General features: G+C 58.1%; 58 protein-coding genes, 2 tRNA genes and 1 pseudogene (2 of these 61 cut by a window edge). 24 read left to right on the plus strand and 37 right to left on the minus strand.

From position 1 onward, the window contains the following. Both H7H48_RS01945 and H7H48_RS01950 read left to right on the plus strand, forming a co-directional pair. Window positions 1-1,450 carry the 3' portion of a pilus assembly protein TadG-related protein gene (locus H7H48_RS01945; protein ID WP_229447132.1) on the plus strand. The gene continues 314 nt to the left of window position 1, outside the view, so the window shows 1,450 of its 1,764 coding nt (coding positions 315-1,764); its start codon lies beyond the left edge, outside the window; its stop codon occupies window positions 1,448-1,450. A 206-nt stretch (window positions 1,451-1,656) separates the two neighbouring features. Next, entirely contained in the window at window positions 1,657-1,896 is a 240-nt protein-coding gene (locus H7H48_RS01950; RefSeq protein WP_229447133.1) for a hypothetical protein, read from the plus strand. Between the two features lie 295 nt (window positions 1,897-2,191). Here H7H48_RS01950 and H7H48_RS01955 read toward each other — a convergent pair whose 3' ends face one another. Further along, entirely contained in the window at window positions 2,192-3,631 is a 1,440-nt protein-coding gene (locus tag H7H48_RS01955; RefSeq protein ID WP_229447134.1) for a GGDEF domain-containing protein, read from the minus strand. Window positions 3,632-4,111: 480 nt separating this feature from the next. Continuing rightward, window positions 4,112-4,188: transfer RNA gene (locus tag H7H48_RS01960), tRNA-Asp, on the minus strand. A 184-nt stretch (window positions 4,189-4,372) separates the two neighbouring features. On the opposite strand from H7H48_RS01960, the gene H7H48_RS01965 reads away from it, so the two are divergent. Together H7H48_RS01965 and H7H48_RS01970 are read left to right on the plus strand one after the other, a co-directional pair. Continuing rightward, window positions 4,373-4,448, plus strand: a tRNA-Val gene (locus tag H7H48_RS01965). Between the two features lie 88 nt (window positions 4,449-4,536). Then, window positions 4,537-5,007: an acetyltransferase gene (locus tag H7H48_RS01970; RefSeq protein ID WP_229447135.1), complete on the plus strand. Its 471-nt coding sequence runs from the start codon at window positions 4,537-4,539 to the stop codon at window positions 5,005-5,007. Between the two features lie 115 nt (window positions 5,008-5,122). On the opposite strand, the gene hupB is transcribed toward H7H48_RS01970, so the two are convergent. The 5 genes from hupB to H7H48_RS01995 all read right to left on the minus strand — a co-directional run bounded on the left by hupB (window position 5,123) and on the right by H7H48_RS01995 (window position 11,600). Beyond that, the gene (gene hupB / locus H7H48_RS01975) at window positions 5,123-5,398 is read right to left on the minus strand and encodes a DNA-binding protein HupB (protein WP_223020414.1); all 276 of its coding nucleotides are present in this window, start codon (window positions 5,396-5,398) and stop codon (window positions 5,123-5,125) included. 256 nt (window positions 5,399-5,654) lie between these two features. Beyond that, the gene (gene lon, locus H7H48_RS01980) at window positions 5,655-8,081 is read right to left on the minus strand and encodes an endopeptidase La (RefSeq protein WP_229447136.1); all 2,427 of its coding nucleotides are present in this window, start codon (window positions 8,079-8,081) and stop codon (window positions 5,655-5,657) included. 326 nt (window positions 8,082-8,407) lie between these two features. Beyond that, window positions 8,408-9,682: an ATP-dependent Clp protease ATP-binding subunit ClpX gene (clpX, locus tag H7H48_RS01985; RefSeq protein ID WP_229447137.1), complete on the minus strand. Its 1,275-nt coding sequence runs from the start codon at window positions 9,680-9,682 to the stop codon at window positions 8,408-8,410. A gap of 320 nt (window positions 9,683-10,002) precedes the next feature. Then, window positions 10,003-10,635 carry an ATP-dependent Clp protease proteolytic subunit gene (locus H7H48_RS01990; RefSeq protein ID WP_229447138.1) on the minus strand — a complete coding sequence of 211 codons (633 nt, stop codon included), beginning with the start codon at window positions 10,633-10,635 and terminating at the stop codon, window positions 10,003-10,005. A gap of 347 nt (window positions 10,636-10,982) precedes the next feature. Next, the gene (locus H7H48_RS01995) at window positions 10,983-11,600 is read right to left on the minus strand and encodes a LysE family translocator (RefSeq protein ID WP_229447139.1); all 618 of its coding nucleotides are present in this window, start codon (window positions 11,598-11,600) and stop codon (window positions 10,983-10,985) included. 124 nt (window positions 11,601-11,724) lie between these two features. Between H7H48_RS01995 and H7H48_RS02000 the strand changes: the two genes are divergently transcribed. After that, entirely contained in the window at window positions 11,725-12,198 is a 474-nt protein-coding gene (locus H7H48_RS02000) for an Lrp/AsnC family transcriptional regulator (RefSeq protein WP_229447140.1), read from the plus strand. Window positions 12,199-12,251: 53 nt separating this feature from the next. Here the strand turns inward: H7H48_RS02000 and H7H48_RS02005 are convergent, their stop codons facing one another. After that, a complete protein-coding gene (locus tag H7H48_RS02005) occupies window positions 12,252-13,535 on the minus strand; it encodes an O-acetylhomoserine aminocarboxypropyltransferase (protein ID WP_229447141.1) in 1,284 nt (427 codons plus the stop codon). A 102-nt stretch (window positions 13,536-13,637) separates the two neighbouring features. Next, on the minus strand, window positions 13,638-14,159 hold the full coding sequence (locus tag H7H48_RS02010; RefSeq protein WP_229447142.1) for a CoA-binding protein: 522 nt from the start codon (window positions 14,157-14,159) through the stop codon (window positions 13,638-13,640). Between the two features lie 157 nt (window positions 14,160-14,316). Between H7H48_RS02010 and H7H48_RS02015 the strand changes: the two genes are divergently transcribed. After that, entirely contained in the window at window positions 14,317-14,649 is a 333-nt protein-coding gene (locus H7H48_RS02015; protein ID WP_229447143.1) for a hypothetical protein, read from the plus strand. A gap of 580 nt (window positions 14,650-15,229) precedes the next feature. Here H7H48_RS02015 and H7H48_RS02020 read toward each other — a convergent pair. Further along, window positions 15,230-16,048 carry an enoyl-CoA hydratase gene (locus H7H48_RS02020; RefSeq protein ID WP_229447144.1) on the minus strand — a complete coding sequence of 273 codons (819 nt, stop codon included), beginning with the start codon at window positions 16,046-16,048 and terminating at the stop codon, window positions 15,230-15,232. Window positions 16,049-16,179: 131 nt separating this feature from the next. Here H7H48_RS02020 and H7H48_RS02025 point away from each other — a divergent pair, with 131 nt between their 5' ends. From H7H48_RS02025 to argC, 5 genes are all read left to right on the plus strand, one after another. Next, window positions 16,180-16,638 carry a PaaI family thioesterase gene (locus H7H48_RS02025; RefSeq protein WP_229447145.1) on the plus strand — a complete coding sequence of 153 codons (459 nt, stop codon included), beginning with the start codon at window positions 16,180-16,182 and terminating at the stop codon, window positions 16,636-16,638. A gap of 278 nt (window positions 16,639-16,916) precedes the next feature. Further along, the gene (rplM, locus tag H7H48_RS02030) at window positions 16,917-17,381 is read left to right on the plus strand and encodes a 50S ribosomal protein L13 (RefSeq protein ID WP_229447146.1); all 465 of its coding nucleotides are present in this window, start codon (window positions 16,917-16,919) and stop codon (window positions 17,379-17,381) included. Further along, on the plus strand, window positions 17,381-17,863 hold the full coding sequence (gene rpsI / locus H7H48_RS02035) for a 30S ribosomal protein S9 (RefSeq protein WP_229447147.1): 483 nt from the start codon (window positions 17,381-17,383) through the stop codon (window positions 17,861-17,863). Before rplM ends, rpsI begins: the two co-directional genes overlap by 1 nt. Window positions 17,864-17,969: 106 nt before the next feature. Beyond that, entirely contained in the window at window positions 17,970-18,917 is a 948-nt protein-coding gene (gene speB / locus H7H48_RS02040) for an agmatinase (RefSeq protein ID WP_229447148.1), read from the plus strand. A gap of 90 nt (window positions 18,918-19,007) precedes the next feature. Then, window positions 19,008-19,937: an N-acetyl-gamma-glutamyl-phosphate reductase gene (gene argC, locus H7H48_RS02045; protein WP_229447149.1), complete on the plus strand. Its 930-nt coding sequence runs from the start codon at window positions 19,008-19,010 to the stop codon at window positions 19,935-19,937. Window positions 19,938-20,008: 71 nt separating this feature from the next. Here argC and H7H48_RS02050 read toward each other — a convergent pair whose 3' ends face one another. Then, window positions 20,009-21,127, minus strand: a complete 1,119-nt coding sequence (locus H7H48_RS02050; protein ID WP_229447150.1) for a COX15/CtaA family protein — start codon at window positions 21,125-21,127, stop codon at window positions 20,009-20,011. A gap of 167 nt (window positions 21,128-21,294) precedes the next feature. Between H7H48_RS02050 and H7H48_RS02055 the strand changes: the two genes are divergently transcribed. Both H7H48_RS02055 and H7H48_RS02060 read left to right on the plus strand, forming a co-directional pair. After that, on the plus strand, window positions 21,295-21,510 hold the full coding sequence (locus H7H48_RS02055; protein ID WP_229447151.1) for a DUF2842 domain-containing protein: 216 nt from the start codon (window positions 21,295-21,297) through the stop codon (window positions 21,508-21,510). Between the two features lie 81 nt (window positions 21,511-21,591). Beyond that, window positions 21,592-22,776, plus strand: a complete 1,185-nt coding sequence (locus H7H48_RS02060; RefSeq protein WP_229447152.1) for a GNAT family N-acetyltransferase — start codon at window positions 21,592-21,594, stop codon at window positions 22,774-22,776. Window positions 22,777-22,791: 15 nt separating this feature from the next. On the opposite strand, the gene H7H48_RS02065 is transcribed toward H7H48_RS02060, so the two are convergent. Further along, the gene (locus H7H48_RS02065; RefSeq protein ID WP_229447153.1) at window positions 22,792-24,960 is read right to left on the minus strand and encodes an exopolysaccharide transport family protein; all 2,169 of its coding nucleotides are present in this window, start codon (window positions 24,958-24,960) and stop codon (window positions 22,792-22,794) included. Window positions 24,961-25,196: 236 nt separating this feature from the next. Between H7H48_RS02065 and H7H48_RS02070 the strand changes: the two genes are divergently transcribed. The 4 genes and pseudogenes from H7H48_RS02070 to H7H48_RS02085 all read left to right on the plus strand — a co-directional run bounded on the left by H7H48_RS02070 (window position 25,197) and on the right by H7H48_RS02085 (window position 29,805). Further along, complete coding sequence (locus H7H48_RS02070; RefSeq protein WP_229447154.1) at window positions 25,197-25,760, plus strand: polysaccharide biosynthesis/export family protein; 564 nt, start codon at window positions 25,197-25,199, stop codon at window positions 25,758-25,760. A gap of 28 nt (window positions 25,761-25,788) precedes the next feature. Next, window positions 25,789-26,931: a glycosyltransferase family 4 protein gene (locus H7H48_RS02075; RefSeq protein ID WP_229447155.1), complete on the plus strand. Its 1,143-nt coding sequence runs from the start codon at window positions 25,789-25,791 to the stop codon at window positions 26,929-26,931. Window positions 26,932-27,088: 157 nt separating this feature from the next. Then, window positions 27,089-28,567: pseudogene (locus tag H7H48_RS02080) on the plus strand (undecaprenyl-phosphate glucose phosphotransferase). Next, window positions 28,564-29,805 carry an O-antigen ligase gene (locus H7H48_RS02085; protein ID WP_229447156.1) on the plus strand — a complete coding sequence of 414 codons (1,242 nt, stop codon included), beginning with the start codon at window positions 28,564-28,566 and terminating at the stop codon, window positions 29,803-29,805. Before H7H48_RS02080 ends, H7H48_RS02085 begins: the two are co-directional and overlap by 4 nt. A gap of 56 nt (window positions 29,806-29,861) precedes the next feature. Here the strand turns inward: H7H48_RS02085 and H7H48_RS02090 are convergent, their stop codons facing one another. Next, a complete protein-coding gene (locus H7H48_RS02090; protein WP_229447157.1) occupies window positions 29,862-30,551 on the minus strand; it encodes a hypothetical protein in 690 nt (229 codons plus the stop codon). Between the two features lie 508 nt (window positions 30,552-31,059). After that, a complete protein-coding gene (locus tag H7H48_RS02095) occupies window positions 31,060-34,431 on the minus strand; it encodes an autotransporter domain-containing protein (protein ID WP_229447158.1) in 3,372 nt (1,123 codons plus the stop codon). A gap of 178 nt (window positions 34,432-34,609) precedes the next feature. Between H7H48_RS02095 and H7H48_RS02100 the strand changes: the two genes are divergently transcribed. Beyond that, on the plus strand, window positions 34,610-35,557 hold the full coding sequence (locus H7H48_RS02100; RefSeq protein WP_229447159.1) for an AraC family transcriptional regulator: 948 nt from the start codon (window positions 34,610-34,612) through the stop codon (window positions 35,555-35,557). Between the two features lie 159 nt (window positions 35,558-35,716). On the opposite strand, the gene H7H48_RS02105 is transcribed toward H7H48_RS02100, so the two are convergent. Further along, window positions 35,717-36,055 carry a hypothetical protein gene (locus H7H48_RS02105; RefSeq protein ID WP_229447160.1) on the minus strand — a complete coding sequence of 113 codons (339 nt, stop codon included), beginning with the start codon at window positions 36,053-36,055 and terminating at the stop codon, window positions 35,717-35,719. A 124-nt stretch (window positions 36,056-36,179) separates the two neighbouring features. Here H7H48_RS02105 and H7H48_RS02110 point away from each other — a divergent pair, with 124 nt between their 5' ends. From H7H48_RS02110 to H7H48_RS02130, 5 genes are all read left to right on the plus strand, one after another. After that, a complete protein-coding gene (locus tag H7H48_RS02110; RefSeq protein ID WP_229447161.1) occupies window positions 36,180-36,536 on the plus strand; it encodes a hypothetical protein in 357 nt (118 codons plus the stop codon). Continuing rightward, window positions 36,533-36,721, plus strand: a complete 189-nt coding sequence (locus H7H48_RS02115; protein WP_229447162.1) for a hypothetical protein — start codon at window positions 36,533-36,535, stop codon at window positions 36,719-36,721. Before H7H48_RS02110 ends, H7H48_RS02115 begins: the two co-directional genes overlap by 4 nt. Window positions 36,722-36,761: 40 nt before the next feature. Then, window positions 36,762-37,028 carry a hypothetical protein gene (locus tag H7H48_RS02120; RefSeq protein ID WP_229447163.1) on the plus strand — a complete coding sequence of 89 codons (267 nt, stop codon included), beginning with the start codon at window positions 36,762-36,764 and terminating at the stop codon, window positions 37,026-37,028. 9 nt (window positions 37,029-37,037) lie between these two features. Next, complete coding sequence (locus H7H48_RS02125) at window positions 37,038-37,694, plus strand: SOS response-associated peptidase (RefSeq protein WP_229447164.1); 657 nt, start codon at window positions 37,038-37,040, stop codon at window positions 37,692-37,694. Window positions 37,695-38,320: 626 nt separating this feature from the next. Beyond that, on the plus strand, window positions 38,321-39,886 hold the full coding sequence (locus H7H48_RS02130; RefSeq protein WP_229447165.1) for an anti-phage dCTP deaminase: 1,566 nt from the start codon (window positions 38,321-38,323) through the stop codon (window positions 39,884-39,886). A gap of 51 nt (window positions 39,887-39,937) precedes the next feature. Here the strand turns inward: H7H48_RS02130 and H7H48_RS02135 are convergent, their stop codons facing one another. From H7H48_RS02135 to H7H48_RS02195, 13 genes are all read right to left on the minus strand, one after another. Further along, complete coding sequence (locus H7H48_RS02135; RefSeq protein ID WP_229447166.1) at window positions 39,938-40,279, minus strand: DUF1515 family protein; 342 nt, start codon at window positions 40,277-40,279, stop codon at window positions 39,938-39,940. A gap of 160 nt (window positions 40,280-40,439) precedes the next feature. Then, the gene (locus H7H48_RS02140) at window positions 40,440-40,709 is read right to left on the minus strand and encodes a hypothetical protein (protein WP_229447167.1); all 270 of its coding nucleotides are present in this window, start codon (window positions 40,707-40,709) and stop codon (window positions 40,440-40,442) included. After that, window positions 40,706-41,500, minus strand: a complete 795-nt coding sequence (locus H7H48_RS02145; RefSeq protein ID WP_229447168.1) for a glycoside hydrolase family 108 protein — start codon at window positions 41,498-41,500, stop codon at window positions 40,706-40,708. Before H7H48_RS02145 ends, H7H48_RS02140 begins: the two co-directional genes overlap by 4 nt. Window positions 41,501-41,743: 243 nt before the next feature. Further along, the gene (locus H7H48_RS02150) at window positions 41,744-42,169 is read right to left on the minus strand and encodes a hypothetical protein (protein WP_229447169.1); all 426 of its coding nucleotides are present in this window, start codon (window positions 42,167-42,169) and stop codon (window positions 41,744-41,746) included. A gap of 2 nt (window positions 42,170-42,171) precedes the next feature. After that, the gene (locus H7H48_RS02155) at window positions 42,172-43,878 is read right to left on the minus strand and encodes a hypothetical protein (protein ID WP_229447170.1); all 1,707 of its coding nucleotides are present in this window, start codon (window positions 43,876-43,878) and stop codon (window positions 42,172-42,174) included. Continuing rightward, window positions 43,868-44,110, minus strand: a complete 243-nt coding sequence (locus H7H48_RS02160; protein WP_229447171.1) for a hypothetical protein — start codon at window positions 44,108-44,110, stop codon at window positions 43,868-43,870. Before H7H48_RS02160 ends, H7H48_RS02155 begins: the two co-directional genes overlap by 11 nt. 96 nt (window positions 44,111-44,206) lie before the next feature. Beyond that, entirely contained in the window at window positions 44,207-44,662 is a 456-nt protein-coding gene (locus H7H48_RS02165) for a hypothetical protein (protein ID WP_229447172.1), read from the minus strand. After that, window positions 44,655-45,047, minus strand: a complete 393-nt coding sequence (locus H7H48_RS02170) for a hypothetical protein (protein WP_229447173.1) — start codon at window positions 45,045-45,047, stop codon at window positions 44,655-44,657. Before H7H48_RS02170 ends, H7H48_RS02165 begins: the two co-directional genes overlap by 8 nt. Window positions 45,048-45,452: 405 nt before the next feature. Continuing rightward, window positions 45,453-47,984, minus strand: a complete 2,532-nt coding sequence (locus H7H48_RS02175) for a phage tail protein (protein WP_229447174.1) — start codon at window positions 47,982-47,984, stop codon at window positions 45,453-45,455. A gap of 66 nt (window positions 47,985-48,050) precedes the next feature. Beyond that, entirely contained in the window at window positions 48,051-48,461 is a 411-nt protein-coding gene (locus H7H48_RS02180) for a hypothetical protein (RefSeq protein WP_229447175.1), read from the minus strand. A gap of 3 nt (window positions 48,462-48,464) precedes the next feature. Beyond that, window positions 48,465-49,112 (minus strand): DUF2163 domain-containing protein, encoded by a 648-nt coding sequence (locus tag H7H48_RS02185; RefSeq protein WP_229447176.1) that lies wholly within the window; start codon window positions 49,110-49,112, stop codon window positions 48,465-48,467. Window positions 49,113-49,114: 2 nt separating this feature from the next. Then, window positions 49,115-49,735 (minus strand): hypothetical protein, encoded by a 621-nt coding sequence (locus H7H48_RS02190; protein ID WP_223019775.1) that lies wholly within the window; start codon window positions 49,733-49,735, stop codon window positions 49,115-49,117. Continuing rightward, window positions 49,732-51,621 (minus strand): phage tail length tape measure family protein, encoded by a 1,890-nt coding sequence (locus H7H48_RS02195; protein WP_229447177.1) that lies wholly within the window; start codon window positions 51,619-51,621, stop codon window positions 49,732-49,734. The genes H7H48_RS02190 and H7H48_RS02195 overlap by 4 nt, the downstream gene beginning before the upstream one ends. A 13-nt stretch (window positions 51,622-51,634) precedes the next feature. Between H7H48_RS02195 and H7H48_RS02200 the strand changes: the two genes are divergently transcribed. Next, on the plus strand, window positions 51,635-51,862 hold the full coding sequence (locus tag H7H48_RS02200; protein ID WP_229447178.1) for a hypothetical protein: 228 nt from the start codon (window positions 51,635-51,637) through the stop codon (window positions 51,860-51,862). 4 nt (window positions 51,863-51,866) lie between these two features. On the opposite strand, the gene H7H48_RS02205 is transcribed toward H7H48_RS02200, so the two are convergent. The 9 genes from H7H48_RS02205 to H7H48_RS02245 all read right to left on the minus strand — a co-directional run. Further along, on the minus strand, window positions 51,867-52,013 hold the full coding sequence (locus H7H48_RS02205; RefSeq protein ID WP_229447179.1) for a hypothetical protein: 147 nt from the start codon (window positions 52,011-52,013) through the stop codon (window positions 51,867-51,869). A 62-nt stretch (window positions 52,014-52,075) separates the two neighbouring features. Next, window positions 52,076-52,465: a GTA-gp10 family protein gene (locus H7H48_RS02210; protein ID WP_229447180.1), complete on the minus strand. Its 390-nt coding sequence runs from the start codon at window positions 52,463-52,465 to the stop codon at window positions 52,076-52,078. Between the two features lie 69 nt (window positions 52,466-52,534). Beyond that, window positions 52,535-53,278 carry a hypothetical protein gene (locus tag H7H48_RS02215; RefSeq protein ID WP_229447181.1) on the minus strand — a complete coding sequence of 248 codons (744 nt, stop codon included), beginning with the start codon at window positions 53,276-53,278 and terminating at the stop codon, window positions 52,535-52,537. A 76-nt stretch (window positions 53,279-53,354) separates the two neighbouring features. Then, on the minus strand, window positions 53,355-53,780 hold the full coding sequence (locus H7H48_RS02220) for a DUF3168 domain-containing protein (protein WP_229447182.1): 426 nt from the start codon (window positions 53,778-53,780) through the stop codon (window positions 53,355-53,357). Next, window positions 53,770-54,003, minus strand: coding sequence for a hypothetical protein (locus tag H7H48_RS02225; protein WP_229447183.1), 234 nt, complete (start codon window positions 54,001-54,003; stop codon window positions 53,770-53,772). The genes H7H48_RS02220 and H7H48_RS02225 overlap by 11 nt, the downstream gene beginning before the upstream one ends. A gap of 1 nt (window position 54,004) precedes the next feature. Beyond that, window positions 54,005-54,376, minus strand: coding sequence for a hypothetical protein (locus H7H48_RS02230; protein WP_229447184.1), 372 nt, complete (start codon window positions 54,374-54,376; stop codon window positions 54,005-54,007). Continuing rightward, a complete protein-coding gene (locus H7H48_RS02235) occupies window positions 54,373-54,831 on the minus strand; it encodes a DUF4054 domain-containing protein (RefSeq protein ID WP_229447185.1) in 459 nt (152 codons plus the stop codon). The genes H7H48_RS02230 and H7H48_RS02235 overlap by 4 nt, the downstream gene beginning before the upstream one ends. A 4-nt stretch (window positions 54,832-54,835) precedes the next feature. After that, on the minus strand, window positions 54,836-55,147 hold the full coding sequence (locus H7H48_RS02240; protein WP_229447186.1) for a hypothetical protein: 312 nt from the start codon (window positions 55,145-55,147) through the stop codon (window positions 54,836-54,838). A 71-nt stretch (window positions 55,148-55,218) separates the two neighbouring features. Then, window positions 55,219-55,662 carry the 3' portion of a major capsid family protein gene (locus H7H48_RS02245; RefSeq protein WP_229447187.1) on the minus strand. 546 nt of this gene lie beyond the right edge of the window, so the window shows 444 of its 990 coding nt (coding positions 547-990); its start codon lies beyond the right edge, outside the window — the gene reads right to left on this strand; its stop codon occupies window positions 55,219-55,221.

Genomic DNA, 55,662 nt, shown 5'->3' on the forward strand with positions numbered 1-55,662 from the left:
TGAGCAGGAAAAGCGGGGCATCGCACGCCTTGTCCGCGGCCGTTACTATCCAGATCCTTCCATCTCTACAAATCTGCGTTTCGTGGAGATGGAAACCTCGCCCGATGCCGCAAGGGTGACGATCAGAAAGCGCGGGGACCTCTATTTCGGCGCCATGTTCGCAGACCCGCCCGAATTGTCTGCGGTCGGCACCGCCTCGGCGGAGAAACTCGCAGGCTTCTCCGTAGGGTCGCGGCTTGCCAGCCTCAATCACGGCATACTCAACGGACTGCTCGGGGGGCTTCTCGGAACGACGATCTCGCTGAAAGCGATGGACTATGAGGGACTGCTTGACACCGACATCGATCTTCTGTCTTTCATGCAGACCCTGGCAACACGCCTCGACCTGACAGGCCTGACATACAGCCAGATACTCGAAACTGACCTTTCGCTACCTGAATTGTTGTCGACGATGCGCCTGACAAGTGGCGTTCAGCCAACGGTCCAGAGCGTTCTGAAAACGCTCGAAACGGCAACCTCGAAAAACAACAACTCGATCAGGCTGGAGCAGCTTCTGAATCTCGATTCCATCGGTCCGCTGAGCATTGCGACAAATGCTCCGTGGGAGATGAGAATTTCGGCGCTGGAAATGATTACGATGGCTGCCGCCCTTGCCAATGGCGACAATCAGGTTGCCGTCGACACCGGCTTGGCGCTGCCTCCCCTCAGCAACCTCTCGGTCAAGCTTGCAATAGGCGAACCGCCAGCCGGGACGCCCAGTCATGCGTTAGCGCCGATAGGGACGGCTGTACGCACCGCGCAAACGCGCCTGAAGGTCACTTTTGAGGTCGGCATTGACCTGGTGGTCCTGAAGACGAAGTTGCGTATCCCGCTCTATGTGGAAGTCGCACACGCGGAGGCACGCCTCGCCGACATCCAGTGCAGCCCCTCGCAACCAAACAGAGGCAGCGTCTCCGTTGACGCGATGCCAGGTCTGCTGGAGATCGCGCTGGGCGAGGTCGATGACCGTGCCCTGTCGACCTTTTCAGATCAAGCGCGCGTCACGCCCGCAAAGATGATCGACGTCGGAGGTGTGCTGAGTGTATCCGTCAACGGTCAGGCGCATGTTGAAACGCAGAACATGGAAACGAGCCGGTTGAAATTCTCAAGTTCGGATATCCAGCAGGGGCGCATCCGAACCGTTTCGACCCGGGATGTTCTCGGCTCGACAACCAGCTCGCTGCTGAACAATCTCCATCTCGACGTAGAGGTTCTGGGCGGATCGGTGCTCGGCGGAACGCTTTTGAACAATTCGCTTGTGAAAGGGACGGTTAAGACGCTCCTCTCCAGCCTTTCCGACCCGATAGACGAACTCCTTTACAATGTGCTGGCGCTGGCCGGCGTGAAGATCGGCGAAGCCGATGTAAGGGTCACCGGCGTCCGCTGCAAACGCCCGGTGCTCGTACAATAGCTCCCAAGCAGAATGTGCAGCCACCTGCCCCGCAATTGAAATTGCGGGGCTTTTTTTGTCTTTGTGCTCTGCATGGCTCATCGGCGGGAGCCGTTTCGTTCCGATTGGTGTCTGACGCGGAAGAGGTGTAAGATCGCCTGCATAGCCGCATGACCAGTCGTATAGAATGCCTGACATATGCAACATGCGGCCACGTGGAGGAAGATATGAAACCCTATGCACTTGTTGTAGCGCTGATCGGCCTGTGGCCGGCGGCGGCATTTGCGCATTCCTGCCCCAGCCTGATGAGCGAAATCGATCAGGCCATGCAGACAGCCTCGCTCTCCGAGAGTGACAGCGCTCGTGTGAAAGAACTGCGGGCAACGGGGGAGGAGCAACACAAGGCCGGCGATCACGACGCATCGATGTCGAGCCTGGAGGAAGCCAAGGCCCTGCTTGGCCTTTAGCCTCTGAGTGCATGTCTTTGACGTGCTCAAAAACAAAAAAGCGGGCCTCGGCCCGCTTCCTTCGTTCCCGAGAGCCATCTGGGTGCCGGTACCTTCATGGTCACCACAGGGTCGTTCGGATCGAATACAGCGAATGTCCGGGGAACCTCGCCACATATCCTGCAGGACGTCCCACGCCGGTTCAACCGCCGCTCGACAGGATATGGTGTTGTCCGGCACACAATGCAACAGCGCCTGTGAGGAAATTCGCCACCATCGTTGAACCTCTTCCTGCCACACCAAGGCGGAAAAGGACTTATGCGGGCCTCCAGCCCGGCGTCTGATCATGTATCTCGGAACGGTTGCGCCCGAGATGCTTTGCACGATAGAGCGCCTTGTCGGCTTCTTCCATAAGGGCTTCGACATCAGCCGAGCCATCATGTGAGGCAGCCAAGCCGACACTCACAGTGACACTAATCGGAGCTCTGTTGTCTGGCGTCACCTGAGCTTGCGCAAAAGCGCGCCGTATCCTTTCGGCGATCTCAAGGGCCTGCTCGCGTGTGCATTTTGGGAGAAGGATGGCGAATTCCTCGCCCCCTACCCGCCCGATAATATCGGCAGACCGCAGGCACGAAGAGATCTTTTCTGCTGCAATCGAGATCACCTGATCACCGGTTGCGTGGCCGAAGCGGTCGTTGATGGACTTGAAGTGATCGATATCGAGCATAAGCGCCGAATATGGATGACTCTGTTTGGCGCAGTACCGAGCAAGCTTCTGCGCCTCCTCACCAAATGCACGCCGATTGAGGAGGCAGGACAAGGGGTCGTGCCGTGCGAGATGCGAGAGTTGCGCAATCAGATCCTTTTGCTTCGCCATGGCGCTGGCGAGCATGAGAGGGGCCAGGGTAATCAAGCTCACTCCCAGACGCATCGATATCAATGCGTTTTCCGCGGATGCACCGGCCATATAGTTGAAGAGATCGGCCGACAAAGCGATCAGACTCCAGAAGCTGAACGCCGACGTCAAAAGGATCGTCACAAAGCGCGGGTAGACAATGGCTGCCCACAGAAGGGCCGGCACAGGAAATGCCAATGCTCCGGGCCCGCCGATCTCAAAACTGGCAAAGCAGCTGAAAAGCAGAGCAAGCAGCGGCAGTGCGAGATAAGCCAGCCGTTTCAGCGAAATGCCTTGCGGGAATGAGAACAGGCGTATGGTCAGAATGACAGGAAGGATGGCCACATAGTTCGCAAATTCCGTGACGAACCAGAAGGCCCAGCCCCCGACGGCACTGCCGCCGAATAGTACAGGATTGGCGACCGCTCCGACAAAACCTGCCAGGCACGCGCCAAAACCGATAGCGGAAACGAGTTGTGGAACCGACTCTGGTGTTTGAAGACGGATGGCCTCACGCGAATACAGACGCAAAACCGCGTAAGCTCCCCCGATCCCGGCGAGGTTGGCACCGGTCAGTATCAACGCTTTACCCCACGGCGAGCCGGTCATCAGATCAGCGAGGATGAATCCCGCGGTGGCTGCAATCCAGCCCAAAGGCGTTGCTGTTGTCGGGAACCGTAAAAGCAGGCCAAGCATCACAGCGTTGGCAGGCCAGACATTTGCAAGGAAATCGAGCGGGCGGGTGTATATGCCAAAAAGACAGGTGCCAAAAATCACAATGCCCAGCAAAAATGCAGACTGGATCATCTTCGAGACTGATCCTCTGCGCGCTCCTTCGCTGGCTTCGATCTTCGTCAGCACCACTTCAGGCCCCCACACTAGAGAAGCAGTCTAGTATCGAATGATATCACGCAGGTTAAGAGAAACAGGTGCCTCCTCTTTTTCGCAGCCCGATGAGCATTGGTTAACGCTTCCGTGCAGGGTCCATTAAAGTTCCTGCATTATCTTTCTCGGCATGAGCCTGACAAAGCTGTTCTCGTGTGTGTTGCGCGTAGCGCTTTTGCTTTCACCGGCAGCCGCCGCTGTGATCATGTTCGTCTATCTTCTGGGAGTGGCAGAACGAGGTGACGAGCCACAGAGCGTGGATCCTTTCCGCACTGCAACGATACGTTGACAACCCTACTACGCGTTGAAGCAGGAGCGCGAGAGCGCAAGACCGAGCACGCCGTCCGTTTTTCACGCGATCACGTGCGCTGCGGAAGGACATCAGAGAAATTCTTGAAGCGAAACAAAATGATCTGGGATTTCTCCCCAGCGCCACTTCCCGATATTTAGGAGAAGTGGCGCGAGTGACGGGGCTCGAACCCGCGACCTCCGGCGTGACAGGCCGGCACTCTAACCAACTGAGCTACACCCGCGCTTGAGGCGTTGTGCCGAAGCAGCAACGCGTCGATGAGCGCTGAATTAGGGGGTTCTTGATGTGGTGTCAAGCAGCCAATCTGCAGTTTGTGAAACTTTCTTGATGTTGGTTCAATATGCGTTGGAGAAGGCTTTTTTTGCTTGCGATCCGTGCGCGAACCCCCTAAACGATCCGCTTGGAATGGGCGATTAGCTCAGTTGGTAGAGCGCTTCGTTTACACCGAAGATGTCGGCAGTTCGAGCCTGTCATCGCCCACCATTCCCTCCCCATTATCGAAGTGTTGCTGCTTCTTCACTCCTGGGTGCTGCCTGGCTGCACACTTGCCTTCCTGCCGCGGAACAGATGCATGGCAAAGATTCGCAAATCCCGCAAAGATGACCTCGTTGATCTGATGGAGATCTGGCGGCGGTCAGTCCGTGCGACACATGATTTCCTTGCCGAATCAGATTTCCGGGCGATCGAGGCTGAGGTCGCCGGCAGCTATCTCCCGGGCGCGGAACTTTGGGTCGCGGTCGATGATCAGGATTCGCCCCTCGCCTTCATGGGGCTTTGCCAAAAACATATTGACAGTCTTTTCGTGGATCCGGATTTGCGCGGCTCAGGCCTTGGTGCGCGTCTCATCGCGCATGCGCGCGCAATTGCCGGCAGAAATATCACTCTGGATGTCAACGAGCAGAATGAGCAGGCGCTTGGCTTCTATAAGAAGATGGGTTTCGAGATCAAGGCGCGCTCGCCGAGAGATGGCGCCGGACGCCCCTATCCGCTTCTGCATATGAGCCTCGAGAGCCGAAAGACGCGCACCGGAACGGCGGGATAGACCGTCTCCCCGACCGGGGCTCGCTGGAGAATGACACCGGCGTCGCTCCCGACTTTGCCTCAAAAGAAAAGCCGGGTTGAAACCCGGCTTTTCTTGTATTCCGTTAAGAGCGCGATCAGCTGTTGACCGCGTCCTTGAGGCCCTTGCCGGCCGAGAACTTCGGCACGTTGCGAGCCGGGATCTGAACCGTGGCACCGGTCTGCGGGTTGCGGCCCGTGGAGGCTTCACGCCGCGAGACGGAGAAGTTGCCGAAGCCGACGAGGCGCACGTCCCCACCCTTTTTGAGTTCGCCTTCGATCACGGAGAAAACCGCATCGACCGCGGACTGGGCGTCGCCTTTGGAGAGGCCTGCCTCTTCTGCGACTGCGGATACGAGCTCGTTCTTGTTCATGTAATTACCCCTTCCTGATAAGGACCAAGTGATGCGACTCACTCGGCTCGAGGCAGTCTAGGGAGAACAGTTGCCGCCACCAAGCACGAAATGCTTTCAGGCGCTCTAAAACCCACGTTTTCTGCGGTTTTCGACAGAAAAGCCGGACAAAATGTCCGGCTTCTGAAGATTCTGCCGAAAATACGGCAAGGAAATGCCTCAATCCCTTGCGCCGCACCGGTTACACGCTCTTGCCGAACCGGCGCGGCGAACGGAATCAGTGAGCGATGGTCTGCCCTTCCGTCTCGCCTGCCGCGACCTTTCCGGCAGGCTCCACGGGCTCCACCCATTCGATCGGCTCCGGCATGCGGGTGAGTGCATGTTCCAGAACCTCGCCCACACGGCTCACAGGCACGATCTCGAGACCGTTTTTCACATTCTCGGGAATGTCGGCCAAATCCTTGGCGTTCTCTTCCGGAATGAGCACCTTCTTGATCCCACCACGCAGGGCGGCAAGAAGCTTTTCCTTCAGACCGCCGATGGGTAGCACGCGACCGCGCAGGGTGATCTCGCCGGTCATGGCGATGTCCTTGCGCACCGGGATACCCGTCATGATGGACACGATGGACGTTGCCATGGCGACGCCTGCCGACGGGCCATCCTTGGGGGTGGCGCCTTCCGGAACGTGCACGTGGATGTCCTTCTTGTCGAAGACAGGCGGCTCGATGCCGAAATCGACGGCGCGCGAGCGGACATAGGATGCCGCTGCCGAAATCGATTCCTTCATCACGTCACGCAGATTGCCGGTGACCGTCATCTTGCCCTTGCCAGGCATCATCACACCTTCGATGGTGAGCAACTCGCCACCAACTTCCGTCCAGGCGAGACCCGTCACGACGCCAACCTGGTCCTCACCCTCGGCCTGTCCGAAGCGATAACGCTGCACGCCCAGATAGTCCGACAGGTTGTCCTCGGTCACTTCGACCTTGTCCTTGCCGCCGTCCTTCTTTGCGTTGCGCAGGATTTCCGTCACCGCCTTGCGGGCGAGCTTCATCAGCTCACGCTCAAGGTTACGGACACCCGCCTCACGCGTGTAGGTACGGATGATCTGCTGGAGCGCGCCATCGGTCACGGAGAACTCGTGCGCCTCGAGCGCATGCTCGCGCACGGCCTTGGGCAGGAGGTGCCGCTTGGCGATCTCCACCTTCTCATCCTCGGTGTAGCCGGCGATGCGGATGATCTCCATGCGGTCCATCAGCGCTGGCGGAATGTTCAGCGTGTTGGCCGTGGTGACGAACATCACGCTCGACAGGTCGTACTCCACCTCGAGATAGTGATCCATGAAGGTCGAATTCTGCTCGGGATCGAGAACCTCAAGCAGGGCCGAAGACGGATCACCACGGAAATCCATGCCCATCTTGTCGATCTCGTCGAGCAGGAAAAGCGGGTTGGACTTCTTGGCCTTCTTCATCGACTGGACGACCTTGCCGGGCATCGAGCCGATATAGGTGCGGCGGTGACCGCGGATCTCTGCCTCGTCGCGCACGCCACCCAGCGCCATGCGGACATATTCGCGTCCGGTGGCCTTGGCGATGGACTTGGCGAGCGAGGTCTTGCCGACGCCGGGCGGTCCGACGAGGCACAGGATCGGGCCCTTCAGCTTCTTCTGACGGCTCTGGACGGCCAGATACTCGACAATACGCTCCTTGACCTTCTCAAGGCCGAAGTGATCCGTGTCGAGCACGTTCTCGGCGAACTCGAGGTCGTTCTTGATCTTGCTGGGCTTTTTCCACGGAATGGAGAGCAGCCAGTCGAGATAGTTGCGGACCACCGTGGCCTCGGCCGACATGGGCGACATGGTCTTGAGCTTCTTCAGCTCGGCTTCCGCCTTTTCGCGCGCTTCCTTGGAGAGCTTGGTCTTGTTGATCCGCTCTTCCAGCTCCGCGGCCTCATTGCGACCGTCCTCGCCCTCGCCGAGCTCCTTCTGAATGGCCTTCATCTGCTCATTCAGATAGTACTCGCGCTGGGTCTTCTCCATCTGGCGCTTGACGCGCGAACGGATACGCTTTTCCACCTGCAGAACGGAAATCTCGGCTTCCATGAAGCCCATGGCCTTTTCCAGCCGCTCACGCACGGAGAGCGTCGCCAGCATTTCCTGCTTTTCAGGAATCTTGATGGCCAGATGCGAGGCGACCGTATCGGCCAGCTTCGAGTAATCCTCGATCTGGGTCGCGGCGCCCACCACTTCAGGCGAAATCTTCTTGTTGAGCTTTACGTAATTCTCGAAATCGGAAACGACCGACCGTGCCAGGGCCTCGATCTCGACCTGATCCTCTTCGGGTTCGGGAAGCAGATCGGCGGTCGCCTCATGGAACTCCTCTCGGTCGGTGAACTGCGCGATGCGCGCACGCGACGTGCCCTCGACGAGCACCTTGACCGTGCCGTCGGGCAATTTGAGAAGCTGCAGGACATTGGCAAGCGTACCGACATCATAAATGCCACTTGGCTCCGGGTCGTCATCGGCGGCGTTCATCTGCGTTGCCAGCAGAATCTGTCGCTCGGCACCCATCACCTCTTCCAGCGCCTTGATCGACTTGTCGCGGCCGACAAAGAGCGGAACGATCATATGCGGGAACACCACGATATCGCGCAGCGGCAATACGGGGAAGGCAGTGCCAGCAGCGGTCTTGGGGGTATCAGTCATGTTTCAGCCTTTTCAAACCGCGACCGCTCGAGAGCCGGCCGCGGGTTTCAGTCTATCCGGCCAGAGCGTTATCCACCAGAAGCAACCGCATAATTGCGCGATGTCCGTATGGAAACCACCCCACCTTTACTCCTCCCTTAGTTGGAGACATGAACCGAGAAGATCAAGGGCCTGGGCAAGATGCGTGGACCGGACACACAGCCTGCCGCCTGTCACCGTCCCGATTCGGTGGTTTTGGGGTATATCGACGCTGCAAAAAACGCGAACGTCACCGAAGCCGGACTTCGGTGACGCAAACACGCACACTTCCAAACCCGGACGATTCGTCAGGCGCTGGCGTTGCCCTTTTCCTGCTCGCGCTCTGCATAAATATAGAGCGGGCGGGCATTGCCGGCGACGACTTCGTCAGAGATTACAACCTCCTGGACGCCTTCCAGCGCCGGCAGCTCGAACATGGTGTCGAGCAGGATCGCTTCCATGATTGAGCGCAAACCGCGCGCACCCGTCTTGCGCTCGATTGCCTTGCGGGCAATCGCGGCAAGCGCGTTTTCATGGAAGGTCAGTTCCACATTCTCCATGTCGAACAGGCGCTGATACTGCTTGACCAAAGCGTTCTTCGGCTCGCTCAAGATCTGAACAAGAGCAGCCTCGTCCAAATCTTCCAGCGTCGCCAGCACTGGCAGACGTCCAACGAATTCAGGGATGAGACCGAATTTCAGAAGGTCTTCCGGTTCCACCTGACGGAACAGCTCGCCCGTAGGCCGATCCTCCGGTGACGCGACCGTCGCGCCGAAGCCGATGGAGGTTTTTCGGCCACGGTCGGAAATGATCTTGTCGAGGCCTGCAAATGCACCGCCGCAGATGAACAGAATATTGGCTGTATCCACTTGCAGGAATTCCTGCTGCGGATGCTTGCGACCGCCCTGGGGAGGAACCGAAGCGACCGTGCCTTCCATGATCTTCAGCAATGCCTGCTGTACGCCTTCACCCGATACGTCACGCGTGATCGAAGGATTGTCGGACTTGCGCGAAATCTTGTCGATCTCGTCGATATAGACGATGCCGCGCTGCGCCCGCTCGACATTATAGTCGGCCGACTGCAGCAGCTTGAGAATGATGTTCTCGACATCCTCGCCAACATAGCCAGCTTCGGTAAGCGTCGTTGCATCGGCCATGGTAAACGGTACATCGATGATGCGCGCCAGCGTCTGGGCCAGAAGCGTCTTGCCGCAACCGGTCGGGCCGATCAGCAGGATGTTCGATTTGGCCAACTCCACATCTGCATTCTTCGATGCGTGGGCAAGGCGCTTGTAGTGATTGTGGACCGCCACGGAGAGCACGCGTTTGGCATAGCTCTGGCCGATCACATAATCGTCAAGCACTTCGATGATTTCCTGCGGTGTGGGCACGCCCTCGCGCGACTTCACCATCGAGGATTTGTTTTCCTCGCGGATGATGTCCATGCACAGTTCAACGCACTCATCGCAGATGAAGACAGTCGGTCCCGCAATCAGTTTGCGGACTTCGTGCTGGCTCTTGCCGCAGAAGGAGCAGTACAGCGTGTTCTTGGAGTCCCCGCTGCCGTTGCTGGCCTTGCTCATGTCTTACGTCCTTTCACTACCCACCGGCATGTCGCCCCGTACCTGCCGGGCGGTCATGGCGCTTGAAGACGGAACAGCCCCCAAGCGGTCCACGCTCTGTCTTCGAAACGAAACACAAATCCGAAAACGCGGCAACCATACCGAGCCCCTCACCAGACCTTGGCTCTGGAAACTCAATATAGGCTTAACGTAGGCGTTCACACACCGGCTGCAAACACAAAAATGTGACAGAATTGACGCAATCGACCGCAAATGCACGCCGAATTGCGCCGCACCCGGCGCCAGGCCGGGCCCGTGGTTGATGAAAGCCAGACCGGATATCAGGAATCAGAAGCTTTCTCGACCGCTTCGCGTGAACTGATCACCTTGTCGATCAGGCCGAACTCCTGTGCCTCGTCCGAGGTCATGAAGTGGTCACGGTCGAGCGTCTTTTCGATCGTCTCGTAATCCTGGCCGGTATGCTGGACATAGACTTCGTTCAGACGGCGCTTCAGCTTGATGATGTCCTGCGCATGACGTTCAATATCGGACGCCTGCCCCTGAAAGCCACCGGATGGCTGATGCACCATGATGCGCGCATTGGGCGTGGCAAAGCGCATATCCTTGTGGCCGGCGCACAACAGCAGCGAGCCCATGGACGCCGCCTGACCGATGCAGAGCGTCGAGACCGGAGGCTGGATGAACTGCATCGTATCGTAGATGGCCATCCCCGAGGTCACCACACCGCCCGGCGAATTGATATAAAGCGCAATTTCTTTCTTGGGGTTATCGGCCTCAAGAAACAGAAGCTGGGCGCATACGAGCGAGGCCATGCCATCCTCGATCGGGCCGGTGATGAAGATGATGCGCTCTTTGAGAAGGCGCGAGAAGATGTCGTAAGCCCGTTCACCCCGGTTCGTCTGCTCGACGACCATGGGCACCAGATTCATGGCGGTATCGACGGGATTCGGCATGAATATACCTTTCGGTTGGAAGTCGCGCGCCGCAAATCCGGCGCGCGCAAAAGCGGCAGAATCGTTTGGTTCAAGGGGATAAATAGGATGCCCCCTTCCCCTGACGCAAGAGCAAGCGCGTATCAAGATGCTCGGCGGGTGTCGTTTATCTCATTTCAAACGGCGATAGACGCAGGTGGCGCCGCCAGCCAAAATGCCTGCGTTCCCTCGGGAGGCGCAAACGAGGTTCATCTCTCTCCAATTCAATGCCGAGTGGGCGCACGCGCCTCCACAGAACCAGAATTGTGGTTGAGAGGCCCCTGTGGCGGATTACACAGCTACGGCTTTGCGCTCCATGAGACCGTGCACTACGTTGCCGCGAGCAATACACTGAATCCAATCAGCACTGCCCCCAGGCCACGGGTGACCCAGGAGAGAATTCCTTTCCCGTTTGCCGCACGCCCCAGACTGGCGCCGAAAAGGCAATAGCAGCCGGCAGCAATCCATTCGAGTGTCAGCGAAACGGCCACCATGGAGGCAAACAAAACGGCGAAGCCCGGCTGGCCCGGCGTGACGAATTGCGCGTAGAAGGCAGTGGCAAAGATCACGGCTTTCGGGTTCATGATCGCAATGATGAACTCCCGCCGCATCAGGCCGAGAATTTTTCCGCTTTCAACCGCATTCGTCGCCGACGAGATCTCGAGCGCCGAGCGGATCAGCCGGTACCCCATATAGGCGAGATAAAGAGCGCCACACCATTTGATGAGTGTGAACAAGAGAGGCGAGGCGTTCAACACGGCGCCAAGGCCCAGTCCTGCAGCAAGGAAGATAAGAAGATAGGCCGGATAGCGGCCAAGCGAGCCCAGATGGCCCGTCCAATAGCCCATTCGAATGGCCCGCGAGAGGGCGAGAATATTGTTGGGTCCGGGAGAAAAATGCACAGGCAATGAAGCCAGGATGAAGGTGAGCCAAAGCTGCGTGGACATGGGTAGCACTCCTGAAGTGCGCGCATATTGGCTCCGATGGGCCGCGCATGTCCTTGCGAAATAGTCTTCTTTAGCGCTCTAGATTGGCATAAACTGCCAACAGGAAAATCAAAATGGCTTATACATGCCAATATCACTGGATTCTATCGATCTGCGAATTCTGAGCGCGCTGCAGGCGGACGGGCGTTTGACAAATGTCGAACTTGCAGACCTTGTGGGCCTCTCGCCCTCGCCGTGTCTGAGGCGTGTAAAACGGCTGGAGCGCGAGGGCGTGATCCGTGGCTACCGCGCCATCATCAATCGCCGTTCCGTATCGCTCGGCCTGACCGTTTTCACCGAGATCAAGGTCAACCGCCACAACCGGGCGAACGCTGACGGGCTCCAGAAGGCCCTTGAAGCCATCCCCGAGGTGGTGGCCTGCCACATGGTATCCGGCGCACCGGATTTCATTGCTGAAATCGTGGTACCGGATCTGGCCGCCTACGAGGTTCTTCTGAGCAACGTCCTCCTGGAACTGCCGATGGTGGAGGACATTCGTTCAAACTTTTCCATGCGCACCGTGAAGACGGAGGGGCCCCTGCCCATCCCGCAAAAATAAAACGGCACGGACCGAAAGCCCGCGCCGTTCCGATTTCTCAGAAGCTAGCCCGATCAGATCTGGGCCAGCGCCTGCTCCAGATCGGCAATGATGTCTTCCACATCCTCGATACCGATCGACAGACGGATTACATCGACGCCTGCACCAGCTGCAGCCTTTTGCTCATCGGAAAGCTGGCGATGCGTGGTGGACGCCGGATGAATGATCAGGGATTTGGTGTCGCCGATATTGGCCAGATGCGAGAAGAGCTCCACGCTCTCCACCACCTTCACACCCGCATCGAAGCCGTCCTTAAGGCCAAAGGTGAAGACCGCACCCGCGCCCTTGGGGGAGTATTTCTTCATGAGGCCGTGATTGGGATCGTCGGGCAGGCCCGGATAGGAAACCCAGGACACCTTGTCGTGCCCCTTCAGCCATTCGGCCACCTTGAGCGCATTGTCGCTGTGGCGTTGCATGCGAAGCGCCAGCGTCTCGATGCCGGTGAGGATCTGGAAGGCGTTGAAGGGCGAGATTGCCGGGCCGAAATCGCGAAGGCCCAGAACGCGGGCGGCGATCGCAAAGGCAAAATTGCCGAAGGTCTCGTGCAACACCATGCCGCCATATTCCGGGCGCGGCTCGGACAGCATCGGATATTTGCCCGATTTCGACCAGTCGAACGTGCCGCCATCTACCAGAACGCCGCCGACGGAATTACCATGGCCGCCCATGAACTTGGTCAGCGAGTGCAGCACAATGTCTGCGCCGTGCTCGATGGGACGCAGCAGGTAAGGCGAGGCCATCGTGTTGTCGACGATGAAGGGAAGGCCATGCTTGCGGGCGATGTCGCCGATCTTTTCCAGATCGACGAAAGTGCCGCCGGGATTTGCGAGGCTTTCGACGAAGATCGCCTGCGTCTGATCGTCAATCTGGCTTTCAAAACTGTCGAGATTTTCCGGATCGGCCCAGCGCACATGCCAATCGAAATTCTTGAAGGCATGGCCGAACTGGTTGATCGACCCGCCGTAAAGTTTCTTGGCCGCAATGAAATTCGCGCCGGGCTTCATGATCGTGTGGAAGGTGAGAAGCTGTGCTGCATGGCCCGATGCCGTGGCAAGCGCCGCCGTACCACCTTCCAGAGCCGCGACGCGCTCTTCGAGAACAGCCTGCGTCGGGTTCATGATGCGGGTGTAGATATTGCCGAAGGCCTTGAGCCCGAAAAGCGATGCCGCGTGATCCGCATCGTCGAACACATAGGAGGTGGTCTGGTAGATCGGCGTGGCGCGCGCGCCTGTGGCCGGGTCGGGCTGAGCCCCTGCATGCACTGCCAGCGTGTCGAAACCGGGCGTACGCTCACTCATCACTATTCCTCCAAAAACGCATAATTATCGGCTGCATCAATACAGAGCGAGCCCCCACAGGAAAAGGCGTTTTGTCCCGATAGGCAGCTCCACACTGGAAAATCAGCGCTGGCGAATACCGAAACTCTGGAAACCTTTGCGCATGATCGGCTTTTTTGACGAAATGACCCGGCTGTTGACGCCATTCCAGCCGATTTCGCGTGAAAGCCGGGCATATTCGATCTTCGGGCAACGGTCCATCACCACCTGAATTCCCTCTTCTTCCAGTCTTTCGGCCGAGGCATCATCGCGCACGGTGAGCTGCATCCACACGACCTTTGGGAGCGGATTCATCGCCAAAATCTCATCAGTCACGCCGGGGATGGCGGCGGAAGGGCGGAAGATGTCGACCATGTCGACCGGTCCCGACAAATCTGCCAGACGGGCAACGACCGGACGCCCGGCAATCTCCTTGCCTGCCTGCCCCGGATTGACAGGGAACACGGTATAGCCCTTGTCGATCAAATATTTGGTGACGAAGAAGCTCGGTCGAACCTCATTGGCGGATGCGCCGACAATGGCGACAGTTTTTACCGCATTCAATATACCGGAAATATAAGCGTCATCATATTTGTCGTGGTTCATCGTCGCTCCCAGAGATTCGCCAGTGCCGTTTTTTTCCCTCGATTGCCCGCCTCCCATCAGGTCAATCCTGAAAATTCCACCGACCGCATTGTTGGCGCAAACAGGCTTCATGATAGGTATCTGCTCATCCCAGCCAGCAGAACACCAGGGGTAGAACATGTTGAGATACGCAACACTTGCCGTCGCAGCGACGCTCATCGTCAGCCCGGCCGAAGCCATATCCCGTTACACGTCAACTGCCATGAGCTGCGCTGAGGTGCAAGCGAGGATCGCGGCGGAAGGTGCCGCCATCATGCGTTACCAGTCGCGCAACAACCCGAACCTGCCGCGCTATGACCGTTATGTATCCCATGAAAGCCTTTGCCCCGTTGGGCATATCGGCGCGCGCGCCAGCATTCCCACGGCAGACCGGGAGGCCTGTCCGGTAATGCGCTGCAAACCGGAGATGAAGGAGCGGCTTTTCAGGCGTCCCTGGCTTCACTCCAACTGAGATTTCGCACTGTCTTAGACTGTTTGAGAAAGACAGGCTTGCGTCCCGATCCACGCGCTGGCGCAAGGCGGAAAGGTATGCATAAAAACAGAAAAAAATCCTTTATTTATTTATGTTTATATCAGCTTTTTCCCTCAATTGACCTCGGGCATTACTTCCCGCCGCGCATCGCCGGTACGCCGTTTTCACCGGGGATGGTGCGGCTTTGCAACGATGCTCAGAAAGGGAAACCATGCAAAAGCTGTTGGTCACAATCGTGGGTATGGTCTTGCTGTTTCCAAACAACAGCACATGGGCTGCAGGTCTGACCTGCCAGCAAATACAGGCAAGCATAAAGAAGCACGGTTCTGTTATCCTGCGCTATCCCTCGAGGAACGGGGGGCCCATTCAGCGGTATGACAGGTTCGTGGCAAATCTCGAGGAGTGCCCGACTGCGTTCAACACGCTGCGGGTCCGGCACATTCCAGCCTTCGATACGGATGCATGTCCGGTGCACATCTGCTGGACCGAAGATTGACAAGAAATCTTGGGGGGCGGCGTCCGCCACGGCCAGTTTGCCTGCCGACCCCAGCAGGCCTTTCTATTTGCCCTGCCATTCCGGCCTGCGTTTCTCGATGAAGGCACCAATACCTTCTTCCGCATCGCGTGCCATCATGTTCTCCACCATCACCCGCACCGTGTAGTCATAGGCCTGCGAAAGCTCCATTTCGTCCTGCGCATAGAAAGCCTCCTTGCCGATCCTGAGCGTCAAAGGTGATTTGGAAGCAATGGTTTGTGCAAAACTCATCGCAGTCTGATTCAATTCGTTCTCCGGCACCACGCGGTTGACGAGACCGAATGAGAGCGCCGTCTGCGCGTCGATCATCTCTCCCGTGAGCAGCATTTCCATTGCGTGTTTGCGCGAAACATTGCGCGACAGGGCGACCATGGGCGTCGAACAGAACAGGCCGATATTCACACCGGGCGTTGCAAACCGCGCTGCTTCACTGGCCACGGCCAGGTCGCAGGAGGCAACAAGCTGGCAGCCAGCAGCGGTGGCAACCCCGCTCACCTCGGCAATCACAGGCTTGGGGTGGCGCACAATGGTCTGCATCAGGCTGGCGCACAAAAGCATGGTCTTTTCGAAAAACCCCCTGCCCCGGTCCGTGTCGGCGCGGTGCGCCGTCAATTCCTTCAGATCATGACCGGCACAAAACACCTTGCCTTCGGAGCGCAGGACAATGACGCGCACCGCTTCATCGTCGCGGGCGCGTTCAAGAGCGCCTTTCAGCGCCTCCATCATGGCGATGGACAGCGCATTGGCCGGCGGGCTGGCGAGCGTCAGATACAGGATGCCATCGGCCTCGCTCACAGCGACAGGTGCCTGTATCCTCTCCTGAACTGCTGCCGCTTCGGCCATGGTCTTCCTCCCTGCGTGTGATCCGTTGCCACCTTAGTGCCGCTTGTGTTGCTTCGGCAATCCGGCAATTCTCTCACTGATTGGTCGCCTTCGCAAAGCACCAGTCAGGCAAAATGGGGAGGACAAGGTTGATGGATGCACGCAGCGGTGGACAAAGGTTCCAACCGGTGATGAACGCCGAAGACGTCAATTCCTATCTGCGCGAAGTATTTCCGCAAGCCTGCAGCGGAGAGGTTCCCGATTATCGCGCACTCAGCATCTCTCCGGGGCGCTGTACGGTACGGCTGGAAGCGCGCTACCAGCACCTGCGCCCCGGCGACACGGTTTCCGGCCCATCGCTTTTCGCCCTCGCCGACATAGGCGGCTATGTCTGCGCCCTCTCTCATATCGGTCGCAGAGCCCTCACCGTCACCACCAATCTCAACATAAACTTCATGCGCAAGGCCGGCGCCGGCACGGTGGATGGTCATTGCCGCATCCTCAAACTGGGGCGGCGCCTGATGGTTTTCGAGGCCGAACTGATCGCAGGTGAGCGCGAAGAAATCGTCGCCCATGCCACCGGCACCTATTCCATTCCGCCCGCGGATTGAGCGGCTTTGCCGCGGAATTTCTGGCATCAGCTCCATTTTCATGAGGTATTATGATACCATATTTTTAATTCATTGTTTTTATTTATGTTTTTCAAGCACCAGCCAAGAAAATCAACTTGACGCCATCCCAAACGCTCTATAGGAAACCATCGCTGCATCTCGAACTGGGGATGCATTGGTTTGTGCTGGCCGTTTCTTCGTGACACGAGACCTCGCAAACACAAGCAACAAGAAACGCCCTGCCTTTGGGCCGGGTTCATGAAAGTGGAAAAAGACCCATGAAAACCTTTTCGCAGAAGCCTGCGGAAGTGACGAAGAAGTGGATCCTGATCGACGCCGAAGGCGTTGTCGTGGGCCGTCTCGCTTCCATCGTTGCAAACCGTCTCCGCGGCAAGCACAAGCCCACCTTCACCCCGCATGTGGACGATGGCGACAATGTCATCATCATCAATGCCGACAAGGTGGTCTTCACCGGCAAGAAATACACCGACAAGAAATATTATTGGCACACGGGTCACCCCGGCGGCATCAAGGAGCGCACAGCGCGCCAGCTGCTCGAGGGCCGGTTCCCCGAGCGCGTGGTCGAAAAAGCTGTTGAGCGTATGATCCCGCGTGGTCCGCTTGGCCGCCGCCAGATGAAAAATCTGCGTGTGTACGCCGGCGCCGAGCACCCGCACGCCGCCCAGAACCCGGAGACGCTCGACGTCGCCGCCATGAGCAAGAAGAATGTGAGGGCCCAGTAATGGCCGAAATCAACTCCCTTGAAGAGCTGGGTGCGGCAACCGCTGCGCAGACCACCGAGCAGGAAGCTCCGGTGCATGTGCAGAAGCTGGACGCCCAGGGCCGCGCTTACGCCACCGGCAAGCGCAAGAACGCCATCGCCCGCGTGTGGGTCAAGCCGGGCTCCGGCAAGATCACCGTCAACGGCAAGGAATTCCAGGCGTATTTCGCTCGCCCGGTCCTGCAGATGATCCTGCAGCAGCCGATCGTCGCAGCCGACCGCAACGGCCAGTATGACATTGTCGCCACCGTCGTCGGCGGCGGCCTGTCCGGTCAGGCCGGTGCCGTTCGTCATGGCATCTCCAAGGCTCTGACCCATTACGAGCCGGAGCTGCGCGGCGTCCTTAAGAAGGGTGGCTTCCTGACCCGCGACAGCCGCGTGGTCGAGCGTAAGAAGTACGGCCGCGCCAAGGCTCGCCGTTCGTTCCAGTTCTCCAAGCGCTAAGCTTCCAGAACTGCCAGACACGAAAAAGCGGGCCCTCGGGTCCGCTTTTTTCTTGCGCAGAGTTGGGCTTCACCCTACCCATCTGGTTCATCTCAGGAGGAGCGCCATGCCGTCGAATTCGATCGACCACGCCTTCACCGCCCGCAGCCTGACCGGTGCGGCCAGCGACCCCACCTATGCGGGGGCGCTCTCCTTCATGCGCCGCAAGTTCACCAAATCACTGAAGGGCGCTGACGCCGTGGTCTGGGGCATCCCGTTCGACGCAGCCGTCTCCAACCGGCCGGGCGCGCGCTTCGGTCCACAGGCGATCCGCCGTGCCTCGGCGATCTTCGACAACGATCCTCAATATCCGTTCGGCGCGGATCTGTTCGAGACCATGTCGGTTATCGATTATGGCGACTGCCTGCTCGACTATGGCAATCACCAGAAGACACCGGTGACAATTGAGCGCGAGGCGACGAAAATTCTCAAATCCGGCGCGTTCCTACTCTCGCTTGGGGGCGATCATTTCGTTACCTGGCCGCTGTTGAAAGCCCATGCGGCAAAGCACGGCCCCCTCGCCCTCGTACAGTTCGATGCGCATCAGGACACCTGGTACGACGACGGCAAGCGGATCGACCATGGCTCCTTCGTTGGCCGCGCGGTGCGCGATGGCGTCATCGATCCGGCCGTGTCCATTCAGGTCGGCATCCGCACCCACGCGCCGGAGGATTGCGGCATCGCCATCCTGCACGGCTATGACGTGGAAGAAATGAAGGCCGGCGAGATTGCCGAAGCCGTTCTCGCCCGTGTCGGCCATCGTCCCACCTATGTCACCTTCGACATCGACTGCCTCGACCCGGCCTTCGCGCCGGGCACCGGAACGCCCGTGGCCGGTGGCCCATCCAGCGCGAAGATGCTCTCGGTGCTGCGCCAGCTCGGCGCGCTGGAGATTGTCGGCGCGGATATTGTCGAAATTGCCCCTGCCTATGACCATGCGGATGTGACGGCAATCGCCGGGGCGACCATCGCCATGCACTATCTCGGCCTTCTCGCGGCACGAAAGCGACGATAAGAGCTGAAGCATCAATTCAGGCGCTTTACGGGTTGATTCCGAACGCGTGCGTAACCAGTTGAAATACGACTCTTTTCCAGGACTGATATCATGACGGCGAAAATCTTCATCGACGGCGAACACGGCACCACCGGCCTGCAGATCAGGGCGCGACTGGCCGAGCGCCGCGACATTGAGGTGATTTCCATTCCCGCCGAGAAGCGCAAGGATCCGGCAGCACGTGCAGAATTCCTCAATGCAGCCGACATCGCCATCCTGTGCCTGCCGGATGATGCAGCGCGCGAAAGCGTCTCGTTGATCGGGAATGATACCACGCGCGTTATCGACGCCTCCACGGCCCATCGCGTCGCCGAGGGCTGGGTCTATGGCTTTGCCGAGATGGACAAGGCGCAGAGTGCAGCGATCCGCGATGCCAAACGTGTCGCCAATCCCGGTTGCTGGCCGCAGGGCTCCATCGCCTTCTTGCGTCCGCTTATCACTGCAGATCTTTTGCCCGCCAATCTCCCCGTCACCGTCAATGGCATCTCAGGCTATTCGGGTGGTGGGCGCACCATGATCGAGGACTATGAGGCCAAAGGCGCTGAAGCACCGGATTTCATGCCATACGGGCTCACCCTGAATCACAAGCATCTGCCGGAACTGCAAACCTATGCACGGCTTGCCGAAACACCGCTGATGCAGCCAGCGGTCGGCAATTTTGCACAAGGAATGCTGACCGCCCTACCCCTGCAACTCGGCCAGCTCGACCGTGTGCCCTCCGGTGCCGAGCTCCATGCAGCACTTGCCGACCATTACGGGGCGATCGACAATGGCGTGGTCAAGGTTGCCCCGCTCGCGTCAGTCGAGCGTACGGCGGATATCGATCCGCAAATTCACAACAACACCAACACGATGACGCTCCATGTCTTTGCCAATGACGCCCGCGCGCAGGCGCTCCTCATCGCTGTCTACGACAATCTGGGCAAGGGTGCCTCAGGAGCGGCCGTTCAGAACATGGACCTGATGCTGGAAGGACTCTGAGCTTCGGCTGATGGAAAAATGAAGGCGCGCCCTGAAGGACGCGCCTTTTTTCTTTGGCGATTTGCCTGAAATTATACGGCGGCGTAGACCTCGTCCTCGTCACGGCTGTGGCGTGATGGCTCAGGCAGAGGATAAGGCCCCTTGGTCGCGCGCCAGTGAGCGCAGGCGAAGAAGAGCACGCCAAGCGCCATTCCCTGATGGGTGAGCGCCACATCGATGGGCACGACCATGATGAGAGTCATGATGCCAACGGTCGCCTGAGCCATCACGAGAACCCCGAAAAGGATGGTGCGGCGCGCATGCGGCGTTCCCGGCTCCCGGCGCATCACGAACACGATCTGCCAAACGGCAAGGATCAGAAGCGCATAGGCACCGAGCCTGTGCACGAATTGCACCATTTTCGGGTTCTCGAAGAAATTGATCCAGGCCGGCGTCTGCGCAAACAGCCCTCCTGGGAACAGCGCACCGTCCATCAGCGGCCAGGTGTTGTAGGTCATACCGGCGCGCAGGCCGGCCACGAGGCCGCCGAGATAAATCTGAAACAGAACCGCAATCACCATCCAGCCGGCAAAGCGGCGAACACTTTCATCGGCTTTGCCGGTCGTGTGCGGTGCAAGGCCACGCGCAACGAGAGCGGTGGCAGCGAAGATCAGGCAGGCGATGGTGAGGTGCGTGGCAAGCCGGTACTGGCTCACATCGACCCGATCCACCAGTCCGGAAGCAACCATCCACCAGCCGACCGCCCCCTGCAGTCCGCCCAAGGCAAGTATTCCCAGAAGCTTCGGTTTCAGGCTGTTTTCCAGTCGCCCCGTCAGCCAGAAAAAGGCAAGCGGAAGGGCGAAAACGAATCCGACCCCGCGCGCAAGAAGCCTGTGCGCCCACTCCCACCAGAAGATCGTCTTGAACGCATCAAGGCTCATCCCCTTGTTGACCTGCTGATATTCGGGAATCTGGCGGTACTTCTCCAGTTCCTCCTGCCATTCGGCCTCGCTCAGCGGTGGGATGACACCGTGTATCGGCTTCCACTCCGTGATGGAAAGGCCTGATTCCGTCAGCCGCGTCGCCCCGCCGACGATCACCAGGGCGAACAAGGTCAAAAGCACGAAGTAAAGCCAGAAGCGAACGAATTTGCGGTTCCGCAGAAGGGTCTCCTGCGAGACATCTGCCCTTTCAGCACTGGAAGCGGTCATATTCACAGCGTCAGCCATCGTCATTTTGAACGTTGACCGTTGGTGAACCAAAGCCCTCCGACTTGCAAGCTGAACTGCCACCTGCGCGACAAGCCGTCGCGCAGGAGAAGGTGCGCGATTGCATCGCCTCGCCCCGCGCTCTATGAAGCACGCAAAAGGTGTTTTTCATGCCCGTACGTCTGCGAAAATTCATTGGCATGGTTGCGCTCGTTGCGCTTGTGGCCATTTACGCCATCCTCTCGACAGCGATCGCCGTCGCCCAGCTTGCCCAGTCAGGGCCACTGATCCACCTCGCCTATTTCTTCCTGACCGGCCTCCTGTGGATCATACCAGCCATGTTCATCATCCGGTGGATGATCGGCAAGCCTGAGCACGACGCCTGACCCGTCGATTGTTCTTTCACCTTTTATCGCTACAAAGAAACGGCGCTGCCGGAAGGGCGGCTTCGACGACAGCGATGGAAGATGACGTTTGCCGAGCAACCAAAACGCATTCCTTCTGCCAGCATGAACGGCGAAGGCAATCTCAGGGTCGAGGTTTGCGATGCCAGTGCTGTAGCCCTGGAGCGCTACCGCAAAGACTGCGCCGAGGCGGGCTTCATGCCGGCCCAAAGCCCCGATTGGGTTTCGGCCTGGACGAAACATACGCCTCATCCTGCCATCCTGGTGCGCCTTTGCGACGGACAGGGGCATCTCATGAGCCTGGCCCTCGAAATCGTCAAAAAGGGCGGCTTCCGCCTCGCCCGCTTCATAAGCAACAGGCACGCCAACGGTAATTTCCCGGCATTGCACCTGCGGGTTCGTGATGGTCTTCCCGAAACGCATCGGACTGCACTTCGCGATGGCATCCGACAAGCCCGGCCAGACATTGACGCTTTGGTTCTCGAACGGCAGCTGCGCCATTGCAACGGTCAGGAGAACCCCCTGCTGGGCTGGCCACATAATGACAGTCCCAATGTCTCGCTGGCGGTCAATCTTGACGGTGGCTTTGACGCCGTGCTCGCGCGTTCAAGCGGCAAACGGAAGCGAAAGCAGCATCGCTCTCAGGCCCGCAAGCTGGAGGCGGCCGGTAAGGTCGAACGACGTCTCGCCCGTTCACGCGCCGAAGCTGAAGTGATGCTGAACGCCTTCTTTGACATGAAGGCGCACCGCTTCGCCCAGATGGGGATTCAGAATGTTTTTGCACCTGACGCGGTGAAAGACGCGTTTCGGACACTGTTTGGTGATGCGGCCGAGACGCAAGATCCGCGCTTTGTGCTTCACGGGCTTGAAGTGGCCGGAAAGCTTCGTGCCGTAACAGGCTCAAGCCGCACGGGCGATCGACTGGTCTGCGAGTTCAGTTCAATCGCGGACGATGAATTGACCGATGCCAGCCCCGGCCGTTTCCTCTTCTATGAGAACATTCAGGAAGCCTGTTCGGAAGGGCTGAAGGTCTATGATTTCAGTGTTGGCGACGAGTATTACAAACGTCTGTGGTGCGACCTGGAAACCATCCAGTTCGACACTTTCGTGCCCCTCACCGAAAAAGGCCGCATTTTGACTTTTGGGTTGTCCGCGGCCGCGCGCGCCAAACATGTGATCAACAATGATCCGCGTCTATGGCGTGTCGCGAAGGCCTTGCGTCGCCGGCTCAGCTCAGCGAATGGCTGAGCCCAATTGCGGGAATCAGGCCGCGTCACGTCCAGGAGGCGCAGGCGGCATGCTGTAGCCAGCAGGCGAAACCAATATGGGTGCGTCGACACCGCTGTCCCGCAACTCGTCCAGCATCTCCAGAACGAGTTCCCCCTCTTCCGGATCAATCATGCTGACAAGCACTTCCGTATCGGAGGAGAGAAGACGACGGATTGCCTGCGCATCCGTCGGACCGCATTCGACAATCACCACATCATAGGCAGCCGACAAAGACTCCATGATGATCGGCAGCCGGTCCGCCGCACGCATGGCGCGCTGCGGGTCAGCCGTGCCGACTGGAATAATGTGACACTCCGAAAAGAGGTCGTTGTGGATCACATCGGCAAATTGCGCCTCGGAGGCGAGAAGGTTGGTGATGCCGGCATAGGCTGTGCTTTCGAGCATGGGCAAAGAAGCTGCACCCGATGCAGTCAGATCAAGAAGCAGAACGCGCAGGCCGGAATCGGCCACATCCCGCGCGACCAGAACCGATGCCGCAGCAGCCTCATCGCCTTCCGGCGAGATGAACAGGGCGCGGGTGGCGCCTCCGGTCACGAGCCGTTCAGATGCCTGTTCAATATTGATTTCGCCGTAGCGGGCCACGGGTTCCGGCTTACGCTGCTCCTCCGGTTCAGGAATGGAGGCCGAGACCATCTTCCCGGCAGGAACGGATTTGGAAACCCCGGACAAGGGGGCCCCGACATCAACCAAAGGTTCAGCACGCGGCATTCGCGCGGTCGCGGGCACCGGAGCGGCAACACCGCTGGTCGGACGCATGGCACGGCCGCTGAACAGCTCCTGCAGTAGCGTGATGATGGCCATGATCAACAGCGATGCGACAAAGGCAGCCACCGTGATTGGCATGATCTTGGGAAAATATGGCTCACTTGGCGTGATGGCGCGCGAGAAGATGCGAACATCCGCGGGCAGATAATTGCGATCACTGCGGGATGCCGCTTCGCGGTAGCGCGTCAGATAGGATTCCAGCAATTCGCGCTGGGCGGCTGCCTCCCGCTCCAACGCGCGAAGTTCCACCTGCTCTTCTTCTGCAACCGCGGATGCGGCTTTCAGTCTATTGAGTTCCGCAGTCAGCTCTTCTTCGCGTCTTTGGGCCGTCGCGGCTTCGGCCTCGAACCCGGCGAGAACCTTGTTGGCTTCGCTCCTGATTTGCGTGTCAAGATCAGCGAGCTGCGAACGCAGGGCCCGGATGCGTGGATGATTGCCAAGGAGCGTCGTCGAAAGGTCGGCTATCTGTGCGTTGAGTTCCACCTGGCGTTCACGCAAGCGCTGAATGAGGGGCGATGCCATGACTTCTGGCAGAGTTTCCACGGCGGCACCGCTTTGCAGCGCGCTACGCACAGACTCTGCCTGGGCCGTCGCTGCCGACCGATTGGCGCGGGTGCGAGACAGCTCGCTCGACAGTTCGGCAAGCTGCTGCGTCGCCAGGACTGTGTTGTTCTGACCAAGCAAAAGATCAGACTGCGCGCGATATTCGGCGACGCGGGCTTCGGCTTCCTTTACACGCTCGCGCAGATCCTCGATTTCCGGTTCAAGCCACTGAGTCGCGCTGGTGTTTGACTGGAGCTTCGCCTCGCTTTGCATGGCGACATAGGCGTCGGCCACCGCGTTTGGAATTTCAGCCGCAAGCTTTGGATCCTCGGAAGAAAACTCGATAACGATGACTCGCGAATTCTCCACGCGATAGACGGTAAGACGCTCACGGAAAGCGCGCAGAACCTTTTCTTCCTGTGTCCCTTCGACAGGAGCGCTCTTCAGCCCCGCCATCACCAGCAGGCCGGACAGGAAAGAGCCACCGCCACCGGCGAACTCTCCCCGGTTGGCGAGATTGTATTTCTCCGCCACACTCGTGAGGATCTCCGTGGATGTGATCAGTTCGACCTGGCTTGCCACGCCCTCGCCGTCAAGGATCGGCCGGTCCCCGTCATTCACGCCCTGCGGGCGGGTATAAACGGATTCGCGGGTCTCGATCAGCAGCCGCGTTTGGGCCCGATATTGTGGTGTGACGGTGTAGGTGACGGCAAAAACCAGTCCCGTGATGACAAGCGCGGCGAAGAGAATGCGTGGCCATTTACGCCGAACGCCGGCAAAAAGCCGACCCAGGTCGACATCCACGTCACCATGCGCGATCTGATCGCTGTTCATCCAGTTGGCTCCCAATCTGCTTGCCGCCAAGGTAAACGGGCATAGTAACCAGCCGGTTAAAGCCTCGCGTCAGCCGTTAAAGGGTAAATACATGCCCGTTATGGGGGCATAAGGCGTGGCTTTACCCGACATTAACCCTAACGGATGGATAAGACGAGCATGGTGCCTGCTCTGGCGGCAACGTCGCAAGCGGTTCAGAGGCGGGACTCGATGACGTCAGAGGTTTGCAGTCGGTCATGATGAAAACAGCCAAACTCCTCCCTGTGCTGGCAGCACTCATTCTTGCTGCGGGCTGTTCGGGGTATCGCCCGGCACCAGCGGCATTCCACGAAGCGCTCTATCAGCCTTATGTGCTCGACGCGGGAGACTCACTGCGGGTGACCGTTTTCGACCAGGACAATCTGACCAACACCTACAGTGTCGACCAGTCCGGATACATTGCCTTCCCGCTGATCGGCTCGGTTGCTGCCCGGGGCAAAACCTCCAAACAGGTGGAACAGGCAATCGCCAGCATGCTGAGGCAGGGTTATCTTCGCGACCCCGATGTGACGGTCGAAATTGATCGCTACCGTCCGGTGTTTGTCATGGGTGAAGTGGGGTCTCCCGGCCAATACTCCTATGTTCCGGGGATGACGGTTCAAAAGGCTGTCGCTGCTGCCGGCGGTTTCAGCGCCCGGGCCAATCAGAGCAATGTCGACATCACCCGTGACATCAATGGCAAGGTCCTGACAGGTCGCGTCGTCACCTCCGATCCGCTTCTCCCTGGTGACACGGTCTATGTCCGCGAACGCCTTTTCTGAAGCGTATTCACCAACAAGGGTCGAGGCCTTGTCCTCTCGGGAAAAACTGAGGATCGTTCACTGCTTTCGCTCTCCGGTTGGCGGAATCTTTCGCCATGTTCGCGACCTTTGCGATGCACAGCGTGCGGCAGGGCATGAGGTCGGCATCATCTGCGATTCCACCACGGGCGGCAGCTATGAAGCAAGCCTCATTGCCGAGCTCGAGCCACGCCTTTCCCTGGGAGTGAAACGCACTCCCATGCAGCGCCATATCGGACTGGGCGACATTTCGGCAGCACGGCGTGCCTATGGCGTCGTCCGTGACATGCGACCCGACGTCCTGCACGGACATGGCGCCAAGGGCGGCGTATATGCACGGGTTTTCGGCACCTTGATGCGCATGTCGGGGCAGAAGCCGGCACGCATCTATTCCCCCCATGGTGGCAGCCTGCATTATGCCGCGGAGACCGCTACCGGTCGCTTCTTCTTCTCGATCGAACGCATGATGGATCGCCTGACCGACCACATCCTTTTCGTGTCGGATTATGAGCGACGTACATTTGAGCAGAAGGTCGGGATTCCCCGCGCGCCCTCAACATTGGTCTATAACGGGCTGACGGCGGATGAATTCGCGCCCGTTGAAACTCTCTCCGGAGCTTCTGATTTCCTTTACATCGGCATGATGCGTGACTTGAAGGGCCCAGACCTTTTTATCGACGCGCTTGCCCTGACGGAGAGGAAAATCGGTCGCAAGCTCAATGCTGTGATGGTCGGCGACGGCGACGACCTCGACCGCTACAAGCATCAGGCACTTCAACTTGAATTCGGTGAACGCATCCGTTTTCTTCCGGCCATGCCGGCTCGCGATGCGTTTTCACTGGCCAGGATCATGGTTGTCCCCTCGCGCGCCGAAGCCATGCCCTATATCGTATTGGAGGCGCTGGCAGCCGGACGCACGCTGATCGCGAGCGCGGTCGGCGGTATTCCCGAAATTTTCGGACAGAGTTCCCCAGCGCTTACCCAGCCGGATGCTGACGCCATCGCCCAAAAAATGCAGCTGGCCCTGGCCGACGAAGCCGCTTTCCATGCTTTGATGCCGGAAAAAGGTGAGCTGCGCGCACGTTTCGGCGCGGACGTCATGGCGGCCTCCATCGAGACGGCATACAGAGCCAGCCTGGACACCAAACGTTAAGCACAAATACGAGCAGTTTCAGCTCCACTGCGCCTGAAACATATTTTTAGCCCCTGGCACCTAACGTAAGATCGCAAACGTCAGGGGGCATTGCCAGTTCATGAATCAGATTGACCCGAAACGGCTTCAGGTGTCGAAGGCGCCGAAACAGTCGGGCATGCTGAAGGCCGGTGATGAGCAGAGCAAGCTCAATCCCATTGCCTGGCAGGTCGCACAACAATACAAGCGCGAAACCATGTCGCCAGTCATGGTTCTCGGCGTCATGCGACTGGTCGAACTGACAATGTTGCTTGCGACCGGCTTTGTTCTCTATGCCATTTATGTGGGCACCTCGCCGGTGCTATTTTGGCACTACATGACCGTTATCGGCGGCGGTTCCCTTCTCATGGTGGTGCTGTGCGAATTCACCAGCTGCTACCAGATGCGTGCTCTGCGCAATCCCACCGGTGCCATGGGGCGCGTGTTCATCGCCTGGATGGCGACATTCGCAGCGTTGGCTCTGACGGGCTTCTTTCTGAAAATCTCCGACAGTTTCTCACGTTTCTGGCTTGGATCCTGGTTTGTCTGCGGGTTCATGGCGCTTCTCGTTCTGCGCATCACCATGTCGCAGCTCCTGCGCCGCTGGGCGCGCAATGGAACGATCGAACGGCGCGCGGTAATCGTGGGTGGAGGCGCCAATGCCGAGCAGCTTATTCGATCCATCGAGCAACAGCCCTACAATGACATACGCATCTGCGGGCTGTTCGATGATCGCGACGATCTGCGTTCCCCGCCCGTTGTGGCCGGCTACCCGAAGCTCGGCACGATCACCGAGCTCGTGGAGTTCACCCGCATTGCCCGTATCGACATGCTGATTGTGGCATTGCCGATTTCGGCGGAGAAGCGCGTGCTGTCGCTTTTGTCGAAACTCTGGGTGCTGCCGGTCGACATCCGCCTCTCGGCTCATGCAAACCATCTGCGGTTTCGTCCGCGCGCCTATTCCTACATCGGCTCGGTACCGATGCTGGATATTTTCGACCGCCCCATCAACGACTGGGACTCGGTCGCCAAGAGAGGCTTCGACATCGTCTTCAGCCTGCTCGGCATTCTCGTTTTCTCTCCGATCATGATCGCCACGGCCATCGCCATCAAGCTCGACAGCAAGGGGCCTGTGCTGTTCAGGCAAAAACGCCACGGATTCAACAATGAGTCCATCGAGGTGTTGAAATTCCGCTCCATGTATGTGGACCAGTGCGATCCAACAGCAAAGAACGCAGTGACAAAGAATGACCCTCGCGTCACCCGTGTCGGCCGCTTTATCCGCAAGACCTCCATCGATGAGCTGCCCCAGTTCTTCAACGCGCTATTCGGCAGCCTCTCCCTTGTGGGTCCACGGCCGCACGCAGTGGCTGCCCAGGCCCACAATCGGCTTTACGAAGAAGTCGTCGATGGTTACTTCGCCCGTCACAAGGTGAAGCCCGGGGTTACCGGCTGGGCGCAGATCAATGGCTGGCGCGGCGAAGTGGATTCAGATGAGAAAATCCGCAAGCGCACGGAATACGATCTCTACTAAATCGAAAACTGGTCGCTCTGGCTCGACCTGAAGATCTTGTTCCTGACGCCAATCAGCCTGTTCAATACGGAAAACGCCTATTGAGCCTGCTCACCTACGATAGAGAGCCGCCCGGGCTTGCCCGCGCCGCCATAGACGCCAAGCTGGTTTCTCTCATGAAACTGGCGGCAATCGGGCTTGGGGTTTTCCTGTCGGGCTTCGTTATTCGCGAACCCGCACCCTATGAGCTCTACATGGTGGGCCTGATCGCAATATGGGCGCTCGCGGGCTTGCGGATATCGCGACGCATCGCGCCGCTTCTGGCGCTGCTCGTCGCCTTCAATATCGGTGGTCTCATCTCACTGTCCCAACTTGCAGATCTGGGCACCATCCCGCTTTACATCGCGGTGTCGCTGTTTCTTGCGCTCACATCCGTATTCTTCGCAGCGATCATCGAGGCGGAATCCGACCTGCTTTCGGTTGTCTTCCGCGCCTGGGTGGCCGCTGCCGCAGCCACAGCGCTCTTCGGTATCTTGGGATATTTCAACGCCTTTCCCGGCGCAGCGATGTTCACTAAGTTCGGGCGCGCAGCCGGTGTCTTCGAAGATCCCAACGTCTTCGGCCCGTTTCTCACGCTGCCGGCGATCTATCTGCTTTACCTTATCCTCACCGCGCGGCCATCCATCGCGCTTGTCTCCGCACCGCTGCTTCTGATTGTCACCGGCGGCATCTTCTTTTCTTTTTCGCGCGGCGCTTGGGGACTTCTTCTCATGACGGCAAGCCTTCTCGTTCTTGCCGTCTTTCTCAATGCCGGCACAGCCAGTGCACGGCTGCGAATTGCCGTTACAGCGCTGCTTGCAATCGCCGCCATCGCACTTGCCCTCATCCTTGCGCTTCAGATTCCGGCGGTCTCGGAGCTCTTCACCCAACGCGCGCAACTCGTGCAGGATTATGACAGCGCCCGGCTTGGCCGCTTTGCCCGTTTCGGAATTGGCTTCGGATGGGCGACTGAAAATCCCCTCGGCATCGGGCCTCTGCAATTCGGCCAGATTCTCGGTGAGGACACCCACAATATCTGGCTCAAGGCATTGCTCGATTATTCCTGGCTGGGTTTTGCGGCTTATCTGACGTTGATCCTGTGGACGGTCACAGCGGGCTTCCGCATTCTGTTCCGCCGCCGTCCCTGGCAGCCATATTTGATCTGCGTCTACATCGTCTTCGTTGGTCATGTGGCCCTGGGAACCGTGATCGATACCGACCACTGGCGCCATTTCTACCTGCTCCTCGGCCTCCTCTGGGGCATGATAGCGTTGGAGCAGAAATGGATGGCGCGGCGCCTGTAAGTCGACACAGGACCGGTAAAGAGCCTCGGAACAAGAGGCCAAACCTCTGTCCCAACCTAGTTGGCGTCTTGCGAGCCCACCGGTTCTTCGCTTCGCGTGATGGTGAGATGAACGCCCTCATCACGCCGCAGTTCCAGAAGCGCGCCCACCCGACACCATTTGCCGCCGAAGCATGGCACCGCCCATTCACTGAGAAGACTGTACTGCTCCTGCGCGGTGAAGCCATCATCTGGCCGTGAGACACGCACAGCCTTGAGCGCGTAGGAAAACCAGGGATCGAACAGCACTGCCATGCTGTCCATGATGCGGTCCACATCCTGCGAATAGTCCCATTTCCTTCTCCAAGCCACACGGCACCCTCCGCTCGGTGCCGCGTCGGTGGCGAATGTCAGTTCGACATAAGGAGGTGCTCCCTCGGCATAGTCATTTGCTTCATCCCCAGTCCTGGAGAGCACCACCGCTTTCGGTTCAGAGCCGGTCTCAAAGCCGAGAGCATGCAGGCTCGATGAGACGATCTCGTAGCCTTCGGGCAACAATTGCTTAGGGAGATCCTTTGTCACGGGTTGAGCAAGGCACGCGGCTCTGGCAGTTTCAAACACGTTGAGGACGCCGCGAAGGTCCGACCAGTTTTTATGCGCGAAGATGATGCGCGCCGGCTCCGCTGAAACGGTGGATAAAGCGCCCAACGAACAGGCCACTGACAGGCACGCGATCTGTGCAAACTGCGGAAGGCATGCGATTCTCATAAAAATCAGCTCCAGCAGTGGTGTCTATCGGCCCAGCCTAGCACAAAACGCTCATTCCGGCTCGTGACACACGAGGAAAACCAGGGCGCACCCGAAGTCCATGCCTGTCTTTGGGTCTGACAAAACAGTGATTGTGATCTGCAGAAACGCGCCTCAGGACACGTTCCAAGCCGAACAGGCAAATGCACAGACCAGCAATCAGTCCACGGAAGGAGAAGTGGACTGCAAACTGTTGTGATGTAAAGGAAAATGGTCGGAGCGGCGGGATTCGAACCCACGACCCCTTGACCCCCAGACTAGGCGGCGGAGCGATTTCCACTGAAATGCCAATATGTTACAGCGGATCGGTTTACATCACCCACCATCTGGCACCCGTCGAAACCAAGGGGTTCCGCCGTCAAGTGTAAACTGAATCGCCCCATCCAGGAGCGCTTTGCAGGCATATAGGCTGCGCGTCCCGCTGCCCGACCTGCGGGCAACAGGCAGGTCGGAAACGCTGGGGCGGATTTTAGAAGCTGATGGAGAGTGTTGCATCGAGCGAGTGCCGCGCAGCGCCACGGGCAACTTGCCCTCCATAGGCTGCTCCGAGAGTAGCGGTATCGCTCAATGCTAACGAGAAGCCCGCCTCCAGAAGCAATGTGTCTGCCGCAATGGGTGCACCGGCAACGCTGAAGGCATCGCCTCCCGCCAGTGCATGGCGCGCCAGGGCCACTTCGTTGTCAAATGCATGCTGCCAGCCGATCGCCCCGTGCAATGCGCCGCTGAAGACGTCGAGACTGACATCGCGTTCCATGCGCACTCCCAGCGTTGTGTATGTGACATTGCTGGTCTGCGCGAGCGCCTCCAGAGCTGCAGCGCTGCCCTCTTCCGCATATCCGTCGGACGAATGGGAGATGTGAGCAATCCCGGCAAAAGGTGTGACCGTCGCGACAGGCGTTTCCACCCGATAGCCCAGCTCTCCAAAGCCCTGCGCCGTTCCGGCATCATACGCTGCAGAAAGGGTCTCGCTGAACCCCGCAAACGCGACCGAGCGGCGCACATCCACTTCATGCCGGGTATAGGCGAACCCGCCGCTGAACGTGAGCGCCTCCCACTGGCGTCCACCATAGATGCCGAGATGATAGTTATCGCTGTTGCCAGCCGAAGCTCGATCTGCCGAGCGAGAGGATGAACGGCTATACCCCGCCATGAGCCCCAGATTCCAGCCAGCGATCTCGGCATCAGCCCCCAGCAACAGCCCACGCGTATCATGCGTGTATTGCGCCGCGTTTCCATCGCTGGAAAAGGTCTGCCAGGAGCCGACACCCAAGCTCCAAAACTGTGGCGCAGAAGCAGGCGCCCCGATCCCGATTGCACGCCGGACGCGCTCCGAGGCCGCATCCCGCAAAAAGCCGCTGTCGGCGATGAAGCCACTTCTGATCGATCCGTAGATTTCGCCTGAGATCGCATCGAATGCACCTGGCACCTGGCCGTCACTCAGGCCAAGAATGGCGTCAAAAAGCTGATTGCCGCTCCCAAGGCTTTGCGCCCCAATGGCTGCAACACGCTGATTGTGCGTTTTTGCCAATTCGGGAAAGTCCGTCTCATTGCGTGAAAGAGTGAGCAACACGGCGTCGGGATCGTAGGCGAGTGCTGCATCGAGGAAAGCGAAATTCTCCGTCACTCCACTGAACGCACCGCTCACACCACCCGTTGCGGTGAGGATCGTGTAGATTGTTGCAGGATCATAGGTCGAGCCGTCATCCGTCCCGTTCTCGGCACGCACATTCACTGTTCCACCATTGAGAAAAGCACGGCCCGATACCGCCAGCCGATCGCTGCTTCCGGCATTGTCCACTTCGACTTCAAAGACCGAGCCGTTTTCAAAGGTCGCGTTTCCGGAAACGCTTTGTGTCCCGATGGAGTTTCCGGGTTTCAGAACACCACCCGAAGCCACGGTCAGCGCTCCCAGGTCGCCGGAGCCGCCAAGCACCCCTCCATTGAGGACTTCAACCGCGCCACCCAAAGCGCCGTTGCCGCCCACTCCGACGATCAGCGCACCATCGAGAACCCTGGTCGTTCCGCTAAAGCCAGAACCATCGCCCGTATAGACAAGCGTTCCCGCCCCCTGTTTCTCGAACCCGCCGGTTCCTGAAATGCTGCTGGCGAGAGCGGAGCTGTTGTCGCTTCCGCCGGTGATCAGCGTGTTGGCCTGCAGACTGATGTGCGCACCAGCAACACCGGCAAGTGACCCTATCGTTTCATCGTCATCAAGCCGAAGCACGCCGCCCTGAAGCTCGACCGCGCCCGTATCGGCAAGCGCGTCACCGCCCTTGAGAACAAGCGTTCCCGCCTCAACAATCGTGCCACCGGTGTGAGTGTTCGCACCGTAAAGCGTCAAAGACCCGTTGCCCTGCTTGATCAGACCGCCGGAGCCGCCAAGAGCGTAGGCGCTGTGAACCGAGAAGCCCTGCGTGTCGATGTAAGCGCCGCCCCCGGAGATTGTGACATCACCCGCCTCAAGTCCGGCAAAAAGGTTGTACTCATTAGCAGTGAGCCGCAGAACTCCGCCATCGAAAATGAGGCTTCCTTCCCCGGACGTTTCGCTGACTTGCTCAGTTTCCAGAACGCCTCTCGACCCCGCCGTGCCAGAGAGCCTCAGCGTACCTGACGCATTGCTGAACATGCCTAGTTCGACCCGGCCGGCAGAGACGATCGCACCGTCTGAAATATGAAGTTCCCCCTCACCTGCCCGGCCAACGACGAGTTCTCCGACAACTCCCCAATGCGTCCCGGTGCCTGAGACCAAAGCCGTCCCACGACCGGTTGCGTTTGTGCCGAGAAACGCAGAGCCGGACTGGACAACTCCCCCATCCTCTATGGTCAGCGCGCCTTTTCCAGTTCGACCGACCTCCAGCCCGTCATCCAGACGCCATTTCGAGCCAGCTCCGGAAACCAGCGCCTCACCAACAGCGTTCTGGGCATACCCGATGCGCGCATCGCGGCTTTCGACGAGCCCACCATCTTCAATCGTGAGACCACCCTTTCCGAAACGGCCAATGTCTAACGTTCCGGCGCTAAGCCATGATGATCCGGCGCCAGTCACGAGAGCCTTTCCGATCGACCCGCTACCCATCCCGATCTGGCTGTTGTAGCCGCTGACTGCGCCCCCATTCTTGATAATCAGGGACGCGTCGTCCCCGCCGGACGCAGCCACCACAACGTGCCCGGCTGTATGGGTTATGCTTCCGCCATCGACCGCAAGTACACCTTCGTAAACGGTCGTTCCTGATTGATAGCGATTGTGTCCGGTGAGCGTCAGCGTGCCCGAGCCACGCTTCAGCAGACCGCCAACGCCTTCGAGACCAACAGACGTCGCAACCGAATGTTCCTGCGTGTCGATATAGGCATTCGCATAGCCGATTGTGATGTCACCATCGTCAAAGCCCGCAAAAAGGTCCGCCTCATCGCGCGTCAGGCGAAGAATGCCGCCGTCAAAACTGATCGTTCCGCCGCCCGCACCAACACTGACCTGACCGGTTTCAAGCACACCGCGATCAGCTACCGATCCATGAAGCCAGAGCTGCCCCTCGCCCGAGGCCCTGGCCCCAAGCTGCACGTCGGTCGCAGACGCAAGGCCTCCGTTTTGCAGGATCAGCATTCCGGCATTCTGGTCACCAAGGATAAGGCTACCGGGAAGCAGCCACGGGCTCGGTTTGGTTCCCGTGCCATCGCCATCGACGGTTTCCATGGACCCGTCGATGATTTCCTGCGCCCGGACGTGTCCCACCTGCGCAACCACACTGAGGGCGGCCAGGGCCGTGCTTGCCCACAGCCGCCTCTTTCTGATCGCCTTCGCGCTGCTGGAAAAACGACCGCTCGATAGCGTTTTGAATTTCATGGGACGCCCTGACTTTCCGGTATTCGCAAATGACAAATTCGACCGGAAGCTACTGGCAGGCGTTTTATTTAGCTACATGAATTGATTATCACTTTCATGATGACTTATCATTTTCATTTCTAGTTTTAGATATTCAGCCAGCGCGCAGTTTTCCAGGGTTTCAGGGGCAAAAAAACCAATGCAGCAGAATGGAGATGCACCGGAATGGCACATGGTCGGTGGCAATGCGATTGCCATTCCCGGTGCACATGGAAGGGTGGAACGCCTGACATTCGGCAATGATGTCGCCATCTATCGGTCGGAGATCGAAGCCGAATCGAACTGCCGTTTTACCGTGACAAACCGGTTGCCCCAGCCATGGATCGGCTTTTCTGTCCAACTCGCCGGCGGCGCAGATTTCAGCACCCCCATCGGGACCACGGGTCCCATGGCCGAGAACACGCTGAGCCTCATGAGGGTTGGGCCCTCTGGCTTCATCCTGGATGTTCGCGCTGGAACGTTGATACGGCATACCGGCGTGGCCATCTCGCTGCGCCTTCTCAAACGCCAGCTAAACGGAAATCAGCCGATGAGGCTTGCCCCCTTCATGGCGCGTGGCAAATTACTGGAGCGCCTTGAGAGCATTCCGCTTCCAGCCGGCGTCAAGACGCTGGCCACAGGCCTATTCGGCCCTAGCATAGATGGCCCATTGCGGGCCATGACCATTGAAGGCCTGGGAAAGCAGCTTTTCAGCCAGGCCATGACCGCCTTCTGCGAATATGATCCTGACGGCGAAATGTTCACCGAATGGGAGCTTATGCGCTTCGATGAACTTGTCGCCCATGTGAAAGACAATCTGAACGACGGTGCGGCTGCGCGACACTTTGCGACACGCGCAGGCCTCAAGATCGCGCGGGTGGAGCAGATGTTCAAAATGTTGCGTGGCATGAGCCTGGCCGCCTTTCTACGCACCGAAAGACTGCGCACGGCCCGCAACCTGCTGCTTGATGAAAAGTGCCAGGTCGGCGAAGTGGCCTACCGGCTGGGATACCGACATGTCGCAAATTTCTCACGCGCCTACCGGGCACATTTTGGAGAAGCACCGGCAACGACGCTGCACAGACCGAGAAATACCCGTAAAAGGTAGACAAGTGGATATTGCAAAGAACTCAATCCCCATTCACACGCAGAGCTGCGCCACCCAAAGAGCCACAGGTGCAATAGAGCCTGGACATGGCGATCACCTTATCGCTTGCCTGAGCAGGTCGCTGAATCTTGAAAGAGGTAGCGCAGTTGGGCGTCTAGCTTATGTGTCGCACCAGTTTCTGGGTCCAGAATCCCAGAACCGCTTCCGATCGCCCTTCCCTCGGTCCCGCTTCGCATCGAACGGAATGCCGTCGAACTCGGCAGCGAACAGATCCGCGTCTTCCTTCTCCGCAAAACAGAAGATGATGAAGTAGCACCCTCTCGGCCCGGCCCATCCGGCGAATACGGATTGCGTCCTGAGATGCAGCGACAGGCCTTTGCAAAAGCCGCGAACGACTTCGTAATTTGCTCCCATCACCTTGTGATCAGGCAACCCAACCTGGTGCGGGTGGGTGCGGTCGATCTGAGCCCCGGACGGCTCACCTTTGCGGCGTGACATTGGTGTCTCCTTTTCGTTTTTCAGTCGTCACGTCGCCGCATGCGTAACGAGAACAAAAATGGAACAAACTCTGGACTCGTCAAGAGGGTTTGGATTACGATCCGGCCTTCTGATGGAGAACAGAATGACCACCTACACCGTCTTCAACATGGAAGATGACGACGGGTTCGAGGACGAATCGGGCCTGTCGATCGAGCAAGCCGTGGAGCGCCTTATCGAGCGCTCCGGCTGCACCTATCGCTTCGAACGCATTGATGGGGTGATGCACATCTGCGTCGAGCCGTGGCGCTGGTTTGGAAAACCGGATGGTCTCTCTTCGCTCCTGCCGGACGATGAGGACGCCAAGCGGGAAATCCTTGAGCGTTTTGCCACCGGCAAGGCGGACCTGCCGTCCACCTGGTGCATCGAGCCAGATGAAAAACATTCCGATGAGATGAGGAAGAATGAACTGACGGGAGATGGCGCGTGGACCATTCAATGAAACCGCAGCCCGAAGCCGATCCTTACGAGCCGGCGGCCGACGCCATCATCGAGGCTTGCGGAGGCGATCCGCGCGAGGCTGTGATCGCCCTTCTGGGAGAGCGGGATTATCTCTCCGGGCGCATCGAGGCGCTGGAGGCATCTGTCAGTTGGGGATTTGTTCGCGCTGGGGCGGCGCGTCGATGAAAAATGAAACCGTGCGGCAAATGTATGTCGGAGCCGCCATATGCGCCAGTTCAAGCCACTCCACCTGTCAGAGGTGGTTTTCTTCACCCGTGACGGCGTCATCCGCCTCAAGGATATTGATCATTACTATGTGCTCGGAGCGGTCTGTCGCCGTTGCAAATCGATAGGTGAGCTCGACAGGAAGGCGCTCGAGCGGCGCTATGGCCGGGATGCCATGCCTGCAGACATATCAAAGCGCCTGAAATGCAGGAGTTGCCAAAACACGCGCGGCAATATCATCATGGTCATAAATCAATGGCCGAGGTGATCCCGACCAATGTGCAATCTCTACAACATGACCTCGACGCGCCAGGCGATCCGCGATTTCATCAAGACAACGCGGGAATACGCCTTCAACGAGCCGTCGCTACAGGTCTATCCCAATCGCTATGCGCCGATCGTTCGCGTCGGCAAAGATGGCGAGCGGGAAATGGTGCGTGCCCGATGGGGCATGCCGACGCCGCCCATGTTCGTGAAGGGGCAGCACGACAGCGGCGTCACGAATATCCGCAACACTTCATCAGCTCATTGGCGAAAATGGCTCTCGCCGGAAAGCCGGTGCCTCGTGCCGGTTACGAGCTTTGCCGAGCCCGATCCAGCAAGCAAGAAGGACGGAGACAAGCGCACACCAAATGCATGGTTCGCGCTGAATGAAGACCGGCCGCTCTTCGTCTTCGCCGGCCTCTGGACGCCCTGGCACGGCAAGCGCATGGCGCGTGAGGATCCGGACGATCACGAGGTCTATGGGTTCCTGACCACGGAGCCCAACAGCGTCGTTGCGCCGGTGCACAAGAAGGCGATGCCGGTCATTCTCACCACCGAAGATGAAATGGCCGCATGGCTTTCAGAGCCATGGGAAGAGGCAAAGAAGCTTCAACGCCCCCTGCCCGACGACAAGCTGATGATCGTCGATCCGCCTGAGGTGCCGGAGTGATCGTCCCGCCGCGAGCAGTGAGGATTACCCAGATCACACCACAGATTGTCAGGCTATGCCTTTCCATCGCGGAAGTCCGCCAGCGTGAACGCAACAAGGAAACCGGAAAGAAGATCAACGCATCTATTCGAGCGACGGACGGCACATAAGAAAGCATACAATACTAGAAACAATTTCCTTCTAAAAAATACATTCGATTAAAAAAATCATAACCGCCGAAGAAATTAAGTTAACCCCAATCCCTCAACCCGCGACAGTCTATAAGCAATTAAAAGTGCGCGACGCAATAATGCGTCACGCACAAAAAAAACGGGACTATAGTAAAAACTCGTCCGAGATATTATTCTCGGTACTAAGATCACTATCAGAAATTACAAACGGCCCACGCCTAGAGTCTGGACGGTTACGAACTTTTTCTGTGGCTAGACGAACAATCTCATTTAATTCGTCTCTACGAGAAGTGTCGCCTTCAATCACCGGCAACGCTAACTTTGCCTCTGACATCTGCCATCCTCCACTCTTTTTCTGAGAATCAATATTACATCAGCAATCTCAATACGCCTATCAGTTTGGATTGAAACACGTTAATTTCGCGTGACTTTGTCGCGGGGGTAGGAGGAATCGAATTGAAGAGCACAGCTACCACTAGAAACCCTGAGCTTGTTAAGAATCCCGAACTCTTCATTGGCCTCGTGGGTCCAATCGGCGTCGACCTAGATGCGATAACAAACTATCTCGACGCTGCGTTACATCGTGTCGGCTACAAAACCAAACTGGTTCACATTACAGACCTAATGAAAGAGTTTTTTCCAAAATTACAAGTCAACGACCAATCGTATTCAGAAAAGTATAAATCTCTAATAAAGAATGCTGACAACGTTCGAAGAACAACAACGTACCAGTCTGCTTTGGCATCACTTGCGATCACTGAAATAAAACGTCTCCGAAATCACGAAACAAAACAAATTTCTCCCCCCTCTGAAACTGAGGAACCTGCATTAGGGACGGCTTACATAATTCGACAATTTAAGCGAGAAGAAGAAATAGACTTGATGCGAAGGATTTACGGTCGAAAATTCATTCAAGTATCCGTATATCTCGATAAAGAAGAAAGAAAACAACAGTTAATAAAGAAAATTAAGGGACACGGAACGGAAATTATTGACGATGACAGCGCTGAGAAGCAGGCCATTGATCTGATTTCCATCGACAACAATGAGGTGAGTGAACACTTCGGACAAAGAGTGTCCGATGTCTTTCACCACGGGGATGTCTTTGTAATTGGAAAGGCCAACCGAGAGGCCGAGTCGACCGTCGAACGATTCGTGCAGGCGCTATTTGGTCACAACGGATACTCTCCGAGCAAAACTGAATACGGCATGTATGCAGCTGCTGGGGCCGCTTTGAGATCATTGGATTTGTCAAGACAAGTCGGGGCTGCGGTATTCTCACGCAACGGAGAGGTTATAACTCTCGGATGCAACGAAGTTCCAAAAGCTTTTGGTGGCACATACTGGTCGGATGACCATGGCGATAAATTTAGAGACTTTGAAGAGGGGGTGGACGGGAACCATACAAGGAAGCTTCGCGTAGTTCACGATCTTGTTGAACGCCTGAACAAGCTCGGCCTACTTTCAGACACCCTGAAAAACATGGGTTCCACAGCTCAGCAAGTAAGAAAATTACTCGAGATAAGAGAGATCTCTGACTCTCGTGTCATGGACCTTATTGAGTTTGGGCGTATCATCCATGCTGAAATGTCTGCCATCACTGACGCCGCCAGGGTCGGAAAATCACTCTCTGGGTCCACGCTATTCTGCACGACATTCCCCTGCCACATGTGCGCCAAGCACATTGTCTCTTCCGGAATCAGGAGAGTTGTTTTCTTAGAACCTTATCCCAAGAGCCATGCGATGGACCTCCATGAAGATTCAATCACGTTTTCCAATCAGGAGGCAGACCGAAAGGTGCTGTTCGAACCCTTCATTGGCATTTCGCCTCGCAGATACCGCGACATCTTTGAGAAAAAGAAGCGAAAAGACGCTAATGGAAGTGCACGGGACTGGTACGAAGGTTCCCCCGCTCCGCGAATTGAAGACAGGAGCTCGTCTTACTTAGAAAATGAAGCACCTGCAATCTCTATGATATCAGCACACCTAGGCTCGGATGTAACTTGCAATGATAGCAATTGATTCAGCGCCCATGCTCACCTCTTTAGGGCTATACTAAACGTGTCTGCCCAATTACGGCGGCGGGCGCCCCGTCAGCCAAGTATAGGCACCAATGATCCAGCCGGCGAGCGTCACCACCCCAATGCCGATCCGGATAAGCCATCGGCCCACCGTTCCCGCCCCCTGCGCCTGCGTCCTCAGCTTGACGACATCATCGGTCACCGCCTGCATCTGATCGACCTTGGCTTTTGTGGTCTCGGCTTCACCTTCTAGTTGCGACAACCGGTTGCTGACTTCATCGAGCCGCCGATGCACAACAGCCCGACTGTCATCCGCGCGCTTCAAGCGGTCATCGATGCCCTTCAGCTCGCCAAGGATTTGCCCAAGGGTCCGCTCTACGCTCGCTTCTGACATTCGTCCCTGCCCATCAACTGGATATGGTCACGTCCCGCAGCGATACTTCTGATACCGGCCACGATGCTGTGCGATGGCGATCGCAGTCAGGCGATCATTCGCCACCAGGAAAGAGTTAGTAGCCGGTGCCGGGTTGATCGGCACCAGCACGTCGCAGGGCTCAGTGATCGCCGCTGTCTGGCAGCTCGCAGCCGCCAAGAAGGGCACACAGGCCAGTGTCGTCAGCGCCAAGCGCTTCCTCATCGATTTTCCTTCCATCTTTCAGGATTGTGATGCGGTTGGATTGGAGCCGCTGCAGGACAGAGGCAGCGCCCCGCTGGTGGCCGTAGGAGTAAATCAGGGCCACAATGACGGAAGCGCCAACAACGACGGCCAGCGCCTGCCCCAGGTTCGAGAACAGGACTTTGTAGACCAGACCGGCGCCGATCATGTGCCCTTCCCCTCGACCGCACCTTTGATGTCTCGAACTGCTGCCACGATCTGCGAGCGCAGGATCACCAGGACGAGAATAACCCCGACAAGCACACCGCCGCCCGCTGCAATGGCCTTCCAGTCCATCCCGGACAACCAGCCGAGCCCCAGCGCGCCGGATCCGAACAGACCGGTTGACCACTGCCAGAAGCCGGATTTTTCCTTCACCTTCTGCTCGACCTCTTCGGGAACGGTCGGGCGCGGAACCGGCACAGGAACACGCTCCACGTCCGCCGGGCGGCCAACCATGTTCAACGCATGCTTGCGCACACCGGCGACACGACGCGTCCAGCCCTTCCCGAAGGTTGGCCAATGTTTCAGCTTGCGCAGAAACGCCATGCGCGCATCGCAGAGACGATTGATGACCTCGGCAGGGTCCATGCGCTGAACCGCGGCGATGGTTTTCGGGCCCACCCGGCCATCCACTGTCGCACCGACGATTGATTGCAGATACTTTGCCGCCCGGCTCGGGCCGGAGTTCACGGCAAAATCGAAGACGGCATAGTCAACGCCAGAGGGCAATGCCTGGGCATTCACGGCAGCCCAATAGTGCCGATAATAAACTGTGGCGATCTGCTCATCCGTGATGGCTTTCAGGTCAGCCTTGGTCGCATCCACCTTCACGTAGCGACGGAAGGTGTGCAGCGTGACCCCTTTCATGGTGGCTCCACCGGGATCGTCTGGATGATCGGCCCAACCGCCCTCGTCATTAAGGACGAGCGGAAGCGCCCGCGCGAAATTGCGGTCCATTTCGTTTCCTTTCGTGCTGATAAAATCGTGCGGAAAGCAGCGCAGCCGAAGACACGCGCCTACCGGTGCAACAGATGTCAGTAGAGGTGGCGCACTACGTCATCGCACCAGTGAAGGTTCAGGTGCCGATCGCTACCTTTGGTTGCCGACGAGTGAGTTGTCCCCCTTGAGCGCCCCCAAGCCTCGAGGCGTACACCCCAACGCCTCGCTCGTTGGCGCTATTTCTGGATGAACTATCTCCGGCTAAAGCGCAGCCGCCTGTTCCCACATTGCGTCAACCTGCTCCGGTGTCAGGCCAAGGGAAGAAGAGAGTTGCACGACGAGTGGGTGCAGCCTGTTGAACTGTGCGGCGTATTCCCACTCGACTTGCCCCTTTTGCCGCTCCACCGGGTCAGGGATTGCCGCAATGGCAGTCTCCACGTCTGCCAGATCAATTCCACCATCGATCAAACCAAGACGGAACTGACGGGCCGAAAGCGCTGGCATTGCGGCGCGGACCTCTTCTTTTGTGGGGTCACGCGGCGTGTGGGGCGGAATCGTGTTCCCCTCCGCTTCCCACGCCGCAATCAACTGGCGATGACGGTTGTCGGGATCGTCCGGGATAATCACGTGGCTTCCGCTGATGATCGCCTCAATGGCACCATCCTGTGTGTAGCCATGTACATTCATGATCAAAGCTCCGCATCCAGGAAGAAGTCCGCAGCCCAGAATGCACTACCTGAGCCTGTAGATTGGCAATAAGCGGCAATCGTGTTTTGACCCAATTGAACCGATAGCGTTCCGCCATTCACGAGGTTGGTGGAGAAAATATTCCAAGTAACAGTTGGAGTTGCCCTCATCGCCGTCCTAAAGGCAGAAGTCTCCTTGATGCCCTGGCCGGAGGCGTTTGCGTATGCCTGGGGGCGCAATTGCAATATTTGGTAATATCGTTCGCAAAGCATCATCTCCTGCGCTGGATGACGCACGTCAAACACAGTTGGCGAACTCCCTTGCTCGAGCTGTGGCACTGAAAACGTGCCGGCTGAGAAGCGCACTGTGACATTTGTCCCACCGGTCAAGGGGAATGACTCGCCTTTTGCGCGCGCTACCCCATTCACAGTCGCAGTAGCGGTGCCTTCCCAATTCAGCGTGTATGTTCCGGACAGAACTGCTCCCCCTTCAATTACCTGCTCAACTCCGCCGGCTGAAGCGGTAAAGGTTCGAACACCCGCAGTTTCGGTCCATGAAAGTGACTGACCGGAAACGACAACGCGCCATCTATCCAAGGTGTATTCGTTGGCACTACTGGTCGGGTCGCCACTGTTATAGTTGCGCTGGTTGATGGTACCCAACGGATTGATTAACTTGTTCCGCATCCCTCCAATTGACGCCAACCCGATTGATGCCCTCGCCGCCGATGCACTTGCCGCTGTTAAGAGCGATTTGCCGGTGGCGCTCGCCCCTATCGCGTCTTGTGCATCTCCTGTGGTTCCCGCTGCCAAAACGGCCTTGCCGGTGGTGCCAGCAGGGAATCCATCCTTCAAAACTTTACCGGTTGCGCCATCGAAAAGTGCGACATTGCCGTCTGTCGCTCCATTTGGCCCGACGACGTCTCCGTCTAAACCTTTTGCAGCTACCAGATCCCAATACGTTTGCCATGAAGCACCGACACCCGGCTCTCTTGCAGCGTCGGACGTGTGCGCCGTGGTGCAGATGTAGGACGAACCATTGTGCTCGACCCCGGCCAGCTTGTCATAAGCCGTCGCGGTTACCCATGCACCCCGCCAATCATCCCATGGCGAGCCGGTTGCACCAGTCGGTCCGGTGATATAGGCAGGATCGCTCCAGTCTGCCGCCGCAACGCTGTTCTTTGTGTAGACCGCAGATCGGCCATCACCGACATCGGCCACGAGGACAGTGAAGCCTGCTGCGTCATTGTCATACGCAGCGCGGCCCGCAAGATCATCCACCTGTACGTCAAAGCGCACACCGTTGACGAGGTCTTGCTTGGCGATCAGATCCAGCGCACCGGGACCGGTGAAAATGGGCAGTTTGTTGGCGGCACCGTTCAGTCCTGCCAATGCTGAAACGTTGCCGCTCGAAAGCAACTGTCCGATTTCCTGCAACGCCTGCCGATAAGCCACATGGTAGGGCGTGAAGGAAATGCGATACGGCTCGGCTGTCTGTGTCGGCCCAGGCCATGGATATGCCAGCGTGATCTGTGTGTCGCTGTCCACGGAAGCGATCGGCACTGGCATACCGACATGCTTGCCGAAATCATCGGCAGGCCGCACGATCTGCAGCCACGCCGTGCCCTGCCCTGTGACAACGGTCTGGCCCTGCGTAACGGATGCCGTGCCCGTTTCGTAGTAGCCCTGCTCGTAAAGATTACCCGCCATTCTTGGCATCCTTCTTTTCGGCCTTGGCCGCATCCTTTGCAGCCGCGTCCTGAAGCTGGCCGTTGACCTTGGTCAGCCGGTCGATCTCCACCTGCATGGCGTCCATTTCCTGCTGCTTGCGCTCCAGCGCATCAGCCAGCATGAGGTTGCGGTTTCGGAAATACTCATTGAGCGCAGTCGCCTCGACGGCAGCAGCCATCGGGCTGACCTGCTTCTTGGGCTGGTCAGTCATGGAATATCCGGTGTTGTGGGTGTGCGTTGTGGTGTGGTCAGAGGTGCGCGATCAGCGCCTTGATTTCATCGCTGGACGATGCAGTGCTTTCGATGGTCACAGGTCGTAATCCCACACGATGTAGAAAATTTCCCAGGGGCCATTCAGGAAGGAATCGCTGTTATAATTCGTCTGAAAAACGAAGCGATTATTGAAAACATTTGCGCCATACCAGGGAATCCTGTTCGGACCATCGTAAATGAATTCAATATGGCTCCCAATGTGCTGATACCACTGCTTTGGGTTCGATATCACCGTGCGGCGAACAGCGAAGAACACAGGCGGCCGCGCTGAGAACGTCTTACCGAAATTGACGGTTACTTGCTGCGCGCCATTCCCCGGCACTGGATAGCCCTCGGGTGTAGCCGGTAAGTTGAGCACACCCCGCTTCAACACATTCAATGTGCCGTAGTCCGAGCTGAACTGGAGATCTTTCTGCTGTGCGGATAGAACATCCACACCGGGCTTGCTAACGAACAGCCCGTTCTGATCAAGAAGCACCCGATTAACCATCAAGGTTCACCCTGAACACGGCATAGAAGGTCTTGCCGGTATAATTGACACCGTCTGCCCAAACGTAAGCCGAGAAGTTCGTGTTGGAATTGTACGTGACGCGCGCCTCAATGTCGGCCTTGATATTTATCCCTGGACCCAGAAACAGCTCGAACTCGGGCACCAGCATGATTGCCGGTCTAAAACCCAAATCAACCGGGATCGAAAACGCGGCACTTCCGCCGTTCGGAACATTGAGCGTTCCCGTCCGCACTATCTGAAGCGAAGTCCAGTCAGACGAAAAGAGCAGATTGCTTTCGCCGGTCGTGACAACGTCGTGTCCGGGCTTCGATATGTACAGCCCGTGAGCTCCGCCCTTCGGTCCGAGAAGCACGCGATTAGCCATAATTGTTCCGCAAGACGATATAGAAGACGGTTCTCGTGCCGGGATATGAGTTCATGTGCCGATGTATCGTGAACTGATCATTGAATATCCTTAGACCGAGAGCGTGCCAGTTGTAGTTTGTGCGCGTCGCCATCCACCACTGTGAAAGGTCGTTCGGAGTTCCGGATACCCACGCAAGAACCGATGGAGGGCTACTGAAGGTTTGCCCATAGGTAATTGTTTTGGAGGTTTCGTCGTGGTTCCAGACAAATCTCCCTGATGACAGCCAATTGCCGATCTCGCTCCACCGGCTATCGAACGACAACTGGTTTGGCGTTAGGCCGGCGTTCAGAACATTGTTTCCTGGCTGCGAGGTTCGTAGAACATAGGTTCCGTCGAACGCCCCGATAACAACTCTGTTTGCCATCAATCAGCCACCAAAATTCGGTTGTTGTTCAGCTCGATGCGCATTTTGCTGTTGTTGCTTTGTATGAGCCCCGAATTCACCGTCCCGATGTTCGCTACGTTCATGCGCGCAACACCTCCAGAGATGAAAAACGGCACCAGGTCCGTTGAACCATCCGATACAATGAACTCGTCGGCTTTGAAGATGACGCGGCTCATGCCTGGCTGCGCATCCATGAAGAACGCCGCCTGAGACCAATCCCCGCCTGACTCAAGCCGAACCTGGACGCCATAACGCGCCCATCCACCGCCAGGTGAGGCCATGGCTTCGCCGCGCATCGTCACATTGGCTTCGACGTCATCGACCTGAGCGGTCAGCGAGGTGATTGCGTTCGCATTTGCCGTGACGCGGCCATCCACCTCGTTGATTTCTGTGGTCAGAAGATCAACGGCCTGCGCAATGTCCTCTTCAATCGTGACTTCAAGCGCTTCTATGCGCTGCGCAATGGCCGATCCCGGACCAACGGCAACAATGATTGCTTCCTGATAGGAAGCTGTGATGTTGCCCGCTGTAACAGCCGCCTCGCGACGCAGCCGCTGGATATTGCCATACTGCTGATCGAAATCAGCCATGTCCTTCGTGGCATTGTCCAACCCACGCTCGATCTCTTCGCGCGTGTTGTAGTTCAGCCAGTCCGTGGCTTCATTGATGACTTCTGGATCAATCGTCACGTCCGTGAACGGCTGGTCCGGTGTCGTAACCGCCATTGGCGCCGACCATGCAATCGGCCTTTGCGGGCTGGTAAGCAACCGCGTCCGAACCTGATATTCCGTGTCCGAAACCACAGCTTCCGTCAGAACCGCAATGGTCTGATCATCCGCAACGGTCATACTTGCACGGGAAGCCGGATCGTCGGTCGGCCACCATTCCAGTTCGACACCGACAACAGTCACGTCTTCGATTGCATCCCATGAGGCCTGAATGGCCGGCATGAGCTTGGTGCCGGAGCCTGCCGTTACCCCCGCGAGCTGCAGGTTCTGAACCTCTTGCAGATAGACCGGCTTTCCGGGCGGATACGGCACCACAGGCACCGGTACCGTCACCGCGTCATAGATCGAAGCATCGCGTTGCTGGAGCGCAATCCGCACATTGCGCGGCCCCTGGCTATCCAGAGAGTAAAGCGTGGATTCCGTCACCAGATAGGTGAGCGTGCCATAACGGTCCGACTGCCACGTAATCCAGTCACCGGCTTTCAGACCACGCCAGCGCGGCCGGAGCGTGATCTCTGCCGTAGCCTCCAGGCGGTTCTCGGCTGCATAGATTGATGCAAGCTGTTTAGCCTGCCGTGCACTCGTGACCGTGGGGAAGTCCATGACCAGATCGCGGGTGCGACGGTCCACCACGATAGCGCCGTCCAGCACCACCGGGTCATAACCAACCATCGACCACAACTGGCTTGGATCCGGATGCGTGCCGGAGATTGAATTGACCAGCTCGGCCATTGACCGCTTGGCCTGCCAGCGCACCGGTTCACCCACGACAATGTCATCATCGGTGATCGTGGCAACAACTGGCTGGGCAGCACCAATCATCGGCCAGGAACCGTCCGGGGCATCGATCACGACACCGCCACACGCCTTCATGATGGATTCGATGTTGTTCCCATGGGTGGCGGTGCAATCCAGAAGGATCGAGCACCGATAGCGCTTTTCCCCTTCCACGATCTCATCACAGACGTTTGCCGCCGCCGTGAACTTGTCTAGTGGCAGATCGCTTGCAGGCATCTCCATGCCGCAGAACAGATCGCCATTGACCGATAGCCCGCGCCGATAATTGTAGTCGATCACAATCGGATTGTCGGTCCACTCATGGGTGGAAGGATCGTTCCAGCGATGCGGGCCTGTGCCGCCCACCGTTGAATCCTTGCGCCAGTCATAGAGCTTGGCGCCTTTGAACTCGAAGAACACATCCGGCATTCCGACCGTCTTTTCTCGGTCGTACTTTGCCTTGACGATGACATAGGAGCACCCAACACCGACACAGCTTTCACCCCACCGATCGGTCGGGTTTGCATTGTCCACCAGGTCGGGATCCGCCGTGGTCTGGTTGCCGTCATGGAACTTGATCCACGCCAGGTTCGCATATTCGCCAGACGTGACCTTGCGGTATCCGTTGGCCTGCGGGGCATCGAGCGTCACCCACTCGCCATTGATCGCGACACGCTCAAGGCTGGTGCAGGGATAATCGGAGAGCTGATAAACGTCCTGCAGCCAGCCATTGTCGTTGCCGAACGTGTTGACGTGGATCTCATGACCGGCAATGCCCACCAAGCCACAGGCGACTTGGCGCGGTACGTCTGCGCCGTATTCGGTGTGAATCTTGACGCCGGTCGGTTCTGGGGCCTTTTGCTTCTGTTTCAGGAGCGCGGAAGCGGCAAGGTTCAGGCCGATGCCAATTACAAGCTTGCCAAGAAAGCCAAGGCCACCGATGAACGACGCAACCGCGCCAACAGCGCTGACAATTGCGCCAATCGCAGCACCAATAAAAGGCATGAGCTACCCTCCGCGCGGCGCTATGCGCCCGCGTTAAACAGTCTGATTGTCTGTGGTTGGTGGCGGTTAGCGGTCGCCTACCTGAAACGCCGTCTTCACCTCGGTGGCCGGCAAGAACTCGAGCGAGCGTTCGCCACGCGTCGCAAATCCGATGGAGGTAAAGACACCCCCGGAGATGACGCCGTCACGCTCCACAACGCCCAGATCGCCGCGCTGGGCCATCAATCGGCCTATCTCTGGCAGGCGAGCGCGGAAAGCGTCTTCCACGGTCTCAAACCCGCGCTTGCGAAGCTGCTTACCGGCTCCGGCTTCCGTCTTGTATCGAACGCCGGGATAAAGCTTCTCGCCTGTGATTGCCTCGAAAGCATCTGCAGGGATGAGGTAGCAGTCAGACACGCCATATTCGCTCGGCAGTGCCATGTGCTTTTCAATCACCTCGTTGAGGCGCTTTTCCCAATCAGGAACCCGTTCAATCATTGGCTAGATTCCGAGACGCTTGTTGATGTCATCAATGAAGCCTTGAATGGACCCGAAGCCCCGCGCCCTCTTCGGAGTGGAGCGCGCCCTGCCCCAGAAGATTTCCTCACGTCCGGTAGTGGCGGCATTCACATAGAAATTGTCGCCATCCACGCGGCGATACTGGTCCGCCATGTTGCGCTTGCGGCCATTGGTGCGGGTGTAATCGAGCGCCCGCGTTTCGCAGTCGGCTATGAGCTTGTAGCCCTCTTCCGGGTCTTCCTCGTGCGATAGCTGGTCGATATATCCGCGCCGCAATGCTTCGACGTGCAGGAGTGCGCCGGTATCCGGATGAAAGAACGCATCGTAAATGGTGACGGGCCGGTCGCGATAATCTTCCGCTTCGATGGTCTTGAGCACATCCGGCGTCAGCCCATCGTCAGGCGATTCCGCAAGCTCAATCGTGAACTGCCGCGCCGTGGTGCCCGTGCCTCCGGGGAGGTCCGACACCTTGATGATGCCACCCGGTTGATAGGTCAGACCATTCCACTCAATCGGCTGGTCCGATTTTGCAAAACCATAGGTGCCGGTGCCGAACTGGAACTTCATAAGCCCGCGAATGGCAATGCGGCCTTCATCCAGAAGGTCTTGAACGACTGTGGGGAGTGCCATCTCTAAACCCTGCTCTCGACAAATGAGAAGGACACCACCGGTCGCGCGCCCTCCGACACGGACCAACTGTCCACCGGAGACCGCATGTTGAGTTCCGGCTGTTCAAAGCGCACCACAGCGCCGGCCTGCGCCACATAGGAGCGCGGTGGAGGCTCAACCGTGATCGATCGGCTGGTTCCGGAACCCGAAACGGCGATTACGCGGTGGAGTCCTCGGAAGGTCAGGCGTTCCAAGCCAAGCAGATCGCCAGGCTGGAGCACCAGTGAAGGCGACACGCCGCTCACTGCCAGAACATTGCCACCCGAAACACCGTCCAGAACGCCCGCATCTTGCGCAGGAGCGGCCTGTGCGGGATTGCTGTGAGCAAATGGCCGGCAAGTGACATTCTGCGTTACCAGAGTGGATTTGAGGCCGCCCCGGAATTGGCTCCACCACGCGGCAATTTCCGCAAGCTCGCTCTCCCGCAAGGGGACGCTCGTGAACTGGATCGTCCAGGTCGGATCTGCAGTTTCGGTGAAGTTGATGCGCCCAGCTCCGGACGGAGAAGACGCAACAACCCGTTGTAGCCTGAACCGCGAATGCGTGAAGCGAATATGCGGGTGGGTAAAGGGGAAGGCTGTCAAAGTGCATTCCTCTTTCTGGCGTTCCCCATATTGGCGAGGAAGCGCTGATAGTTGCCCTTGTCGTACGTCTTAACGACCTGAGCGGCAGAACCCTGGCTGATCCTCTCAACAGCGGCCTGCCAGTTGCCGTCTTGGTCAACAAACACTCGGACGTCCATTTGGCCACCGCCGGCATCTGAAGCTCGCTCCGGCATCCTCATTTCAACGGGAACCTTGCCCCCTGCCGGAAGCGGGATGACCGCCTCTTGCCCGTGAACAATGCCCCTTGGCTGGCCTCGAGCCCCGCCCGTGTTTGCTGTGCCTGTCGCAAAACCAGGGAGCCCGCCTCCACCACCGAAAAGCCCGCCGAAGAGGCCTCCGAGCAATCCGCCGCCCCCCAATGACTTCATTGCCATCAACTGCTGGATGAGCTGGATGACGATGCCGATCATCTCGTTGGCTTCCAGCTTGCCGTCCTTGAAGGCATTGGCGATGCTGTTGATGGCATTCATGCCGATCTGTTCAAGCTCTTGATAAGCCTGCTGCTGGGCTTGCAGTGCGGCGTTCTCGTTGTATGTGGCCTCAACGAGTTGCGCGATCTTCTCACGCTGCTCTGCTGTTGCGGCAGAGCCGGCTCTACGAAGTGCGGTTGCCTTCTCTCGCTCAACTGCCGTCATTCCGATCAGGGAGCGCTCAAATTCAAGCTGATCAATCAGATCAACAACGGCTTGCTTTTCGCGCTCGATCTCTGAAATGGAGGTGGATCGGGACCCGCGGCTCCTGCCAGTTCTCGTTGCGCGTTCTGGCTCCTCGGGATCAGGGAAATACCGGTCTCTGTAGTAGGGATCATCAACGAAGCTTCGAGGATCACTCCCACGTCCGCCGCCGAACTCACTAAGTGGGATGTTCCCGCGGTCCTGAAGTCGGCTCGTCTCCTCGTTATACTTTGCTGCCCTATCGGTAGCCGCTTCGAGGGAGCTTATTACGCCCTCCAGGGCAGAACGCATACTGTTTGAGCCGCTGACCACATCGTTGGACATGATACCGGCCATCGCCTTCATGGCACGGTTCAGCGCCTCTGTCGGGTCAAGCTTGTTGCGGACCGCTTCTTCCGCATCTTTCACCGCAAGGTTGAAAGCCCTGAACGCGGCACGCAGGCGCTCAACTTCCTGGTCGCTCTCAGCCAACTCAAACATGCTCGGCAAAAGGGCTTCCATCTCTTGCCGGGCTTCTGCGATCGCGTTTGAGAAATCGCGAAAAGTCTGATTCACGGCCTCTTGCCGTGCCTCCTCCAAAGAAGCATTATCCGCCAGCCTGTTCAGCTCTTCCGAGAACTCCTTCAGTGCCGGCAGGGCTTCCCCCCACTTATCAGCAACGCGACCGATCAGATCAGCCTGCCGCTTAAGCGCCTCGTCTGCTTCGTCGCTCTGTGCGAGCAAATCCGAGAAGTAAGAAACCGCTGTGCTGGCGAGAAGGACAAACGCCGTGGTCGCAAGGCCAAGAGGAGAGAACAGGCTGGCGACGGTGCTGCGAAGCGCGCCCATAACACCGTTCAAAGAGCCGCCGTACATCGTGATCTGCGGCAACTGCTGCGCAAGCAGCATGAAAGGCGACTGACCGGCTGCGAGCATCGTTCCGATATCTTGGAACTGGAACGCGAGGTTGCGGAAATGCTGTTGCGCCATTCGAGCCTCAGACCCAGCAAGCGCTATGCCGGCTCCAGCTCGAGAGAACGTCCCTGATACCTGATCAAAAGCGACCGCCGTTGCGCGCCCCGCTTTCGCTACATCATCTCCCACCTTCTTCATCTTTTTGGAGAAATCAGTCTGTGCGCGCCCCACATCGCGCATGTAGCCATCGACCTTGGCTTGCATTTCAACTACGACTTTATCAGCAGTTACCGCCATAGGAGGAAGCCTCGTGGAGAATTGGTTGAAAGCGTTGATCGCTACGGCCTGCGGCGTCGTGATCGTGGGTGGCGGGTACTTCGTCTATTCAGAGTATCGCGAGGACCAAGTGGCAAAGGCGGCGGCAGAGGAACGCGCGGTCAGAAATAGCTGCCGATCAGCCATCGGGAAGCCTCTTCCAGCCCTAAAAGAGTTCTGCGTGGAAGAAGGTTATCTGACATACGAGGAAGCGCAGCGCTGACAATCTACACCCTCACACTCGGATCATTGACCGTAGCTGCCGCCAGAAGCTGCTCCGCCTGCTCCCAATCTTCGTCTGACACTTGTGGTTTCGCCTTTTGCCCCTGCTTTTCCAAAGCGCGGACCATCGAAACGATCTCGTAAAGCGACATGGTGTCTATCGCTCTGGGATCTACACCGCATTGAAGGAACGATGCCCGATACCCGGCGAAGTCTATTCGGTCTGCCGGGTCTCCCCGGCTTCCTGCTCCCCCGACGGGATATCCTCAAAGCCATGCATAGCCGCACCAAGCACAGCACGGGCGATGCTCTCGGGATTGTTTGGGCCGGCTGCAAGAGGCACAGACGGCTTGTCACGCCCGATATACATATCAGTGAGGCGCTTGGCCTCGACTGCCCCTATACCGCCGCCAATGAGCCCCAGACGCACGGTCTGATAAATGTCAGACCAGAACCAGGTGCCAAGCATGACGCGCTGGTAGATGGCGCCGAAGCCGATCTTGCCGCACACGCTTTCGAGTTCTTCGATCTGTGCGCCTTTCAGTGCGAAATTGTACTCCCCATCGCCCCATTCCAGAACGACTTCTGCTTTCAGGCTAGCCATGAAGTGACCCTATCGGTGATCAGTGAGTGGAGGAGCTGGGCAGCATATGCCACCCAGCCGTGAGGCGGATCAGGCGGGGATGACCGGCAAGGATTGTTCGGACTGCGAATTCACACTGCCAGACACATTGGACGCCGTCTCAACGACATGCAGGCGCTTGCCAACATCTCCGGTGACCGGCGTGTAAGTGTCAGTTGTCGCACCACTGATCGCGACGTTATTGGCAAACCACTGATAGGAAAGCGTGGGAGACCCGGTGTAGGTGCCGGGCGTCGCGGCGAATGCAACACCTTCCTGCGGTTCCGTCTGGGGAATGCTGACAGCCGTGGTCATGCCCGGTGCAGGCGGAATAGCATGCCAGTCGGGCTGTCCGTCCCAGATGATCGTTCCAGAATTGGTGTAGCGGCCGCGGTCAGAGCTTTCTTCCTGATATTCAGTCAGGGCTGCCGGGCCTTCCCAATAGCCGGCGTTCGGCTCGCCAAGATTGCGATACCAGCGGCACCAGTAAAGGTCGGAACCTTGCGACCATGCATCCCAGAGCGGCAAGGCTTCATCTGCCAGCGTTCCGGTAAATGTGGATTGCATGCGCTTCGACACAATGTCGATGCCGAGCCAAATCGGATCATCCGGAGCATTACAGGGTGGCAGCGCCACATCATTCGTGTTGGTAGTGATCTGGCGAGTAAGACCGGTGATGCCGCATGGCGCGGTGAAGATCGCACCGGCTGGAGGCTCTGTTTCGCCTGGGGTGTATTTCGGGCCAATGAGGATCTGCTGGGCTCCGAAGCGGACACTGTAATCGCGCTGTGCCATTTGAGTTTCCTTTCCAACGGGAAATGCGCCGTCACCTCGTGGTGGCAGCGTTAGGGCTGTTTCGGTTTGTGGGTTGTCAGGCCGCTTCTACGACCGTGATCCTGAATTCACACCAGGAATGCCATTGGTCAGCCTCTGCGCTGTCTCTCACGCATTGAGTGCCAATCCATTCGTTTTCGATGATGCCGAGGCTGGCCGGTGCAAATGTCTTCATCGCCTCGACAATGGAAGCCGCGATATCAAGCGCCCTGTCTTCGCCCGCATAGCTGGTTGTGGTCTCAGCGAAGGCATGAAGCGTGACGCGGAAGCTGGAGCCATCCCAACAGGTCGCGTCATAAGCTGTCGTGATCGGGCTGCCGTATCGGATAAACGGCCATGACGGGCTTGAAGGCGGGGTCATGGCATAGATGCGGGATGCAGGCACGAGAGCCGTCACACCGGTGTCTGAGGCGATGTGCTCGATAATCTCTGCCTTGACCTGCCGGGAAAGATCAGTCGCCATCCTTGACCACCTGCCCCGCCTTATCGACGGAATAGCCTTTCGGCTTCTCGATTACCTCAATCACGCCAGCGGCAAGGCCAGCATCAATGCAAGCCTGTGGCCTGTAGCCAATGGAACCTTTCGGGAATGAGATCATCACATTGGTCTTCGGCTGCCAGTCGAACCGATCGCCAGTAACCCGGAACCATCGCGAGGAATGCTGTGCTGCTTTCTTGCGCGGCATGTCAGGCCTCCGATGCTTGTTTCGTGGCGTGGATCACCCAATGGGAGGAAGCCGGGTCTGTGCGGACAGAAACCGCCTTCCAGCGCTCGCCACGGGCTTCAATGACATCGTCGGTGTTAGGTGCTCTGCCTTCGACACCTGCTTGCAGGACGATCAATTTAACGTCCTCTGCGGTATACCCTGGCGATTGCCGCATGGCCTCGTCGCACCGGTCAACCTGCACCGATACGGCCACAGGGGGCTGCTCCACCGGCAGATATGTCCCGCCTGTCTGCCGCACCATGTCGATGCGGATAAGCTGCCCTGTCCCTATGATAGGCGCGAAGGCCGCGCCCATGATGTTCTTGATGGCGTCCGTATCGAGCAAGGTCATTGGTAGCCCCACGGCGGCGAGAACGGCACGTCTTTCGCAAATCCCGACTGTGCACCACCACAGCCACCCATGGCGATGCGAGGCCCGCCCCTTGCCATGCGAAGAAGCTGCATGAAGAACGCGCCGCACTTGGTCTGAACGAGCCAATCGGCGTAGCTCATATCTGCTGCCGACTTCTGGAATCGCGTGAGCGTCAGGTCGCCTGATTTGACCGTTTGATACTGCGCAGCGCCGGAAGCCTGTCCTTGGCTCTCTGTGTCGGAACCTAGGCCATCCAGCGTCATGAGGTGGCAGACAATCGATACCTGTGCAGCTTCGCAAAGCCTCTCAGGCCAGCTTTCGTCAACCCACAGCGTTCCAAGATCGATATAGGACTGCACAACAGCATCATCGACAGATGCGAACTGCGGCTTGATCTGCTTGAACCGTGCGGGCGTGATCGGAGCGCAGGACATGGCTCTAAGCCTCTAGCGCCGCATCGATGCGTTTCTGAAGCTCTTCCGCGTCCCAGCCGTGATAGGCCCGCTTGCCGACAAGCTCCTGATATTCGGCGCGCAATTTGGCGAGGTCGTCTGTATCCAGCTCCTGCGCTGGTGCAGGCTTGCCCTCGATTTCCGTGATCTCGAAATAGCGCAATGCGCGATAGAGCGGCAGATGCATCGGGTGCACCTCGACATTCTCCAGCACACCTCGCGCAGGCAGCATGGATTTCTTGCCGTCCGCCATCACGATTTCATACGGGCTGTTGGTAAGGTTCTTGATGTGCTGCATCCGTCGCTCCATCGAATGAAAAGGCCCCGGCGCGATTGCCGAGGCCTTGCCGTCTTTCCCGTGTCCCGGGGTTACGGTGCCGGGCTGACAGCGTCCAGATACCGGATCGTGTCCCGGATCTGAATGAGCTGACCAACACGTCCGATGCCGGGCACCGCCCACTGGAGCGGGCCGTCCTGATGCACATCAAGGAAGCGATAGGGCATCGGCATCGGAAGTTCCAGAGCATCCGGGCTGTTGCGATAGCCGATAGCGCGGCCCTGCCCTTCAACACCCGATGCTGTCGCGGCAGCGGCAAGGAACGGCTGCTCACGCACCACCACCGACTGACCGGTGCGGCTGGTGAAGATGTTGTTCGCCTCGAAGTACTGGAGGATGGACTTGTCGGGCGAGGTCACACCATAGGGCGTCGTTGCGATGTACTGATAGGCCAGAGGCGGCAGCAGGATCGTGTTGCCGATCAGGCTGGTCATGACGCCGGTGGCAGTTGCCGGGCCCATAAGCAGGCGGTTCAG

The organism is Nitratireductor sp. B36 (assembly GCF_020833685.1).
Taxonomy (GTDB): domain Bacteria; phylum Pseudomonadota; class Alphaproteobacteria; order Rhizobiales; family Rhizobiaceae; genus Nitratireductor.

Coding starts and splice junctions, on each gene's coding strand:
- H7H48_RS01950 (WP_229447133.1), top strand. CDS start 1,657: ATGAAACCCTATGCACTTGTTGTAGCGCTGATCGGCCTGTGGCCGGCG.
- H7H48_RS01970 (WP_229447135.1), top strand. CDS start 4,537: ATGGCAAAGATTCGCAAATCCCGCAAAGATGACCTCGTTGATCTGATG.
- hupB (WP_223020414.1), bottom strand. CDS start 5,398: ATGAACAAGAACGAGCTCGTATCCGCAGTCGCAGAAGAGGCAGGCCTC.
- lon (WP_229447136.1), bottom strand. CDS start 8,081: ATGACTGATACCCCCAAGACCGCTGCTGGCACTGCCTTCCCCGTATTG.
- clpX (WP_229447137.1), bottom strand. CDS start 9,682: ATGAGCAAGGCCAGCAACGGCAGCGGGGACTCCAAGAACACGCTGTAC.
- H7H48_RS01990 (WP_229447138.1), bottom strand. CDS start 10,635: ATGCCGAATCCCGTCGATACCGCCATGAATCTGGTGCCCATGGTCGTC.
- H7H48_RS01995 (WP_229447139.1), bottom strand. CDS start 11,600: ATGTCCACGCAGCTTTGGCTCACCTTCATCCTGGCTTCATTGCCTGTG.
- H7H48_RS02000 (WP_229447140.1), top strand. CDS start 11,725: ATGCCAATATCACTGGATTCTATCGATCTGCGAATTCTGAGCGCGCTG.
- H7H48_RS02005 (WP_229447141.1), bottom strand. CDS start 13,535: ATGAGTGAGCGTACGCCCGGTTTCGACACGCTGGCAGTGCATGCAGGG.
- H7H48_RS02010 (WP_229447142.1), bottom strand. CDS start 14,159: ATGAACCACGACAAATATGATGACGCTTATATTTCCGGTATATTGAAT.
- H7H48_RS02015 (WP_229447143.1), top strand. CDS start 14,317: ATGTTGAGATACGCAACACTTGCCGTCGCAGCGACGCTCATCGTCAGC.
- H7H48_RS02020 (WP_229447144.1), bottom strand. CDS start 16,048: ATGGCCGAAGCGGCAGCAGTTCAGGAGAGGATACAGGCACCTGTCGCT.
- H7H48_RS02025 (WP_229447145.1), top strand. CDS start 16,180: ATGGATGCACGCAGCGGTGGACAAAGGTTCCAACCGGTGATGAACGCC.
- rplM (WP_229447146.1), top strand. CDS start 16,917: ATGAAAACCTTTTCGCAGAAGCCTGCGGAAGTGACGAAGAAGTGGATC.
- rpsI (WP_229447147.1), top strand. CDS start 17,381: ATGGCCGAAATCAACTCCCTTGAAGAGCTGGGTGCGGCAACCGCTGCG.
- speB (WP_229447148.1), top strand. CDS start 17,970: ATGCCGTCGAATTCGATCGACCACGCCTTCACCGCCCGCAGCCTGACC.
- argC (WP_229447149.1), top strand. CDS start 19,008: ATGACGGCGAAAATCTTCATCGACGGCGAACACGGCACCACCGGCCTG.
- H7H48_RS02050 (WP_229447150.1), bottom strand. CDS start 21,127: ATGACCGCTTCCAGTGCTGAAAGGGCAGATGTCTCGCAGGAGACCCTT.
- H7H48_RS02055 (WP_229447151.1), top strand. CDS start 21,295: ATGCCCGTACGTCTGCGAAAATTCATTGGCATGGTTGCGCTCGTTGCG.
- H7H48_RS02060 (WP_229447152.1), top strand. CDS start 21,592: ATGACGTTTGCCGAGCAACCAAAACGCATTCCTTCTGCCAGCATGAAC.
- H7H48_RS02065 (WP_229447153.1), bottom strand. CDS start 24,960: ATGAACAGCGATCAGATCGCGCATGGTGACGTGGATGTCGACCTGGGT.
- H7H48_RS02070 (WP_229447154.1), top strand. CDS start 25,197: ATGATGAAAACAGCCAAACTCCTCCCTGTGCTGGCAGCACTCATTCTT.
- H7H48_RS02090 (WP_229447157.1), bottom strand. CDS start 30,551: ATGAGAATCGCATGCCTTCCGCAGTTTGCACAGATCGCGTGCCTGTCA.
- H7H48_RS02095 (WP_229447158.1), bottom strand. CDS start 34,431: ATGAAATTCAAAACGCTATCGAGCGGTCGTTTTTCCAGCAGCGCGAAG.
- H7H48_RS02100 (WP_229447159.1), top strand. CDS start 34,610: ATGCAGCAGAATGGAGATGCACCGGAATGGCACATGGTCGGTGGCAAT.
- H7H48_RS02105 (WP_229447160.1), bottom strand. CDS start 36,055: ATGTCACGCCGCAAAGGTGAGCCGTCCGGGGCTCAGATCGACCGCACC.
- H7H48_RS02110 (WP_229447161.1), top strand. CDS start 36,180: ATGACCACCTACACCGTCTTCAACATGGAAGATGACGACGGGTTCGAG.
- H7H48_RS02115 (WP_229447162.1), top strand. CDS start 36,533: ATGAAACCGCAGCCCGAAGCCGATCCTTACGAGCCGGCGGCCGACGCC.
- H7H48_RS02120 (WP_229447163.1), top strand. CDS start 36,762: ATGCGCCAGTTCAAGCCACTCCACCTGTCAGAGGTGGTTTTCTTCACC.
- H7H48_RS02125 (WP_229447164.1), top strand. CDS start 37,038: ATGTGCAATCTCTACAACATGACCTCGACGCGCCAGGCGATCCGCGAT.
- H7H48_RS02135 (WP_229447166.1), bottom strand. CDS start 40,279: ATGTCAGAAGCGAGCGTAGAGCGGACCCTTGGGCAAATCCTTGGCGAG.
- H7H48_RS02140 (WP_229447167.1), bottom strand. CDS start 40,709: ATGATCGGCGCCGGTCTGGTCTACAAAGTCCTGTTCTCGAACCTGGGG.
- H7H48_RS02145 (WP_229447168.1), bottom strand. CDS start 41,500: ATGGACCGCAATTTCGCGCGGGCGCTTCCGCTCGTCCTTAATGACGAG.
- H7H48_RS02150 (WP_229447169.1), bottom strand. CDS start 42,169: ATGAATGTACATGGCTACACACAGGATGGTGCCATTGAGGCGATCATC.
- H7H48_RS02155 (WP_229447170.1), bottom strand. CDS start 43,878: ATGGCGGGTAATCTTTACGAGCAGGGCTACTACGAAACGGGCACGGCA.
- H7H48_RS02160 (WP_229447171.1), bottom strand. CDS start 44,110: ATGACTGACCAGCCCAAGAAGCAGGTCAGCCCGATGGCTGCTGCCGTC.
- H7H48_RS02165 (WP_229447172.1), bottom strand. CDS start 44,662: ATGGTTAATCGGGTGCTTCTTGATCAGAACGGGCTGTTCGTTAGCAAG.
- H7H48_RS02170 (WP_229447173.1), bottom strand. CDS start 45,047: ATGGCTAATCGCGTGCTTCTCGGACCGAAGGGCGGAGCTCACGGGCTG.
- H7H48_RS02175 (WP_229447174.1), bottom strand. CDS start 47,984: ATGCCTTTTATTGGTGCTGCGATTGGCGCAATTGTCAGCGCTGTTGGC.
- H7H48_RS02180 (WP_229447175.1), bottom strand. CDS start 48,461: ATGATTGAACGGGTTCCTGATTGGGAAAAGCGCCTCAACGAGGTGATT.
- H7H48_RS02185 (WP_229447176.1), bottom strand. CDS start 49,112: ATGGCACTCCCCACAGTCGTTCAAGACCTTCTGGATGAAGGCCGCATT.
- H7H48_RS02195 (WP_229447177.1), bottom strand. CDS start 51,621: ATGGCGGTAACTGCTGATAAAGTCGTAGTTGAAATGCAAGCCAAGGTC.
- H7H48_RS02205 (WP_229447179.1), bottom strand. CDS start 52,013: ATGTCGCTTTACGAGATCGTTTCGATGGTCCGCGCTTTGGAAAAGCAG.
- H7H48_RS02210 (WP_229447180.1), bottom strand. CDS start 52,465: ATGGCTAGCCTGAAAGCAGAAGTCGTTCTGGAATGGGGCGATGGGGAG.
- H7H48_RS02215 (WP_229447181.1), bottom strand. CDS start 53,278: ATGGCACAGCGCGATTACAGTGTCCGCTTCGGAGCCCAGCAGATCCTC.
- H7H48_RS02220 (WP_229447182.1), bottom strand. CDS start 53,780: ATGGCGACTGATCTTTCCCGGCAGGTCAAGGCAGAGATTATCGAGCAC.
- H7H48_RS02225 (WP_229447183.1), bottom strand. CDS start 54,003: ATGCCGCGCAAGAAAGCAGCACAGCATTCCTCGCGATGGTTCCGGGTT.
- H7H48_RS02230 (WP_229447184.1), bottom strand. CDS start 54,376: ATGACCTTGCTCGATACGGACGCCATCAAGAACATCATGGGCGCGGCC.
- H7H48_RS02235 (WP_229447185.1), bottom strand. CDS start 54,831: ATGTCCTGCGCTCCGATCACGCCCGCACGGTTCAAGCAGATCAAGCCG.
- H7H48_RS02240 (WP_229447186.1), bottom strand. CDS start 55,147: ATGCAGCACATCAAGAACCTTACCAACAGCCCGTATGAAATCGTGATG.